The organism is Bacteroidia bacterium, assembly GCA_040880525.1.
Taxonomy (GTDB): Bacteria; Bacteroidota; Bacteroidia; order CAILMK01; family JBBDIG01; genus JBBDIG01.
In genome coordinates this window covers 70,563-122,107 of record JBBDIG010000028.1, presented here as the reverse complement: position 1 = coordinate 122,107, position 51,545 = coordinate 70,563, and the positions used below count along the sequence as shown (strand labels likewise).

Sequence of the window (51,545 nt, the reverse complement as noted above, 5' to 3'; positions counted from 1 at the left end):
TCGAGAGTCCGGAGTGCTTCTGACTCTCGATGGGGGATGCGGGGCTTTTTCACTTTTTGCGCAAAAGCGCAAAAAACTCCCCCCTTGAGGGGGGTAGGGGGGTGTTACCCCACTGCATAAACTCTTCAACCTTTGATGAAGCTATTGATTATAAATAGAACTCTCACATCCCATTTCTTATCCGCCATTGGCAAAATACAAGCAGGGCATACAACTGATTGCTATAATCCATTTTTCCACTAAAAAACCCATTTAAAATTTTATTTTGTAATTCATTATTTAAAAATTCAACTAACTCCGCTTTTATGAAAAGCTCAGAAAAATAAGACATTCCTCTCTTCCGTAAAAACCCTTCAACTGGTGCTGTAAATCCTGACTTGCGGCCCTGATGATGGCTTCCTGTTAATTCACAAAACCAGGAACGGAGAAACGCTTTGTTGCCTGGCTTTCCCATGCGGTCGCTGCTTTTCAGCGAAAATGCCAGCTCCACTACCCTGTGATCCAGAAAAGGAACCCGCACCTCCAATGCGCTGGCCATTGACATTTTATCGGTTAATAACAAAATATCATTAACTAAATAATTCTCAATATCAAATCGCATCACATCATTCATTAAATCACCGGACTCCCGCAATTTCAGTTGCTCCTGCTCATCAATTGAAAAATATTTAATCAATTCGCAATAGGATTCGTAATCATTCTTTCGGACGGAGCTAAGCATTTTAATCATAGCCCGGTTTAAATTGCCTATTGCCGAAGTGCGTGATTGGGGTAAAACCGACAGGGCCGCCACTATTGCATTTCTTAAAGGGCGTGGCAATAGCTTCAGTTTTTGGGCGAAACGCAATGCCTTATAGCGATTATACCCGCCAAATACTTCATCGCCACCAATTCCTGACAGCACCACCGGCACCTGCTTCCGCGTTTCGCGCGCCAGGCAAAACGACATGAGTGCCGAAGGATTCCCAACCCACTCTTCCTGCCATTCCAGGATTTCATCAAACTGCTCAAACAGTTGCGCCTCATCCAATTCTACCAGATGAAAATGATGGCCGAGGGCTTTCGCTAATTTCTCAGCCGCCCTTGATTCGTCAAGCCGGGGGTTATCCCTGAATTTTATTGTGAAAGCATCAATTTTAACATTAAGCTCCCGCGCCAGGATGGCGGCCACAAGCCCGGAATCAATGCCCCCGCTTAACCATAATCCTACCGGCACATCGGCCATGAGCCGTTTTTCCACAGCTTCGGTTATTTGCTGATTCAGTGGAGTTTTGCCTTCTTCTATTGAAATATTCTCAGGGGCCAATTCCCAATACCGCGCTAAATAAGTTGTATTGGTTTTAAGGTTATAAGAAAAATAACTTCCGGGCTGCAACTTCCTTATTTCTGTAAAAGGTGTATTATCACCATTTGTGTAAAGCAAATTAAAATATCCAGGTACAGCCGCACTATTTAAAGAAAGTTGTATATCAGGCAGTACCTTAATTCCCCTAAGTTCAGAACTAAAAGCAAAACAATTAGCATCCTCATAAATATAAACCGGTTTAATTCCAATCCTGTCGCGGACAATGATTAGCGTATTTTCAGGCCCGTCCAAAATCGCGGCAGCAAACATTCCATTGAGCCGCGAAAACCCATCCTTTCCCCACTCTGCATAAACATGCAAAAAAACCTCGGTATCAGAAGTAGAATTAAAAACATGGCCCTTTTTAATAAGCTCGCCCCGCAGTTCCTGGTGGTTATAAATTTCTCCGTTAAACGTAATTGTATAATCTTTATACGTCATTGGCTGATGGCCTCCGGAACTTAGGTCTACAATACTGAGCCGCGCATGCACCAGCCCCACGTTGCCCCGCTGCGCAATTCCTGTATCGTCAGGGCCACGATGTTGCAGCGATTTCTGCATCCGCCCCAGCATTGCCGGGTCCACATCCCCACCTGATTTATTGATGTACCCGCCAATCCCGCACATTATGCAGCCACTATTTTCCGGTAAAATGCAAGTAATCTATGTGCCACCGTTTGTGCGTCAAGGCCCTGCCTAATTAATTCGCTGCGACCGTTGGAGCGGCCTCCTGCCTGCACCACCCGGAAAATGGCCTGCGCCAAAGCCATTGCATCATGAGGCACAACGGCCGATGGTGATACGCCCTGTAGCCGCTCCGCCACATCCCCGCAATCCACGCTTACCACGGGAAGGTTGCAGGCCATCGCCTCCTTTACAATATTAGGGCTGCCCTCCTGCGTGGAAGTTACCAGCAATACATCAGCAGCATTCATCATCGCCACAAGCGTTTCCACAGGTTTGCCCATGACCACAACAAGTTCCGTTTGCTGATGCACATCCGGATATAGTTCTCTCAGAGCCGCTACGGCCTTTTCTGCCAGGGGGAGGTTTTTTTCAAGTGCTGCCTCCTTTGATTGATTAAATAAAATGGTAATCTTTTTATTATTGGATTTTTCCTCATTCCCATCCGGTTTAAATATTGAAATATTTACTCCACGGGTTAATACCATTGCCTTTTCTTTTACGCCATCAGGCAGGCGCTCATATATTTTTTTGCTGACACAAATAATTCCCGTGGCTTTTGTAGCACTGGTACGGCTCATCCACAATGCAATCTGTTCCCTTATTCGCCAGCGCAATCCGGGATAAGGGTGGCCCAGCATATCATTTCCGCCAAAAGTCACTACCCAGGGCATACGCGGTTTGCACAGCATCACAAGAAATGACGTTACCGAACCATATTGCGCATGAATCAGATTGGGTTGAAATTTCTGAATATGGTTTTTCAGCAACTTCCGAGAATAAAATAAGTATGTCAGGGAATTTCTAATGGTAAGATAAAATATTTCGTATAGCACCCCTGCACCCTTTACCGCCAACAATTCGCTCTTAATAAAAGGAGAATAGTGAATAGTGTGCTTCGTAACGTTGGCCGGAATAACGTAGAGTACCTTCAATTAATTAATTATATGAATTAAATGTAGCTCGAACAATTCGCGCCAGCGAATATATGTAGCTCGGAATTGCATTCCGAGAATTCGCCCCAGCGAATACAACCTGCGAGCGATAGGACCAATAAATACCTCCAATATTCATTTTTCTCATCACAAAGATGATAGATACTATCGCTCAACTAACTTGTCCAAAACCTCAAAAATCCGCTGGAAATCATCCTCACTTAAATTTGAGCCGCTTGGCAGGCAAAGACCAATATCGAAAAGGTGCTCGGCAACGCCACTGCCGAAGAAAGGATAAGCCTGAAACAATGGCTGCATGTGCATCGGTTTCCAAAGCGGACGGGCCTCAACATTTTCCTTTTCCAGCGTCAGCCTCACTTCATCGCGCGTCATGCCTTTGTTCTCCTTTGGCTCAATGAGAATGCAGGTAAGCCAGCGATTACTGAAACTGCCCTCGGCTTCCTCCTGAAATTGAATATTAAAACCGCTGTCGTTCCACTTATTAAAATAGCTTTTGTAACGGCTAAAATTTTCACGCCTTTTAGCAATACGTGCGTCCAATACCTGCATCTGTCCGCGACCAATTCCTGCCAGTACATTGCTCAGCCTGTAGTTATAGCCAACTTCAGAGTGTTGGTAATGGGGCGCTTCATCCCGTGCCTGGGTGGCCAGAAACCTTGACTTTTTTATTAGTGCCTCATCCGCTGAAACCAATGCCCCACCGCCACTTGTCGTAATTATTTTATTGCCATTAAAAGAGTAAATTCCAAAATCACCAAACGATCCGGTTTTTTTTCCCTGGTAGGTTGAACCCAGCGATTCAGCGGCATCTTCAATTACAGGAATATTATACTTGTTTCCAATTTCGATGATCTCGTTCAACCTGGCCGGCATTCCATAAAGATTGACAGGAATAATGGCCCTGATTCTGGCGTTGGCAGCAACCCCCTTTAGGTCACCGTTATTAATTTTCACTATGGCATTTTCAAGCTGCACCGGATCCATGTTCCAGGAGCCTGGCTCGCTGTCAATAAACACCGGAGTGGCCCCGGTATACAGTATCGGATTGGCCGACCCGCAGAACGTGAAGCTCTGGCATAGGACCACATCCCCCGGCTTTACGTCACATAATATCAAAGCCAGGTGCAGCGCAGCAGTTCCTGATGATAGTGCCGCAGCAAAACCTACCTGATTATAGGTTTCCAGGTCTTTTTCAAAGCCATTGACATGCGGCCCCAAGGGTGCAATCCAATTGGTCTCAAATGCCTCGGTTACGAATTCCTTCTCTGCCTCACCAATGTGGGGTGAAGAGAGCCAAATTTTATCTTTCATGTTTTGATTTTTAATGGGAAAGTTTCCCGCAGAATACTGTCATGGGCAGTAATAATTTTTGGCATCGCAAACACTGAAACGGAAAATGACAACGAAAGGAAGTGGTCATGGTGAGCGCAGACGAACCACGGGCTCAATAGCGTAGGGTTTAAACCCTACGCTATTGAGCAATTTATTGAGAAAGCTCGCAATGACAATTGGAGAGTAGGCTTTGGAAGGGTTTGTTATATTGATTGAGAGTGGCTCTATTCGCGACCAAAATGGCCCCCTTCGCCCCCAGAGGGGGTTTTGTCGTTTCGTTGGGCTGGGGTAGAAATGGCCTCCTTCGGCCCCAAAGAAACCCCCTTCGCACCCAGAGGGGGTTTTGTAGGCGCAGGCTTTGGAAAGGGTTTGTTATATTGATTGAGAGTGGCTCCATTCGCGACCAAAGAAGCCCCCTTCGCCCCCAGAGGGGGTTTGTAGAGCTTTATTTGTCGGTCTTCGTCTTTAGCTTCCCCCACCACAGGCCCACCGTTTCATGAATAACCTTATTCAACACCATCCCTTTTTTAAGGCCGGGCCACCAACGGAAAGACGTGGTTTCCGGGTCATTCTTGACCAGATGATCGCAGGGGGCGGGGATAATGGTGGTGACGCCAAAATGCTGAAACCAGAACATGGCCCGTGGAATGTGAAGCGCACTGGTGGCAATGATCACTGGCGTTTCGGTACCAAACCTTTTCACGTACATCGCAGCCTCATGTTCCGTGGTCAGGGTATTTGGCAGGTGAAACGTATCCGCAGGCGCCACACCCAGTGTCACCGCTGCATCCGCCACTGCCTCGGCCTGGGAACGGCTCTTGTCCAGTGCGGCTCCTGAAGTAACCACCTTTGAACCCGGCAGCGTACGGTATACCCGCAGACCCTCCATCATGCGCAGTGCTACTGTGCTGCCCAACTGTGACGTGGCGGGGAGGCTGGGATCATTGGTATAACCTCCGCCCAACACCAGGATATGAACCGGCTGATTGGTTTTTACAACCCCCGGCTGGAAAGGCGGATAATGCTTCTCCATTCGTCCGGACATGGCGTAAGGCAGTGGCGAAACAAACACCACAAAAATCCAGAGGACCAAAAAACCAACGGCATATTTAACCCACCTCCGCTTCCTGAACACAAAACAAAAAACAGCCATGATGGCTGTTAAATAGAAGGGATCAAGGAAGAAATAAATCAGGGATTTCAATAGCGAATATTCATTGTTGCTATTTGTAGGGTTTCCGGCCGGCAGTGCGATTCATGTAACTCTGAGCTTCTGCCCGGAGATTATTGCTATTTTAATTTTTCAACCTGCAGCTTATCACAATCACTTGTAATACAATTGCCCGTATTGAGATCAAAATCATAGTGATGCGCGAGGCAACGTAAAATACCCCCTGGTAAAACTTCACCTGTGGTTAAAAGATCATTCCCTGCATGTGGACAATATCGTGATACCGAATAGGTATTGCCATCCACATGCACCGTTATCCGTTCATCGGACTTTGGTTGGGTTTCGAATGTCTGCACTTCGCGCAACGCCTCTTCATCAGCAAACTTCAGCAGCCCCAACAAGTGGTCATTGTACCGGTCAGGATTGCGTCTTGCCCGAAACCTGAGCGACAGGAAGAAATCCTCCCAGGCCACCTCTTTTCTCAATATGGGCGGCAACCATCGTGAATCAAAAGAATATATATATCCGCAGTCCTCAATTCCCTGCCCTACTTCTTGCCGATCCTTTCTGAAGTCTACGTACCAATTTCCACCCCCCGAACCCTCAATTTCAAACCCAACGCGCATGTCTATTTTCTCGTTAAAGTATGAATTCAGACCAAGCAGCCACTCAAAGTATTCTTTGAACGGTTTCCAGAGTGAACTTTCAGGCTCAGGATGATCGTCATATATTTTCCTGATCTCACTTTCCCTGGACGATTGGTAAGCCCTCAGGTAAGCCCACCTATCCTGCAGATCCTGTTTGAACCAAAAAGCATCTTCCGTTTTCTCTTTGCCCACCGTAGACCATGTATCACCGGGAAGCAGGACAGTAATGTTTTCAACCCCTTTTTTCCTGAGGTAGGAAGCCACTTCAAACTGGTCCGGAAAAATACCTCCTTCCATTTCTTTATTGTACTGAAATAAAACGGGATCAAGGAAGGCAGGAGGCCCAGCAAATGGTAATCCCATAACCGGCTCCACGATTTTCATGCACCGGAAACAATAGGACAATTTAGCCGACCTTTTTTGTTTTCTTAACTGATCTTTTTTCTCTTCATCAAAATTGTACACCATCGGAAACCAGGATGCGCCTGCACCCTGAAAAGCGAACAGATTAATAACGCCTCCAACCTTTTGCTTTATATCTCTCAGTTGCATTGGGAATAGGCGTGCATCATTCATATTGAGGAGGGTGTGCCCTTCTGACTGTATGATGATGGCAGAATCATGATTCATGGGTGGTTCTGATACGAAGAACACGGTGGTTCCGGGTACAATTTCGTAGGTTTCCCATTGCGGAACTTCCACGATGGGTCGCTCTCCTCCCTGCCAGATCTTTTGCTTTAATACAGGAGATGGGTATTTAGGGACAATTACCGGAACACCTGGATCTACCTTGCTCAGGAACCAGGGATCACAATGATCAAGATGTTCATGAGAAATAACAATTGCTGTCGGATGATATAGCTCATCATCCTCTAACACATGTGCGTTATCAGGAAACTGGAACCAAGAACCCTGGAAATTTCCACTGGGCGAGAGCCACGGATCAATTAAAATAAGTGCATCTTTTGTTTGTACTTTCAAGCCAGCATGGCCTATTGAAGAAATTTTCATTAACTACTCTTTTTGCTTAAAACAATTTTTCCCGGTACACCTACCACAGTAACACCTTCAGGAATATTCTCTATAATCATCGCCTGCCCGCCAATGATGGCAAAATCGCCTATAGTAAGAAAATGATTGGTGGTGGCTCCGATTCCCATAAAAACGCCTTTCCCCATCACCGTGACCCCGCCCAGGTTCACACCAGGAGAAAGCGCACAATAATCGCCCAATTTTGCATCGTGTCCCAGAGCACAGTTCATATTGATCACGCAGAAATCAGCTATCCTGCTACCGTGATTGATGCTTACTCCGGGGTAAATAATATTTCCTTTTCCTATTTGAACGTCATTGGAAATCCAAACATTCCGCGATACAAAATTGGGAAAATGATAATCTGCAACATTAATTCTTTTTAAAATCTGTACTTTAATTTTTGGTGCTGCAATTCCAATAACCACCGAAACACCGTTGTAATTCGCAAGATCATCAATCGAACCTAAAACCGGAATATCCCAATACTTCTTCCCGGTTTTTTTCGGATCGTCATCCAAAAAACCTATTATATTATACTTTTCATTAAACAATTCCTGATTATTGACCAGGAATCCCGCAATATATCCTGCTCCTATAATGATCAAATCCTTTTCCGTCATAAATAACCCTCAATTTCCTTTTTCAATCCACGCTGCACCGGTAGTTGCCACAAAAGCTTACACCAGTTGTGGTTTCCTTCCAGCAACTCCGGACCTGAATCCGTAACGACCACATCCCAACCGATGGAACGGTTCTCCACCATATCCGTGGCGGCCTCCGTCACCATTTTCTTCAGCGCCTGCCAGCAGGGTATCTGAAAACCAACGATCTCTGTTCCTGTAATGGGATGATGTGTTTCGGTATTCTTGGTAATGTTGGAATAGACTGCGGGGCCTGTCACTATTCCTGTTTCATCGTCAACAGGTGCCGCCAGGTTACCGGCCGCCAGGTTGTCCACATGAGAATTTACAGTAATGCGTAGGCGCACACCCAGGATATGTACATTGCCAGATTCATCAAGTTGAGTAAAAACCCGCACAGTATTCAAGCCGCTGTCTGACAACCTGCGCAAGTCCTGATGTTGCACCAGATACTCCTCCAGCAGGTCAAGGCCATGCAGTTCCATCAGTTGCAGTACATCAGCCGGGGTTTTATCTTTTGAACCAAATACCCGTACTTCACGGCCACACTGGCCGTCCCGCGCTTTAATTACGAACTTACCTTGCGGTTGCTCTAATATTCTTTTTATTTTATCCGGATCTTTCTTCAATTCCTGTAACTCAAAATATGCATGGTGAATATATTTCGAAAAATGCTTCAGGAATAACCATTTATCATTCAGCACATCCCGGTATTTTCTGGGATTCATTTTTAATTGATATTCATACATGTATCCTGTGCCTGCATAACTCTTACGGGCTTCAGCATCTTTTTCATAAAACCGGAAATAAAAATAATCAATAAATGCTATTTTATACTTAAATGATGAGGTCATCACATCTTGTAGAATAGAAGGCCTGGATCTGCCGGTTGTTTTCTGCACATGATTCACAAATCCACGGAATTCTTTCCAATTGGTACTCTTTAGGTAATAACCAAAATATATAATCTTGTTGAACATTCAGTTATTTCCCTTAAAAGGTTGCATTGGGCGTTCAGCCGATTGGTTTATTCCTTCCTTCAGAATCACTTTTTTTATTGTTCTAAAAATAATTTTCATATCTAATAGAAAAGAAATATTATCAATATACCGGACATCATGCTCAAATTTTTTCTGCCAGCTTATCGAATTCCTGCCGCTTACCTGCGCCAATCCGGTAATACCGGGCCGAACCGCGTGTCTTCGTCTTTGCTCCAGAGAATAAAGGGGTATGTATTTAAACAACAGCGGGCGCGGGCCTACCAGGCTCATATCACCAATTAATACATTAAAAAGTTGGGGCAGTTCGTCCAAAGAAGTCTTTCTTATAAAGTGGCCCATTTTGGTTAATCGCTGATTATCGGGCAATAAATTTCCTGCAGCATCCTTTTTGTCGTTCATTGATTTGAACTTCACTATTCTAATCCTTTGCTCGCGCCAGCCGGGCCGTTCCTGGAAGAAAAAAGGAGAACCCTGGTTAGCCAAAGCCAGAAGGAGGGTCAGCAATAAAATGAACGGAGACAGCAGGAGCAATGCACAAAGGCTGGCAACAAAATCAAAGGGACGCTTAAGGTAATCTCTATAGACGCTCAACCTTTTCCGACTTTCCTATTATTTTGGCAAGGTCACGGGCCGAAATAAACTCTGCATCCGGCCAGCGTTCCACAATCTTTCCAAGCAACACTTTCAATGCATCCAGCCCTTTCTCACGATTCTTCTTATCAATATGTCCACAAAAGTTAACGCGGTGAGAACTGATGTTGGCTGGTTTGCCCCAGCGGAAGGCAGCTTCTATCTGGCGCAACGCCAGGTTAATCCAACGATCTGTATTGTCGTCTATTGGTTCAAAGATCACGTTACGAACAAGAATGGTGAGGCCGTTTTTTTTATCGTACCCAAGGAAGTTGAATTCCCTTGCATACTTTCCGGATTCCTGATAACGCTTTGTAAAAAAAGGTTTGTCAAGTGCCTCTATGCCATATTCGGGGAGGTGCTTCACAAGCGAGGGCGGAAACTGACTTGCCGATGGGGTAAAAACAGTGGCCTGCCGTCCATAGACTTCCCGGAAATCAAGCATCCCTTCTTTTATAATTTCCGGCATACCTGCGAGATCCTCCTTGTTCTTAAAGCCAAATGCTGCACTGTACTTGAAATTTCCATCCCCTTTGGTTTGGAGAGCAATATTGGAGCGATGCTTCAGGGATGCCATAAGCTGCGCATCCTTTTCCTTTAACTTCTGAAGAAAAACCCTGAGATTGAAATGCTCCCGTCCATGAAATTCCGGTGAAAGATATCCCTCCTCCATGCCTTTTTGCCAGAGTTTCCAGGTGCCTTGATATGGGATTGGATCTTGTTCCGCTTTTCTTTCGAATGTATGGCTCACCAGTTCTGAATAATACTGTCCGTCATCCTCCGATGCCATCTTCTCAAAATCAATGTTACGGGTCAGGGCATAAGGGGTAAAAACGGCTGGCTTCCCATGTTGGTCCTTCACCGTATCCAGCACCTCAAAAAGTGCCTCCAGGTCTTCCCTTGTCTCCAGGGCGTCATAACGGTCAAAACGCTTTAGGGCCGGGTATCCGGCTTCATCCAAGGCTTTCCTTGATTCACTTGAATCAACCCGCACATTACCGTAGTCATCCACCGAAAAAACCACCAACTTTCGTTTGGTACGCCAGCCAGGAATGTTCTTGAAATGATCAATTATTTTCATCGCAACCATGAATTGACGACATTAAAACCGCATGAAAATAACCAGCCTGTAAATCGCTAAAAACATCATTTATCCAGCCGGATATTGAATAATTATAATATATACCTGAAGGAATATCAACAAAAGGTGATTTAATAAAATCCGGGTCAATTACTGGTACCTGACGATCAATCACCATAACATTATCCGAATCGTAAAAATCATATTCTTTGCTTTTTTGATTTGTGGTAATAAGTTTTCTCTTTGCCCCTAAAACCTAAATGGTTCGCATTGTTAATCCGGTTTGACCAGGTTCCTCAACATCCAGAGATGCTTTGGTGCGTGCCATATACCGGGTAGCAACATCAAGCGTCAAACTGATGGTATGGAAATTTTTCCCCCACGGAAAGAAAGACCTGTACTTTTAATTTTCGAAGCCGGTTCCGCAACCACAAGAAGTTCTTCCATTGAAATAAAATTCGTGGCCTTTCATTAATTGAGAAACCGGGCTCTGTTCATTTAACATCAGCGTGCAACGAAGAAAAATGGGGCCTCTTGGCAAGAATAATAACTTCCACATCATATCCTTTCTCCGCCCTATAATTGGCCAACTGGCTGATGACCCGTTCAGCTCCACCAGAAGTTAATGCATAACGATGAATGATAATACGGGCTTAGGCAAGATTTTGATAAAGGCTTTGACATTTCTGAAAATCAGGATGGTTCTGCAAAAAAACAATTACTTTTTTCTTTTTAATTTCCTTTTCCACTGTGGGGAAGCTCGCACCTAATTTGTCTTTTGCCCCAAAAGGTTTATCCTTTAATTCATTCACTTTCGCTTCTATGGTTGCGTCATTTAACATTGCTCTTTCAGGCAATTTACTATTGATGTTTTTCATCACTTCAGCAGGACTTTTTGTGATCATCCCAAACGTAAATAGATTTACCCGGTTCCTGTTGTCGTTTACATATTGATAATATTGAATATAATCAGAGATCAACATCTGTAAAAGTGTTTGATCAAGGGCATCATCGGCAGGTGCTCTACCCCGCAGAGCAAAGTGCTTGAGGTAATAGGAACTTATAGCATTTAAGGGATCACGAAACAGGATAAAAACCGGGAGTTTGCGTTTTAATGCAATCTTAATGGGCGCCACAGCATGAAGATGATGTACCACATGCAATTGCGGCCAGATACTCCGGATCAGAAAAATACCAAAGGTATTTCCTGAGCGTGGAAAGCCATCGAAATAAAAGGAACTTTCTTTTTTGAACCAGTTAACCCTAACACCGCGGTGTTTGCGGTAAAGGTGATACCACAGCCAGAAAAGAACAGGGTTTGATTTTACACTACTCCTCATCATTATAAATTGTTTAAGAACATTAAATTATCATCTCCAAAACCAAAACAAGCGATCAATCCAACTTCCCCTTGCAATTGACTGAACTTAATCGCTTATAATGAAACCCCAGATCAGCGTCAATGGTCAGGTTTTTTCTTTAGACGGATTACATTACCTGTCAGCCTGTAGGGAGCCGAATAGGTTGATTCCGCATTTAAATGCCCCATAACAGGATTTACCTTTATCATCCTCTCAGGATCTCTTAAAATAATCTTCGTACTTAATCCTGTAACTTTTTTCACCAAACCAAAAACCTCACTTAGTGTATTATATAAAATCCAGTTCAACAGGATTTTACCTCTAACCTAATAATACATTCACTACTTGTTCAGCAGAACTTTTTTTACCCCAACGTTCCAATGCATATTCTTTGGCTTTATGGCCTAAAGCATTTCTCTTTGCTTCATTTTGTACGATATCTTTTATAGCTTCCACATAAGCCAACGTATTTTCCGGTTCAATGAGATAACCAAGCCCTTCAGGAACGACTTCCACAACAGGATATATTTTGGGCCCTACAACCGGTCGACCCATGCACATTGCCTCTGCGAAGACCATCCCAAAACCCTCCCGTCTAGTTGGCAGGAAGAAGACATCAAAACTCTTGAATAGCCAGGGAATTTCATTTGCAGGTAAATAGTCACTGACTAAATGCACTATGTTCCCCAAGCCTTCTTCCCGGATCTTGGCTTGATACTTTTCCCGCTTACTACCATTACCCCTGATCAGAAACTTCACATCAGTGTCCACATTCTTGAAATGGTGTGCCACCGAAATGATGGTATCAATACCTTTAAAATCCTCAATTCTGGCGATTGATCCGACCACAAAGGTGTTCCGATCATTCATTATGGCTTCAACTATGGGATGCCTCCCCTCATAAATATTCTTTGCTGATGCTACAAACTTGGGATGAAGATCATGCCCTACCATTATACACTTTTGCTGGTCTATACCTGAGTCAATCGCCTCCTTAAGAATTGTATCGCTAACAAAAAATATCTTGTTGGTAATCTTTGTCAGCGATACATCAACTTTTCGAAAGAGCCATTTTTGAAAAGAGCCCAACTGTTCTTCCCGATGGAGGAAATCATCCTGATGGTGATAAATGCGTTTTACCCCGACAAGCTTAGCTGCAATTCTTCCCACAAAACCCACCAAAGTGCCCCGCGTATAAATGACATCGGGTTTAATTTTTCGGAGTACTAGATAAAACTTCATCAAAGTCCAGGGCAATTTGATAATGGTTGAAACTGCCATGAACTGAGGGATGGGACATTCATGCAATTGGGCTTCCAGTTCTCCTAATTCCTCCAGGGCCACCTTCTTATTGGTTTGTTCACTGGAGTAAATGATGTGATAGTCACAACCGGATTCCTGTAGCAAATCGGAAATGTTACGGCCAAAATTTGAAATCATGTTGGCATTAGCCGATGATTGAACGATTACTAAGTTCTTTTTCATTGAATGAATACTACGACTTCTTTATTGTCATTTTTCACGACTGAAATGCAAAAAAAACCGACTTGTCCCCTGTAAAATATCTTTATTTCATGTGTCGACACGCTAATCAAATCCATGATCTGAAAGGAACTCTTTATAGAATTTCTTTCGTCTATTTTCTAAGATGTCCTTTTGATAATCTTTGGCGACATCAAAATTTCTCCTCGCTTGTTCAATTAGCCATTCCTGATCTATGGATGATATCCTTTGGGTAATCTGCTGAATTCTTCCCGGAGAGAAAATGCATCTATCATCCAACAATTCTGGAATACCAGCGGTCCTGGCACCTAAAGCGGGACAGGCTACACTCATAGCCTCAATCAATGCTCTTGGTAATCCTTCTTGTTTGCTGGGTTGAATATAAAGTTCAATATCCCGCAATTGATCAAATACTTCAGCATGTTTTAAGCTTCCCACAATTTCCACATCATTCGTAATACCCAGTTGTTGGGCAATTTCTTTTAACCGGGTTGGGTTGCCTTGCCCTATTATTTTATACCGGAGATGCCAACCCTCGTTATTGTTTAAATGGGCTATCACTTTAATGATATCGTCCTGGCCTTTATAAGGTACATCTATCGCTGCAATTGTAGCCACGACCATCTCTTTTACATTGCATCGGTGAATTCTTTCCAATCGTTGTATCAGGTCTGAATCATCCAAGGCATTTAGCTCTACATTTGAACAGGAAATCTGCTTACCCCGAGTAGGGTATCTCCTCTGTAAAAATTCTTTAGTAACATATATAACATAAGGTAAACCTTGCACAAGCTTTTGCATTTGCACCAACTTGAAATGTGCAATCAATTTCCCCTTCCAGTTATAATTCCAGTATCCATCAAAAGTACAGCCTACGAATTCCACCAGGTGGGGTTTATCAAATTTCTTTGCTGCCTCGATGGTAAGTCGTCCAATGGCTGAGGGCAATCGGGCTACCACCACGTCATTCTCCTTTACAGCGGCCTCTATTACTTTCTTTGCTTTCCTATGGTATTTGACCCACCTTCTAATCGATTTAAAATTGGGCACCTCAATAAATGAAAAGTTATCCGATAGGATAGGACTATAACGATGATTTCCTCCTTCCTCAAGAGATTCTAAACGCATTAAGAAAGTAACATGATCACCTAAACTTAAGTATCTGTTCTTGGTAGCTGCATCCACATACACGCCAAAATAGGCCCCATCAACATCTTGATACAAGTACCCATCAAATGCAAACAAAACCTTTCTCTTTGGTTTATCTATATACAGTTCCCTTTTGAACAATTCGAAGTTCTCTTTTCCGTCAAACCGATTGCGGGCATAGTCCAGGCAACGAAACAAATCACGTTTCGAAAGATCTTCCTTTAACTGTAATATCATTGCCGTAAATGCTCCATGATCAAGAGGTGATGGCATTTGTCCTGCTATTTCCTCCGGTAATACTTCTAGTATAGAGGGAATATTGGAAGTTAAGATGGGTATATCTGATACCATCGCTTCAATTAAAGCATTTGGCTGCCCTTCTGTCACCGAGGGAAAAAAGAACAAGTCGAAGCTCTTGTATAGCAAAGGAACATCCTCTACCAAGCCCATGGTAAAACTGATGGATGTGATCCCATACTCTTCCAGCTTCCTTTTAAAAAGGTCAGAATCCGTGTCTTTACCACAAAATAAAAAATGGATTTCCGGAAGGTGAAGTTTGATTTCAGCCGCCACTTTGAAGATCGTCTCATGATTCTTGGCAGGGGCATACCGACCCACATGACCAATGATAAATTTATCTAGCGGCAGTCCCAGTTGTTTCCGGGCTTCGTCCCTCGTAATTCCCCTGGAAAACATTTTGATATCCAGGCCATTTCTTATGATCTTAAACCGATTGTCCTTTAGCCAATAATCATTATAGAAATTACCAAGAGCAAACCGGCTATTTGATAGAATAGTAGTAGCATATCTGCGAATAAGACGGTTGGCTAACTTGTTATAACTGACTTTCAGATAACTTTCATGAAAGGCATTGGTGGACCTGCGGTGCCAGGCAATCCGGTGCTTAATTCCGGCTATACTTGCAATGGCTAATGGAACACCCCCAAAATTGCCATTAAACGTGCAGATTATATCAAAGCGATATTTTTTAAGTAAATCATAAAATTTATAAAATTTCATGATGTTTAAGTACCCGATAGATTGATAATGTATTCGACACCCTAAACTTGAAAACTCCTCATGCAGGTCGCCTTTAGTCTGGTTAAGTGATAAGACATGCCATTCAACAGACTCATTTCCATAAAAACGGATGAACCTAAGGGCGTAATTTTCTGTACCTCCCGCATGAAGAGTGGGCAATACAAACAAAACTCTCTGCTTCACTTTATTTAACAATCCTACTTTTACCTAAACAAACACTTCTAAATCTTCTCAGCCCTGTAAAAAAGAACGGTAATAAAATCATTTGGAATGATAATCAATTCCAAAACCAAAATAACCTCTCAGTAATTTTTGCTATCAACAAATTCTTGTGATTCAAACGAGTATATTTAAATCCCAAATCCTTATCAACCTTTAATGATTTTTTCAATCGAATCTTATTGCCTGCCAGCATGTGCTCAGAAGTAAATGGAGCTCTATCTAATATACCCGCAAAAGCAGGATCCAATTTTTCCAGTTTCTCAGGATCATTCAAATATTCTCTGTACCTTAATTTATTACTTTTTATGCCAATGCAAAAAATTTCGCACTGTAAGTGGGTAAGGAACCAACTTGCCCATGTTTTAATGGTGCTTCGGGCTGGATTATCCTCCTCTATCCCCGCCTTAATATCTTTCTTGGATGAACTTTTCGCAGAATTTAATACACCTGTAAAATTCCGGATCAGATGGATTACAGACAGTTCCGAGAACCTCCTCAATACTGCTATTCGGGTGGGTGATTTTGAGGAGTCAATAATTACCTCTGCACCTGATACTTCTTGAATAGCCTCAAAAAGAATTCTGGTTGCTTCGCAATAGCCAAGAAATTTTCTCCCTGGCCAAAACCTGTTTTTTAATGTAATAAAACTAGTAATGCTCCTTTCATATCGCAGCCGCAATGTCCGGTATTCCTGCCCTGACAGAGTACTCCGGTCTTTCCAAAGTTGCCATACCTCCTTCCAAAAAGGGCATTCCCCAATTTGCTTCCCACATGAACAATATTCTTCATGAATGGTGGGACGGGTTACAGAGCTTACTTCGCCAGCGCTAAAAAAGCCAGGCGCGGACCCCAGAACAATATCTAAAAGTGTAGACCCTGAATGACCGTTGCCCGTTATATACAGTATCTTAATCTCTCTTGTCTTCATTTACAGCCCTTAATAAAAGGTCCACCATCCAGCCTTGAGGATTGAATTTGTCATTGTGCCACCTGAGTTCAGAATCCCAGTAGCCCGGACAAGTGTCATACGCACCAGGTGCAAATCCATAGCTTATTTCCACTAAAAGTGGTTTGGCTTCACTCGTATACACATAGTCGAAGGCTACACACTGGGCTGCCATATCTTTGGTGATTTTAAATGAAAGGGCAACTGTTGCAAGGTCAAATAGGTCGCGCTCATATTGAATTTCACCACTCCCGGAAGCTCTGAAATCCCCTTGCCTCACCATGCGTTTCAAAGCAAACGCCCTTTCCCCTATCACCACCACTCTAATATCTGAATCATTGCCTGGGATAAAATCCTGAAAATACACATATCCCCTTTCTCTACCGCCTATTTTTGCAAAAGGTGGTTTATAACCCAGCCGTATGATGCCTTTGGCTACATCGGTTATTGTTGTTTTACCAAATCTCCATTTTCGCCAGCGCTCCATTAGGTTTCCTAATGCATTGTAATTGGAGAAACCGGAGCCAAATGCTTTTTTGATTAGGCGGAATGCTTCTGACCGATTCCTGGCCAACCGAACATTGGATGAGCCCGCCCCGCCCCGCAATTTAAAAACCTTTGGAAAATGTGTCTCCTCCGCCCAGGCCAATGCTGTTTTCTTTTCCACAAAAACATAAGAAGGTACTATAGGAGCACCCAATGCTTCCAGTAAATATTTCTGGGCCACTTTGTCATCAAAGTGCCATGCGGTACGGAAATCCGGGAAGACCCTAAACCCACTATGTTCCAGTGCATAGAGGATCTGTTTTGCAATCAGAATGTCTTTGGGATTTCCCTGGCTGTGGTGCCACATCAATGCATCGCAATCCTGAATTTGATGGATTATATCACTGGCATAGCAATCCACCAATTTAAAAGCTATATTATTTTGCCGGCAATACTCAGCCCAACGGGGATGAAAACCTGATGAACCGCTATGGATGGCTAATTTCATCTTGCAAGATGGCTTTTAAAATGTCGTGATGTGCCTCGCAGCGAATAAGATTAAGTAGATACTCTTTTTTTCGCCTGTTCCACAAACTCGGCATCCATCCCCGGTTTTGCATGGCCTGAATATAACGGCTCTTATGCGGCTCTATATAAGAAAGGTAATTCTTCTTATGCTTGCTGATCCATTGTTGAAATGAGGCATTTAATGCTTTATCACTTTGAATTACTTTATTTATCCTGGCGATTTCGTTGTTTCTCAGGTTTTGTTCCTCCAAATCGCAAAGCGTTAAACCTGGTTTTTCGTTACATTGATCAAAATGATGCATTTCAAAACCTATCTGATCATTTTTAAAAGTCAACATTACTGCTAATCCTTTATTCCAGATAGCGTGTTTGTGTACCTTATGATCAAATAGAAAATTGCCGGTTGAGTAAAATATTGGGGCACCCTGGAACACCTCAAACCCGCTGGTGCAATGGGGATGATGGTTCACCACCGCATTAGCACCGCACTCCACATAGAACCGGAACAGGTCCTTCATGCGCGGGCTGGGATATTGGTACATCTCATGGCCTCCGTGTGATATAACCAGTACATGATCGGCCTTTGCGGATGCCGCTTTTATATACCGGCTATTCAGAACGGGATCAACAGGATTTGCACCAGGGGAATCATTGTAGGTTGTGCTCCATTCATTTTCCGCAAAATTCAGCACGGCTAGTTTTTTCCCTTGGTCTTCATGGATATACCAGGCAGCCGCCTCATTGTGGCCCATGCCGGCCCCAATGTGATCCATATCTGCCGTGCCCAGGATTTCCAGCGTATCTTTCACGCCCACGCCACCATAATCCAGAATATGGTTATTTGCAAGGGTCGCCAAACCAAAACCTGCCCGCTTTAGGAAACCTGCCGCCTCATGGGAGCCTTTAAGGGCGGGGCCAGTTTTCCGTATTGGTTCAGTATGGTCTGTTAGGGGTGCTTCCAGATTGACGATGGCCAGATCGGAAGCTTCGATTAATTCGGAAAAGTTTCCCAATATCGCTGCCGGATCATCATTAAGGACTGCTTCCATGCGCAATCCCGGATAAAAGTCTCCTGTTGTCAGTACTTTCAACGTTCCTTGTTCCCGTTCATTAAATCGCCAAGTTGGTCAGAGGTCATGAATTCCACATCTGGCCAGGTGCTGAGAATTCTGATAAGCAGGGAATCAAACAAGCGCAAATTGGTTTCCCGGTTGGTGGGGTTAATGAACCCGATAAAATTTACCCGGTGTGTCTCTACTATGGCCGGTTTGTGCCATTTAAAGGCGCTTGCTATGCCTGCCATGGCAATATCCACCCAGTCCCTGGCAGGGTTTGAAGATGGTTCGAACTTCACATTGCGCACAAGGTAACGGGATCCTTGGCTGTTTTTCTGGCCCTGGTAATGTCGCTTCACTTTCACCTTTTCTTCATGGCTCGATGGTAACCGCTGGGTCATTGCACCCTGGAAATATTGAACACCCTGGCTTGCAGCACTTATTTCAATCTCATCATCCCATAGGTAGTTGGGCGCTATAAATGACCGGGAAGGATAGCCGAAAAAATCCCTGAACATCGTCAGGCCTTCCTTAACCACCTCCCCCCGATTGATGATGATTTCATCTTGACTGCCATCAAATGCCGCCAGGTAGCTGCCCCTTTTCATTTTGGAAATGTGCGCACTAATTCCGAACATACCTAGGTCGAAGGCGAGATGCGCTTCTGCCTCACCATTCCGTAAGTCCCGCATCCAGCGGGAAATGTTTAAATGCTCCCTTCCGTGGGATTGAGGATGGAATATCTTGTCTGCCATTCCTTTTTTCCAAAGGTCAAACGCTTGTGAATGCTCAGGATAGCTTTGAAGGGTGGCCTGCACCGGCTCAAAAAAATATTCCTGAAAGCCGCCTTCCCGTATTTTTTCAAAATCCGGATTGGCCACGAGGCTGTTGGCCGTTATCACCGGTGGCCTGCCATTCTTATCTTTATAATGAAGCAACAAATCAAAAAGCAATGTCAGATCCTGGGTACTCGCCAAGGCGTCATTGAGCATATAATGGCACTTATCAACTGCCACACCTTTTTTGCGTAAAGCATCAATTGCAGCGAGTGATTTGCTGCGGATGGCCCCCCAATCATCGCTTTCCAAAACAATGATCTTCCGGCTAGTGCGCCAGCCGGGGAGGTTAATTAGCTGTTGTTTGATTTTTCTCAGCACCAGATAATTCTAAAAACCGAGAAATTTTGTTATCGCCTTGCGAAGTGAGATATTCAGTTCGCTATCCAGCCAGGGAATAAAAGGTGCAGCGAGCATATAGGCACTGATGTAATAAAGAAGATCTGTAATACGATAGTAGACAAAAGGCACGAATACCAACATTGCAAACGTCAATATCCACTTTTGATAATACACCGTCTGCAACTTCTGGTTAAAATAGCCCCGGCCCCACATCAGCATTAGTGTGGCCAGTATAAAGACCCCTACCACTACATTGCTTCGATTGGCGACTGCGGATAGAAACCACATCGTATTGGCCAAGGCCTTGGTAAGCAATCCGATGGAAAATATACTGGCTTCGAGTCGGGTCATTTTGGAGAAGTAGGTCCCAAAGAGCATTAATGTAATTGCAACGAGTACCACCACCCAATCCTGTAATCCTGCCTTATAAAGCCTATAATGCCATGCTGTATTTTTTTTCCCGGTAATTTCAAATGTTCGCCCGAAGTCTTTTGCTTCTGTCTTGGAGTAGGAATCTACCATTGTCTCTCCTGTTTCAGTTTCCTTTAACCCCCTGGTGATGGTGCTGGGATTAAGAATGGTTGATATAAATGACATAAAAAAAATGACAGCAAAAATCCACTTTCGAACGCCTACAATCAGCACTATCCAGGCAGGGATAGCCATCATAAAATACCCCACATGAAACAACGGAGGCATAAACATTAAAAATAGATATTTCTTTTGTTTCGTTTGATAATAGCTGATGCAGGCATAAAAAAGCACCCACAACCCAGACCAGGTTCTCACGGTATTGATGCCCTCAATGTTTTTCCAAAGTATGAATACTACCGCAAGCCCAAAGAATAAGGCACTATGCTTAAACCTGGGAAAAATACTGAAAACACGGAACATCGAACCCACAAAAAAATATGCGTAGACAAAGGATACAAAAACAAAGAATAGTCCCGGAAGGCCGAGAATTCCACCCGTGAAATAGGACACAAACTGAATGTACAGATCCTCTTCCGTACCCGCAGTATTCTTAAACGTCATGGCACTCCATATCTCTGATAAAAACTGAGATAAGGTTAAGTCCATATAATGATCAGAAACGTTGTTCAAATGGTCCACCCCATCATTGGTTCCTGAAATGGTAATGATGGATCCATAAAAAGTGATGAAGACGATAAGCGTCCATCGCCTAAGCGAACGGCTTCCGGTCCGGAATGCGGTATAGAGGCTCCAGGCCGGGGATAAAAACATCAACATGATATGGGTAAATAGCCGCTGGGTCATGTTGTAGGCACTTTCTTTAATTCATCAAACAGACGGAGCCACACTTCGCCTACCCTGTCAATGGTAAATCGGCCTGCGTTGGTCAGTGCCGCCCGCTGCATGGTATGTAACGCCTCGCTGTCAGCAGCCAGGCGCACAGCCTGTGTTGCCATGTGCGTTGCATCAAAAGGTTTGCTCAGCAGCGCATCGTTGCCCTCTTTTACTATCCAGCCCAATACACCATAGCTGTCAAACGCCAGCACCGCACATCCGTAGGATTGCGCTTCAATAAGCGTATTGGGAAATCCCTCATAAGCAGAAGGCATCATGAAGATGGATGCTTTTTTATAATAGGGTTCCGGTTTTTGATAGCCTTCCATATCTACCCGTGGGAGGTTTCGTTTTTTGAGGTCCGCCTTCAGCGCATTCATATATGGGCCATCTCCCACAATCACAAATCGCCAATCCGGTAAACGGTCATGCGCGTGTTCCCAAAAATCCAGCAACAGGTCAGAACGTTTTTGCTGAATATTCAAGCGGCCCACATGCAATATGATCTTTTCCTTTTTTACGTCCCCGGAAAAAACCTCCGGTATGGAATTGGGGATGGCCAAAACCTTCTCTGACTTATAATTGCCCACAAAATGTTCCAACTCCTGCTGGTTGGGCGGAGCAAATAGGATGAAGCGATCGTGCGCATCGAGGATGCGCATGAGGTCCTTTCTGTGCTTTAGCCAATGTCGTTTTTGAATGATGCCGATCCCCAGGGAATTATCCAACAGTTTGAATAGTGGTGAAGGCAACATTTGCCCCATGTTTTCACGGGCATTGCTCTTAAAACTAAATAATGAATTCCGGAGACAACCCAACAGCACAAAACCCAAAGTCTGTTTATTTTGAGACAACACCTCCCGCAATTCTTTCTCATACGGCATCTGGTTAATCACGATATCCGGCTGCCACTTGTGCAGCACTTCTTTCAAATCCCGGATATTCTTAGGGTTTTTATTGCGGCCATTTTCAGGGGCACTGAACAGTACTCCGTATTCTACTTCCACATGCCCCTTATCCGACAGAGAGTAATACGCCACGCTCAACCCCTGCTCCGAAAAGTATTTTCCAAGCTTATAGGTAGTTCGCTGTACGCCACCCGCATTGGGATCAAAAGCCGGGGTTAAGGTAAATAGTATTCTCATTGTTTGTAAAAGTCCAGGGTATTTGTACTATAAACAGTGTAAATTCCGGAATTCCAGAAATAATTGTCATTCCCGCGAAGCCGGGAATCTCCGGCTGTAAAAGCAGCCACATAACCCTCATCAGGGCTTAATGCGCAGGAGATTCCTGATATTCCGCTATCGCGAAATTCAGGAATGACAGTTTGTGTGAATTTCAAGATTTTATCCCGTTTGCGGTATTTATTTTCCTATAGAGCAGTAAACAGCTTAAGCACCCCGGATTTTATTTTTGCGAGCATGGGCCTAAGCCGTGCATTAAAATAAAGCTTTTGCCTGAATGACATTGTGCGACTCTGCTTTTGCAGTTTTACCCATGCTTCCGTCTGTATCAGCGAGAAGCTAAGCGAGTATTCAGTCAGATCTATTTGTGCTGCCTTCATTGGTATTTTTAGTTGCTCTGCTTCGGGCAACAACCTATTGCAATGCTCCCAAACCAGTACATTGCCTGAAATGAAATTTTGAATGGTGCGTTTGTAAAAATTCTTCAGGAACCGGTCATCGGATTTTTCGGCAACAGGAATCTTCAGCATTCGCTCATAAAAAATGTTGGCCATATCAGGATCCTGTTGCCTGATTTGCCGTAAAACCTCAAGCTCTGACAAAGAAAGCGATGGATTCACCCTGGTATCATCAAGGCTATCGGGTTTTGTCATGTTCAGCCAATCCTTAAAAAACACACTTGCCAGTTCATCCCCATTTTCCTTATACTTTCTGACTGTGAGTTTATGCGCGCCTAACTGCTTAAATAATCCTGACAAATGTTGCGGAAGGTAATACCCTGCCTGAAGCCATTTTTCCAGCGGTGGGCTGTTTCCCCGCTTAGCCCGATGCTTATATAGCGAAAGTGCCTGATCTACCGGATCGCGTAAAACCAAAAGAAAATGGATTACTTCTATCCCCAGGTCTTTATACAGCTTTTCAAAGCGGCTTAGCTTTCCTTCTCCAGACAAGCCCTTAACCAGCGTTTCATTGGTCAAAAGCATCTTGTTCAGATTGGCATTGCGCGCTTGTTCCATTCGCGTTTTCAACCAACTGGAAACCTCCTTCCAATCTTCCTGCTCTATTAGGTTACTTAGCACAGCGGCATTGCCCGGAGAAATGCGCCCGGACAGCATATCTTTTTCGCGTTTTCCGGCATGGGGAAAATAATAGCCAGACGATTCCAGCAACATGCGATTTTGAGCAAACAAGGTCTGCACATAAGAGCTTCCTGTTTTTTCCGTTCCAATATGGATATATAGCTCCACCTAATAATTGTCAAACAAATATTGAGATACTGAATTGGCATTCATCTTAGCAGCATCAATTTTATAACTGAGCTTAAATAGAGGCGTAGCCGTTGAATCAATAAATTTTCGTCCTTCTTCCGTCAGCGGTTTTACCATCCCCAATCTTTGAATTTTATGGGCCTCTCCTGCATTTATCTTTCTGGTCATTGCCCAGATTTTAGCGCATTGCTTATCCACCTTCACGAGCCAGTAAAAATCATAATGAAAAATGAGGTATGGATATATTCTCAGGATTTTGGTAAATAATGGTGTGAGCCAGATGAGAGGCAAAACTTCGTTCCGGTTAATTACCCTGCAAAGAAAAGGCACCCACTTGCGTTGCCTTTCTGATTTATGATTAAAATCATTTTTGTCCCAGTATGCACAGCGCCTCTCGTAAAGTCGCTTTATGAGATAATTTCCTTTGGCTCCGGCTACGAACCAATTCGAGATAATCCGGTCCCGGCCCGGCTTATAAAACATGAAGAATCCGCCCGGTGCACTATCAAACAGCCAGCTTTCCAGCGGTTTCAGGCAATAACAGGTAGCATCCACCCATACCCCACCACGTTCAAGCACCAGCTTTAACCGGATAAGGTTCGCTTTCTTCTGAATGGGCAACCGCTCAAAAACCGATTCGCGCATATCCACCGGCCCAATAAAATCATAAAGGTTGTTGTTGTCCAGCAGATTAACCTCCCATCCGGGGTTTTTCTGCTTCCAGGATGCCACACAACGTTTAATAATGAAGGGTGCATCTTCAAAACCGGTGGCCCAATAAATCCAAATGATTTTTGGGATACCCATGTTTACTTAATAATAAACCTCTTGAAATTTTTGCTCAAAAAAGTCCAAAAATTTGCCAACCCCCATTTGCATAATACCTTCTAAGCGACCATCCGCGGTAAAAATTCCATTTTCATATAGCCCCTGCATTACCTTGTACTGCGTTATCAAATCGTGATTAATAAAATGATCAAATACAACCTTCCAATCTGTCTGTTGTATTCCCCCATATCCCTTATCAAAATTAAGTGAAGTATATAAATCCACACCAAATACCTTTAATTCCTGCGGTTTAAAAAACGCAATATCAATTATCATCCTCGGTATCATGTTCAATCCACCGTTTAACGTATACGCATTGTAATCATCCAGCTTCCTGTAATGGCTGCGCAAACCGCTCTGTGCAAATGCCTGTTTGCCTCGCTTACCTACTATAAATGTCGGACAGCTTTTACAAGCACCTTTGAAGTCATTCAAAGCTGCTTCTCGCTTACGGGTGTAATACACAATGTCAGGTATTCTTTTGCTATTTTCTTGCTCCTGAACAAAATATTCCAAATCATTTAGCTTCGCAAGTAACTCAAATTCTGCTAATTCATTTTCTTCCTGAGCGCTTAACTTTAAGGGACCTACAATTGCTAATTTTTTATTTTTAACCAAATCAAGAAATTTCTGATCCTCTTCATCCACAGGTGAATAATCACATGTTTTTAGTACCTGCTGAAACTTTGGATTAAAGACACTTATACCACACGCACTTCTCATCAACCTTGTCCATTTCAAAAAAGGAATAATTGAATCAAGTTCTTTTCTTTCAATTTTTTTCCCAATAATTAGATCCGCTATAAGCCATTTATCTATTCTCCCTTCATAGTCTTCTATTCGCAACATGGCTATTTCACGTAGTAGCAAAGCAATGTGATACCTTCCTAATGCAATAAATAATGAACTTAATGCCAACCACTCCGGAGCATCTACTAGCCTACGATCAATAGATTCAATTAATTCCTTAATCCGGTCAAATTTTCTTTCACGTATACTCTCAAATATTTCTCCTGGTAAACTCCGAATGTCAAGATCATGTTCTTTGAACCCGGCAATTATGCTTTTCAGATAATCCCCTTCACTTCCGTCAATTATCTGTATCCACGTGCCGGCTTGTAACCTTCTATTAGCAACGTGATATGTTCTATAGATCGTTTTGTAGTTCATTGCTGGAATAATCTTCCCTTCATCGTGCCCTTCAGCCGGTTTATACTACACCTTCAAATTATCCTTTGGGTGCATGGTTTTAGACCAATTCATTGGTGAGGTCGCGTCACTTGGATGTCCTTCTACTCCATTTCCCGTTTCTACCCAATGCGCCAAACGATGCTCCAAAAGCCCGGTTTGTCCAATAGTAATGAGCAACTTCTTCAAAGTTGTGCTATCAACTTTCACATCACTCAATTCATAATTATGCAGCTTCATCGCATCACCCAAAATACTTTCAGCAAAACATAATTCTAAATCTGTAAGCTTGCTCCGCCAGCGATCAATAGGCTCCCTGGAAAAGTTATTTACATTGCGATAAGAAGTATTAGCACTCCAGGGATTCCCTTCATGATCCTTAAATTTCTTGCTATTCGTCATTTCATTGTAATACTCAAGTCCAAGAAAATCACACATCTCCCGTGCCCAGGCATCTGGATCTTCCACTAACTTCTCAAAGTATACAATCCTAAAGCGATCGGAAGAAAGGGTTTTTCCTATTGTAGCACTCCATTGCAGTGCGTTAAGGGTGGCAAAAATAGCATCAAGATAACGTTCACCCTTCTCAATGGTAAAGTCCCGAAAAGAAGCCAGCACACTTCGAGGATCCCGGATTATCATTATTGCCTTAGAATCTTCAAACATCTGTAAAAACAATGGTATATTGCTCCATTGCATTAAGCTTTTCTCCCCCCAAATCACATTACTTTTACCCGCGCAAAATGTTTCCCTCATCAAAACCTCATATACAATTTTTAAAGAAATTGAGTGCTCATCTTTAAGCTTTGACAAAATGGTGGATGCGGGTACATTTATGTTAAATCGCTTTTCCAGCCTTTCTGCACAATCATTTATTACAAAACCATAATCATCTTGAATAGTAGCAGCGTACTTAAGATAATAACGGAAAAAATTTACCGTATCATGCGTGAGGCATATATCAGGGTGGGCATTTAATATTTTAACTGGTAAAGTTGTACCACTACGATATACTCCAGAAATAAAAAGTGGGGACTTCTTGGTCATAATAAATTTTCTTTTTCAATATCCATAATACTTACGTGAGGATAACCTCTTACGTCATTTGTAGCTACACCAATTTTTTTAATTTGATCCAGATTAATTGTTTGGTAATCAAAGGTGTAGTGCCAAGATACAAAAGGCTCTTCAAAATCAAAATTATCGTGCAAAAATCTGCCGTCTTTTGTTTCAATAGCCAAAAATGGCTGCGGACCGAAAATCCTTTCCTTCGCCCTAACCTTTAATATTCGCTGGTTTCTATTTCTGCCATTAACTATTACGACATCTAATAAATCCCGCGGTGGTTTCCTGTAATCTCCAAAAATCATATAATTAAAAGCTTCACGAGCTTCTGAATATTTGAACTTCACATCAGGATAGTCGTTGCTTACATTATTTAAAATGCTTCTAACAGCATCAACATCCGGAGCCATATTTCGAAAGTCATGGTTTGTCAACCCCACAAGTGCTTGGCCTTTCTGTTGAGCCTCATCAAAAGCCTGTCGAATATCCTCTTCTCTTAACAATCTTAGTCTACTACCTACATTCAGGCATCTTCCAATATGCCTGCGGCAAGACCCTGGAACTTGATAATCATCATGGCTGGGATTATAAACCTGCCAATCTTTAGGGGCTCTTCTCCAGTCTCCAAAACGACCACCGCCCAGATCATCTTGCTCACCACCCTCACTATGAGCCTGATTGGAGAGATCGAATGGAATCCATTGCTCCAGAAGCCAATGGCTATCAGGTCTCTCAGTATGGAACCCTGCACGATTAACTGATGGGAACCAATTACGTTCAAGGATCCTGCGAGTAATGATTTCTAAAAATCTATTATCATTAATATAAGAAGTTGCACTAATATGGGATGCCCCGCTATGATGGGCGGGATGAAAATGCCAATGTATGTTATCATTCCAATTATTACGTGCGATCAGATCCTTATAGTGATCAAATATGTTATGAAAACCAATATCTTTTCTACGAGGATTTATGGAGTATCCCACATGATCCACACAGTGCCAATTATAAATCCAACCATTTCCAAAACTGTCGGGAACTTTCATTCTAAAGCTTTCACTCCCAATGTGTTCCAGCATTTCATCAACCTTTCCATAATCATCCAGGAATGAAAGTTGGCCTGAAGAAAACATTTGATAAAGCTGTTCCTCTTTACCGGAAAAATTAAGTTCTCTTTGCTGTATTTTTCGTAAATTCTCTTTCGTGGCCTCAAGCTCTAATCCGAAGATATCTTTTATTCGTTTAAAGGTTGATGACAGACTCTCATACAGTGGACCTTCAGTATCCACTGAATGAACAATATGAACAATTTTTTCCTTACTCATCACCATTAATTTATTATACTCAATTCAATTTTAACTTTTGTAGTAGGAATTTGATTGATTGTACCGCAGCCTCCTGATTAAGATTGATAATAAATATTTTGGATTTTACCCTGCATCTATAAACCCACTTTTCATAAGGCACTCGGCAATATGCCAATCTAGGGGGGTGTCCAGATCAAGGGAGTAATATGGGTCCATCAGATATTTGCGTACTCTATCAAATCTTATCATCGTTCTGTTTCGGAGCGCGGCAATATTGATCACGTACACCGCTCCATTGAATTGATACACCTCGGGAATATCCTGTCTGCGTGTATTGTCAGCTTCTTTAAATTTTTGTAGCCAGCCGAAATCATCCTCCTCGCGCAGGTTGTAATAGGGATTGCCATCAGCCACTTTTACGGACACCACCATTTCACAATCAGTTGAAAAGAGGTCCATTGCTTCCTTGACATGCCGGGCCTGCCGGAAGGGCGAGGTCGGCTGCAGCAGGATAAGTCGCGAGGGATCCATGCCTTGTTCTTCGGCTCGCGCCAGGGCATGCAGCAAAACTTCATAGCTACCCGCGCTGTCTGTAGCCAGAGCAGACGGTCGCAAAAAAGGCACGTCCAGGCCGGTTTGTTCCGCCACATCCCTTATGGCCGGGCTATCAGTAGACACCAATATTTGTTCATCGGCAAATACTTCCCTGGCCACTTCAATACTGTAATGGATCAAGGGCTTCCCATTCAGCATCTTGATGTTTTTTCCCGGTATTCCCTTGCTTCCCCCCCGTGCGGGAATCACTACCAGATCATTCAAAACTGTAGATGTTTTATATCCTCCTGAGCTTTCTTAAAATCTTCAGGCTTCCCAATGTCCAGCCAATACTGCCGCAATGGATATGAAATTACCCTTTTACCCTGCTGAATTAATGCTTGCATTAAATCAGTGCTATTATAAAAAGTTTCAGGTGGTATTAATTCCAGGCTTTTTCGCTTTACAAGATAAATTCCTGCGTTTGAATAGTATGTGTAGGTTGGTTTCTCTTTAAAAGAAATAACATGATTGTTTGTGGTTTCCATTACTGCATAAGGCACATCCACCGCATAAGGAATGGTTGCAACAGCAAAGTCAGCATCCTGATTTTGAAATTCTAAAAAGAAATCTTCATAATCTATGGTGGTGAGTAAATCAGAATTTGTGATTAACACACAATCATGTTTAAAATCTTTGATCTTACTCACGGCACCAATGGTTCCCATTGGTGCATCCTCCCAAATATATTCGATGTTTATGCCCCGCAATTGCCCATTGCCATAGTGCTCCTGTATCTGCTCCCCTAAATAATTAAGGCTTAACCAAAAATCGTCCACGCCATATTGGCTAAGGCGATCTAACTGATAATCCATGATGGGCTTATCGCCAATTTTCAACAAAGGCTTGGGTGTTTTTTCAGTGAGCGGTAGCAGGCGTTTTCCCTTTCCTCCGGCCATTATTACGGCATCCAGCGGAAGGTATGACTTTAAATACCCGAAATTCACAACATTCACAATTTCACGGTTGCCATTCAGCACCGGCACTACTTTCAGATTACGCTCCCGAAGTTTGATTATATCCTCGAGGGTATAATCTTCCTTGTGAATAAACCTGGGGTTAGCCTGTGTGAATTCTTCTACCTTGCTCTCCGTAGTTAATCCTTTTATTAATCCGCGCCTCACATCACCATCGGTAAGTGATCCCTTCAATTGCCGTTGCTCATTTACCACAAACAAAATGGCATCCCTGGCCAGCTCATTAAGCTTTTTCAGGCCCTCTCTAATCGGAGTTCCTTCAAGTATCAGGTGGTCTTTATAGTTTCTCACACGGATTTACTTTCAAGATTGAATGGCGCTGAACATTTAGACGCGATCATAAATCGTAAAATTGCTTTTTTAAAATACCATCGAGCGGAAATGATTTTAATATCTCCTTTATTTTAAGGGAAGCGCCACCGGTACCATAAGGATTCTCCACATCTTTAATGCGCTGCCGGAATTCATTACTGAATGCCTTCTGCAAGGCAGCTTGAATGCGCTCCGTGGCAGGCTCGCAATCTATTACGGTTTCGGCTTTGATCCTTCCTTTTTGCCTGTCGCCTATGTTTATGGTGGGTACTTTGAAACTTGGGGCCTCTATAAGTCCGCTGGATGAATTGCCCAGCACCACGTCAACATGCTTTAGCGCAGACAGATAGCGCAACTGCCCTAAAGAGGTAAATGCCCTGGCCCTGTCGCCTTGCCTGGCAACAAAGCTATTTATCATCCCGATGATGATCCTGCCATCAGTATCCGCATTGGGCATGGTAAATATTAAATGCACATCAGGAAATAACGCCAATGCCTCCAGCAATTCCCCGAATTGTGTTTCGGCTGTCTTTTCTTCCAGCGTTACCGGATGAAAAGTGATCAGAATGTTTTTTTCAGCCAGCTTAAAGTCAATTGACTTTTCAAAATCTGTCCGGCTCAGCAAGGCCATCCGTTCTATATTATCCAAACCCGGAGTGCCGGTATGAAAAACCCTTTCCGGTTGTTCACCCAACTGTATTACCCTTTTTGCATAGGCTTTGGTGGCGGTAAAGTGCAGGTGCGCCATTTTGGTGATGGAGTGCCTGATTGACTCATCAATAACGCCTTCGGTGGTTTCGCCACCATGAATATGCCCCACCGGGATTCTGGCGATCATGGCAGCCGTTACGGCCGCAAAGATTTCAAATCGGTCGCCCAGCACCACGACAATATCCGGCTTCAGTTCATCATAAGCCTCAGCAAAGGAAATCATCCCTAGCCCCATTGACTTGGAAATACCAACAGATGAATCTGACGAGAGCAGTACTTCTATTTTCTTTGAAATTTTAAAACCTCTTTCTTCGATGGCTTTATAGGTCAGGCCGAATTCCGGGGACAAGTGCATCCCGGTGGCTATGACCTGCAACTCCAGCTCATCATCCTCCCGAATATCATGCAGGAGCCATTGCATTAATCCGAACTCTGCACGGGTACCTGTTACCACGCATATTTTGCGTTTGCTCAAACCAGGTCCTCCCATCTCAGTTTTTCAAATGCCTTAATTTCTTTATTTACCTTTTTTCCCATCACCGTTTCCCATTCCATTGGGCTTATGCCATCACCCGGACGGAGCGGGATAATATTTTTTTCGGATATACTTTCCCCAGCCTTAATATCTGTTTTGAGGTGAATGCTTTTCCTTACAATATCCCTGTTTTTGCCTTCGCTCTTGCTTGGCTCCTTCAGGCCGCTTCCGGAAATGGCCTTTTCTATATTCCTGATGGCCGAGACCATTTCCTTTAACTCATCAGGCTCAAGCGAAGCCCTGTGATCAGGGCCGGGTAAATTGCGGTCAAGCGTAAAGTGCTTTTCGATGACTGTAGCGCCCAATGCAACTGCAGCAATCGGCACTTCAATTCCGAGCGTATGATCTGAATATCCAATCTTTACCCCCAGGGCTTCTCCTATTGCGTTCATGGCTTTAAGATTTACATCCTCCATTGGGGTGGGATATTCCGTGTTGCAATGCAGCACCGTAATATCTGATCTGGTTAATCCATTTGCCGTTAAAACATTAAGTGCTTCCTCTATTTCCTGCAAGCCCGCCATGCCGGTAGACAGGATAACCGGTTTTGCAAACGCTGCCAGTTTTTTTAAATAAGGATAGTTGGTAATCTCCCCACTGGGAACTTTAAAGTGTTGAAAGCCTATTGAATGCAGATAATCCAACCCCGCTGTGTCAAAGGCTGTAGAAAAAAACCCTACGCCCCTTGCCGTGCTATACGCGATAAGTTCAGTATGATCAGCCTCCGATAACTCCAGTGATTTGAGCATTGCATATTGCGAAGCGTCAGCACCCCCGGTGTTTTCCTTTTGGTAGGAGGCCTTCAATGCCTGCTTGCTCACAATGGTATCGGCTTTAAAGGTTTGGAATTTTACCAGGTCAACTCCGGCATCAGCCCCCACATCAATAAGCTGTTTAGCAATAGCTAAATTCCCATTGTGGTTTACCCCTGCTTCCGCTATGATTAGTACTTTATCGCTCATTGCTCTCCTTCGCGGGATTTCCTATTACCAACTTATTTTGGGCTACATCTTTTATCACTACGGATCCAGCCCCTACCACAGCGCCATTCTCAATTTTAACACCTTGCTTAATCACAGCATTGGCGCCAATAAAGGCCTGCTCCCCTACTGTTACATTTCCCGCCAGCACGGCTCCAGGCGCAATATGCGATCCTGCACCAATGGTACATTCATGGTCAATGCTGGCTGAGGTGTTTATGATTACATCCATTCCTATTTTACAAAAAGGATTAATGGCGGCATTCCGCGCCACGAAAGTGCCTTCTCCAATTTCGCTAAAAGAAGAGACGCTGCTTGCCGGATGGATAAGTGATAGGCAGCTAAAACCTTTCGAACGAATGTAGTTGCCCACTTTTGAACGGATGAGGTTATTTCCAATACCCAGGATAAACACAGCTTCTTCAGCCCAACCTTTAAACTCCATTGACGCCTCGTCACCCCAATAACTCAGGTTATAAGGATTGTGCGTTAATGCGCTTTTATCGGCATAAGCAATTAAGTTCATTTTTAACAGCATTGCGGCTTCTGCTACTACAAGCCCATGTCCCGCATAACCTAAAAGACAGCACTGCTTAGTCTTCTCTGGCACTACTGGGGATATTTACAATTCGTTCTTCCAGGTATTCCGCATTCTTCTCATCATCACGTTGGCAATGCTTATACATCGGCAGGCGATACATTAATTGCCATACCGGACGGGTCATTATGCCATTTGCGTTTGTCGTTTCTAAAAATGCATCCCGTTGTTTTCTGTCTTCCAGTTCCACGCTCATCAACCAATAATTCCAGCCAGTGCCTTCGGGAATGGGCGTTAGGCGTATATCGTAGTTATTAAAGAAACCGGTGTACCCCTCGTAAACCGCTCTTTTGGAATCCTTCAGCGCATCCAACTGCTCAAGTTGGGCACAAAGCAGAGCCGCGTTGATATTGGGCATTCTGTAATTGTAACCCAATTCATCATGCACATAATCCCATGTGTGAGGGACTTTCGCTGTGGTGGTTAGGTATTTTGCTTTTTCTGCCCATTGTGCGTCATTGGAAACCAATGCTCCACCACCACCTGCTGTAATAATTTTATTGCCATTAAAACTAAAGATTCCCATCCTGCCGAAGCCGCCTGCCGGTTTTCCATTATACGTGCTTCCCAGGGCCTCCGCAGCATCTTCCACCACAGGAATATCCCATTGGCTGCATATATTTACGATTTCCTCAATCCGGCACATAAAGCCGAAGGTGTGCATGGGCAGGCAGGCTGCAATGCGCTTCCCGGTTGATTTGTTGAACGTGCCGTTATCCCTTTTCTCTCCATACGTTTCAAGAAAATCTTCGAGGGCCGTGGCTGACATCCCCATGGTGTCCCGATCCACATCCACAAAAACGGGCTGCGCATAATTATAGGCAATGGCATTGGCGGTGGCCACAAACGTGAGTGCCTGGGTAATGACTTCCTCACCCGGTTGTACCCCTGCTATGCGCAAGGCCACCTGCAGGGCGGCTGTGCCATTAACTACAGCAGCAGCCTTTGCTGTTCCCGTAAGCGTAGCCATTTCTTCCTCGAAACGATTGACATAAGCGCCAACCGAAGAAACAAAAGTGGACGCAATGGTATCCAGGAGATATTCCTTTTCCTTTCCCCAAAACCGGGGAATATGCAACGGAACAAACGCAGGATTGCCGTAGAGGTCCTTTATAAAATCAATGGTAGATTTAAATTCCTTTCCCATTACATTTTGCCGTCCAGGTATTTTCCTGTTTCCAGATGGCCGAACCCGGGGATCATTACATGGAAAAGCTCCACGATCTCCTCCTTCGTCCAACTTCCCTTATTTTTCATCTGGTCAATCCGCTCTTCGAAATACCGGAGTTTTTCACCATCAAAATCAAACGCATTCTTAATGATACCTATGCTTTCAAACCGCTCCATGTCCAGCACTTCATTTTCGGTGTAGAATTCCTCGAAATCCTTTTCCCCGGTCGTATCGCTTTTGGTAAAGAGGCACGGCCATTTGCCCTGCTGAGGCAGGGTTGCCACCATTGCACGGGCTTCATCCTCATCGGTACATTCATAAGCTTCAAATCCCGATGCTTTCAGAAAGCGCTTTGCGATCTCTGAGAATGTAATGAGATGCAACGCCTCACTTAACTTGGGAAAGAAAATATCCCGGTTTTCGCCCAACAGGCAGGACATTAAACATAGCTCTCCCGACTCCTGGGGCGTAACGAAATAGCGCTTTACGTCATTTGGGGCCACAATAGGTTGCTGTTTCAGGATGCGCTGGTTGAAGCCGTGCAGCAGCGATCCATCAGAAAAAGCAACATTGGCAAAACGTGCGGTGGAAATGTCAATGTCCACGCTCCTTCTCATCAGGAACATTTCCATGATCCGCTTTGAGGCACCCATCATATTTACGGGATTGGCCGCCTTATCCGTGGAGACACAAAAGTATTTTTTCGTTCCCGCTGCAATGGCCTGTTGCAGGGTTTTATCCGTATTGAGAATATTCACCTCAATCATCCGCATCAGCGTAAAAGGATCTTTTTCGCTGCGAACATGCTTTAATGCTGACAGATTGAGGATATAATCATAATCGCCATCAGCGTTAAAAAAAGCATCGTATTGCCAGGAGCCAATATCAAGTGCAAAAGTTTTGAACTCCCCGTCAATATAGCCCAGTGAACTGCGAATATCCCGCACCAGTTCCACCATGTTATTTTCGCTGATGTCAACAACATGAAGCTTCCGCGGATTTCGCTTGAATATTTCTTTTACCACCGCCTGGCCGATGGAGCCAGCACCACCAATAACGAGGAAATTGGTATCGCCTACTTTTTCAGTTAATGCTTTATCAAAAGCCTTAACATCTTCATCAAGCAAACCACTGTTTCTTTTAATTAAGCTTAGAATATTCATTTACCCGGTATTGCTGTTAAATGAGCTTCTATAATTATTGGGACTATCACGATAATGGTAATGGTTGCGAGCCAGAGCGGCCACACCCCCCTGCCCCCCTCAATGGGGGATTCGCGACCTGAGAGGTCGCTTCGGAGGGGCGATCCGAGATGGTATTTTTCATTTTGAATTAATCCTGGTTAAAAGATCAGCAGCTTTCTCTTTTTATGTTTTAGCGTTTGTGATTTTGCGCTGAAAGCGCAAAAATCCCCCCTGGAGGGTCCGAAGGACTCCGGACTCTTTCGGAGGGGCAAGGGGGGTGTCAAGCCCGCTACTCAACGCTTAAACACTTATTAAGCATTTTCCGGCAATTTTCTTTTCAGATCATCCGGCCCATCATGCACATACACCGGATATAATTCTTCCAGCTTTTCAGCATAACCCTCAATATCCAGCCCTATTACTTTGGAGAGGCGGTCATCTGCTTTAATCAACCCTCTGTCCATTAAATTCCTCATAAAGCTAAACTGCGTAAAAATATCGTGTGCTGTAAAATTTATGGTCATGCTGCTTAGGGACTGGGGCGCAAGATTGCCATAGCCCTTAGAATAGTCAAAACTCAAATACAAATCAACACCATACACCTTTATTTCAGCAGGATCGAACAAAAGCAAATCTGACACAGTCTTTTCCATCATCGAAAAAGTTCCGTTCCATGTTAATTCCGCTGAACCCGGAATGACACGCGCTTTTGTCGCTGATTTATTCATCACCTGTTCATAGTCCTCGTTTTTAAAAACACTTGAATCTTTAAAAACAAAATACTTACAGTCTCTTATTAAATTCCCTAATGTTTCCTTTGTCCTTCTTTTAATCCGGCCATTGTTATAGTATGCGATGTCCGGACGGCCATGATACTTGCTTTTAGCACCTTCCCGCTTCGATTCCAGGGCATTTAACTCCACTATTAAATCAGCGCCATTTATTTCTTCACTATAATCTTTATCAAAAGATAATGGACCAATAACCGCCATTCGCTTTCCATTGATCAATTCATAATAATCCGGATCAATTTCCTTCCCGATGGCCTTTTCCTTTCCGAAGAATTTTCTGTAAAAGGGACTAAGTTTAAATTGATGGCTATCTGTCATCCTTCCCGGATGCTCTTCCCATAAGCCCTGATCGAATAAAGAAGACATTAGCAAATTAGGAAGTTGCAGATTGTAATGAATCCGGGATTTCAATGATTTTAAAGAAGCATGGGATTTATGCCTGCAAACCACAGCTTCCTGAAAAAGGCCGAAGCTTAATAAGTATGTAGCCAATTCAATCCATTCCCCAGGGGTCAAGCTATCTGAAGGGCAATCATCAAAAGCATTTCTGAGCTCCGGGCTTCGATTATTAGTCCTTAATACTTCATGCAACAACCCCCAGACATGCAGTGGAATATTTTTGTATTTAATCCCTGTCTTTTTAAAATGCCCAAACAGGTGATGTAAGCCATTTCCATCCACATCCTTTAAATCCTTCCCTACGGCTTTGTGGGCTTTGACTACTCTGGTAAAACGCTTTTTATTGGGCTTAAAAACCAGCGCATATCTTTTATTAATTAGCGTTAATATCCGGTAATATGAAATCATTTTTCCGCTATTATATATTATAAGAGGTGATCAGGTTCATACTTCTCCGCAAATAATTACAATGGAACGAGATGCTATGCGCTAATTCCGCTTTCCCTCTTTCACCGTTATTGTATTCCATCCACATGATTTTTAAGCAGAGGCGTTCCACGATTAAGATCAATTTTAGCTTGCTTTCCCAGCACTTGATCATAATATTTAGGATGCAGGCCATAGCCAGGACGTATGGACCGCACGTTCTCACTAGTGAAGACCTCTCCCCGCTCCATGTCTTTTACCACAAAAAGCGAGCGGGCGAATTTCCGGTTACTTTCCACCTTTTCGGGAATTTCATACGTAACCTCACCTAGGGCTTTCTCTGCATTTCTTACGGCTTCCACCAGGGCGCTAAACTCAGTTGGATCTAATGAAAAAGCGGCATCCGGCCCTCCAATGGTTTTATCAAGGATGAAGTGTTTCTCAATTACCCTTGCCCCTAATGCCGTGGCAACAACCGGAACGGTATGGCCGAAAGTGTGATCTGAAAGTCCCACTTCTACATTAAACCGATCCCTCATATCCACCATTGTTTTTAAATTGGCCAATTCAATAGGTGCCGGATAAGCAGAGGTACATTTTAGAATAATGATCTCATTATTTCCAGCCTGACGACATGTACTTATGGCCAGTTCAATATCCTCCTCAGTTGCAATGCCCGTACTCATTATCATGGGTTTTCCCTTTGATGCTGCGTATGCAATAAGGGGAATATCCTGAATTTCAAACGAAGCGATTTTATACGCGGCTGTATTCAGCTCTTCCAGAAAATCAACAGCAGTTTTATCAAAAGGAGAAGAGAAGCAAATCAGACCTTCTTCCTTTGATATTTCAAAAAGCTCTTTATGCCATTCCCAGGGCGTATGTGCTTCTTCATAGAGATCATATAAATTGCGCCCATCCCATAGCCCTCCTTTAATTTTAAAGTAATCCTTAACCGAATTAATGGTAATCGTGTCAGCCCTGTAGGTCTGGAATTTAATTGCATCTGCACCCGCAGCTTTTACCGCGCGCACAGTGTCCACAGCCGTCTTTAATTGCTGACCATGATTTGCTGAAAGTTCAGCGATAATTAAAACTCTTTGCCCAATCTTGAAATCAGCTATTTTCATAGACATATTGTAAACTTGGAATATTATTAATAACTATTTCCCTATCCAAAGTGAATCCGGCCTTTTCAAATACTTTAACTGAGGATTGATTTTCAACTTTAATTTGGGCAATAACCGGTAGCGGAGATTTTTCTCTGATTTTTTGAACGGCCCCTATTATCATGTTAGCGGCATAACCTTTACCCCGGTGATCGGGCACAACATTGAGACCTATCAACCAGTAATCATCTACACTATCCATTCTCACCAAACCTACATCCTGTTCCCGCTCATTCGCAAAAACAAAGAATTTTGTTGCCCCGTTTTTTAATTTATCTTCAAACCACTTTTTATGATCCTCAAAACTGAAAACTGAAGAATTAAATGAATTTGCGCGTGTCACAGGGTCACTATTCCATTTATAAATTTGCTGGCAATCTGCCATTGTTGCTTCCCTGCAATTCAATTTTTCAGTCATGCCATTGATTGCATTCATGCTACCGTTCTCATACTCAAAAAAGCATTCTTCATTCTGTCCATTGACTTCCCATCAATACAAACTTTTTGATGTTCGGATATTTCCTTCAGCCTATCTAAGGAGAGTTGCTTTATTGCTCGTTGAATAGCCATCTCATCAAATTCTCCTGCGTCCTCAAAGGCATCGAAATGCAAAAGCCCCTGGTATATTCTTTTCTGATTTTCAGCACAATATCCTGAAATCACAGGCAGCCGACATGCAATGCATTCATACAATATCCCACTGGCCGGTACGATTGCAAGATCAGCATCCTTCATCGCGGCCAGCATTTCCGCCTCTCTCAGATTTTGGCTGATCGTCAGTCTGCTGCTTGCATTTATCCTGCGTTGATTCAATTCAATTATATTCCGGAAACTCCCACCTACTATAGCATGGACGTGATAATCGGTATTTTGCAATAGCCATCCGGTTACAATATTTACGAGGTTCTTGGAATCAGCACCTCCAAAACAAACCATTACCGTTTTTATTTCAACTTTTGCCCTGCGCTCCTCACGCGCTGCTTTCAGAAACTCCGGGCGCAACAAGGCATAATCCGGCCCCAATGCAAAAACAGGATTTTTGGTATCCAGCGTATAGTCTTCCGCTTTTAAGCCCGGTGCATGATTAATGATCATATCCGCACAATAATTACCCTTTCCATCATCCTCTATGATGGCAATCTTTACCGGGTATTTCCGCAAACGCTGCTGGTATTTTTCTCCAAACCAGTATCCATCCAACACCACAATTTCATCTCCCTTAAGACAATCCTCCAAATCAAAGGGAATTTCATCCTCAGCATTCCTGCGGTCAGGAGTGGTGTACGCCACCGGAGGAAGCTCAATCAGCCCGACACCTGCATTTTGTAGCTGCAACAGCATTGCGTTGCCTGGGGTGGCAATTGCTATATGGCATTCAAAATCTTCCTTCAGCATCTGGGCTAGGGCAATCGAACGGGTAAAATGCCCATAGCCTATCTGGCTATTTGCATCGGCCCTGAAAATAACTTTTGTTTTTTGTTCCAGGATTAATTCAATCGTTTAAATCCGCCATGACAAACCGGGCCTTCCAAAAGCGCATCAATACTTTTATCTCCTTTCTCACAAATCGCAATCGTTTCAAAAAGCGGCTCCAATTCTTCAAAATATCTTTTAAGCTGTGGAGCCTCATGCGCGATGCAAACGTATACGCTATTGGATGCAAGGATGCCTTTTTTCAGCATCTCCTGGGTGATGTATGTTTTATATTTCAACCAGTTTGGGGCATTGATGCCGAACGAGGTTAAAGCCGGAATTCCAGCGGTGGTCAGGTTTAGCTGATGCTTTGCGCCCAAGTCCTTCCACCTTTGGGTAATTTCTTTGCCGGTGGCTGTAATGCGTTCCCAAGACCTGGTTTCTTCCATCACCTCCAAAGTAGCCAATGCAGCAGCAGGGCCTATCCGTTCCGTCCAGAACGTGCTGCTAATAAAGGTTTTCTGCGCTGCCTCTATCACTTCGCGCCTGCCCACTACTGCGGTAATTCCGTAACCATTGCCCAGTGCTTTGCCGTACATACAGAGATCCGGCTCCACCCCGAAGTTTTTGTGTATGCCGCCAAAGCTCTCCCGGAAGCCGGAGGTGCATTCATCGAATATGAGTACGATACCGTTTTCCGAAGCCAGCTTACGAACCGCCTCCAGAAATCCTTCAGCAGGCCCCATGTTGCGGGTCACTTCCATCTTGATAATCCCGATCTCAGGATTGTCATTTACCAGCTTCCGCAGTCCGTCAATATCATTATAGTTGAAGGGAATAACCGTATTGCGCAATCCCTTTGGAACGCCTGCGGGGTCGAGGCCTGGTAACAAGTGACCTTCCAGTCCGTCTTCCTCTCCCAGGTTGGCTGACAGGTACCAGTCATGCCAGCCGTGGTAGCCACATATAGCAACTTTGTCTTTCCCGGAAGCAGCCCTTGCAATACGAATGGCGATTGCGTTGGCCTCTCCACCCGATCTTGCAAACCGGACCATTTCTGCCCAGGGGTTTAGCTCCACCATTTTCTCCGCCAGGTATACTTCTTCAGGACAGTTCAAGGTGGCCATATTGCCTTTGTCAATCACCTGCCTTACGGCTTCGTCTACCTTCGGATGTCCGTAACCTAATGTGTTTGTTCCAATGCCCATGATGGACATATCCAGGTATTTATTTCCGTCCAGGTCCCACACCTCACAGCCTTTTGATTTGCTGAAATAGGCGGGCCATTGGTCTGGAAGGAACATCTCCGGCCGTTTTGAAAGAAGCATGGTACCTCCCGGTATCAGTCGCTTCGCTTTTCTATATAATTCTTGTCCTGTCCCCATTTTAAATATTGCTTTCCTTTTGAAGGGATTTTAATAGCCCCTCATTTCGTATTATTTTTTGATTGATAAATCTTTCGGGATTTCTAATTACGTATTCCGTATATGCCTTCCAACCTGCATCAGTGCCTAAAGCATCAATCAGGTGTTCCACAGCCTCAAAATCAGCCGGTTCATCCACCGTCATCCTGATATGATTAAAATTATCAGGGGCCGGATAATTGGCAGCCTTAAAAATATTGCCCCCTTTATAATCGCTGTTATTTCTGATAAAAGGCGTGACATGTTCGCGCTCCGATTGCAATTTGGCTTCTTTCCAGGCTCTTTCCAATGCACTGAATTTAAGTACCTCCACATCCTGTCCATCAGGGAAATGCTCTTCCAAAATATTCGCTCCATAATCCAAATCCTGCGAAATGGTCATTTCCACTACCTCATCAATAAGCTGCGGATCAATAAGCGGACAATCAGACGTTACCCTGACCACAAACTGAGGATTCATATTCTTGACGGCCTGATAAAAACGATCGAGTACATCATCCGTTGATCCCTGATAAACGCTCACCTGCGCCTTATTTCCAATCTCAACAATCTTTCCTGCCCCCTCTTCATTCGTTGTCGCCAATACCACCGCATCTGCTGCTTTGGCCTTCTTTAGCTGATTCAGGTGAATGGATAGCAGGGAAGTTCCATTAATCTCTTTTAATACTTTTCCTGGCAACCGGGTGCTGGCTACACGAGCCTGCGTTATAATAATTACTTTATTTTTTACCATTTTGATGGATTTAATAAATCCTTATCCGCTACTTCGATTTTATCTATTTGTTGGAATGCTTTTTCAGGGACGGTTATTTGTGTCCATTTCAGGTTTTTTTGCAACTGCGCCACCCCATCCACACCAACTAATACTTTGTCAATATAATCTTTAGACAATGCGTATTGCAGTGCCAATGCCCCGACATCAATGCCCAAATCATTCGCTATGCCGGTCAGCTCCATTACATAAGGCTTGACGGGTTGTAGCCGCGCAGGTATCCGGGACACAGGCATAAAGAACAGCCCTTGCAAAAACACCGAACGGGTATGTATTTCCTTCCCCTGGCTTTTGCAAATTTCAAATGCCGCGCTGCGATGATAGTCATTGTCCAATAGATTAAAAGGCGCCTGAATTACCGAAATGCGATCATCACCGGACAATGCTTCCATTTCTTCGTTGGTATAAACGGAAACACCCAACCGGGAAAAACTCCTGTCCTTCTCAGTTTTAATTAAATTATCTATATGATCACTGTTTTTTAAATAATCCTGATAAGTATGAAAAAAGAGTACATCCACTTTTTCTACTCCCAAGTGCGTTAAGCTTTGCTGCAATGAGGGTTGCCAGTCTGCTTTGCCATTAAGTTTTGTAATGATCCTGAACCGGCTCTCCCCATTTTGACGAATGTAGTTGCCGATAACCGCTTCGGAATTTCCGTAAGCCGCTGCGGTATCCAGATGGGTAATGCCCGCATCTTCTGCAACTTTAAGAATACTGAATGCCTCGCTCATTGAAGGTTTGCCACCAGCATTGTTAATACCGTAGGCCAACCCAAGTTGCACCGTACCTAAAATCAGCCTGGCTGTAGCGCTTTCTCCTGCCATTTCACACTTTCTTCATAAGCCTTCCCTGCCACAGCCATTATAGCTGCCACTTCCTCATCATCCAATCGTTTCTTCCATCTGCCCACCGAATCAGTGGATACCCCTTGAAAATTTGCTGCAAAGCTGCTGTTACCGCTCCATTGTTCCCCAATTTCAGTAGGTGCAATATTTAGGGGAATTTCAATTTCACAAAACTCCGTAATTTGCTTCACCATCTTCTCCGGTGATATTACCAAGTTTTCATAACAAACGATGGCCGCTTTGTCAGGGTAGGTATTGACCAGCCACATTGTGCGCTCCGCAATGATTCGATAATTCCAGGCAAACCTTCCTGCTTCATTATCGCTATGGGCATAAGCATCCACATCAATTATCTCAGCATTTACATCTGCGCCCTGAATTCCATTAAACATAACATTGGAAAGGGCCTTATTAAAAACAGTCCGGTTCTTTTCAGGAACTTTATAGTATTCAAGAATATCAGGTGTATTTTTAAACCGGCTCACCCCCAGGCTGGCTTCCACGGTTTCTTCAAAGAGGTGCTGCTGAAGATTTCGCCTCATTTGTGTTTTGCCGGTGTCCAGGTTATTTTTCCGGCACTCTTCCCGCCACGATCCCCAAACATCACGGGGATCCCGCATCATCACAAGCAACCGGGGATTTGAAAAAGCCATTAATACCCTTCCCCAATAAAACTCCAGGTTATGGTTTTTTTCCACCCATTTCTGTAACTTACTATTCTCAAAACCCGAATAATCCTTAATGGCATTCAGAAGGGCCGTTACATCTCCCTTAAATCCTGTAGGCGCATTGCTTACTGATATAAATAAATGCGATCTAAATTTTTGCAGCTTCTCCTCACTCAACTGTAACTCTACTAAACCCAGCAGCCGCTTCATTCTGCCTTCATTATCCTCACCATCTCCACTACTCCATGACAACCTCCTTAAAGTATGCATTTTACCTACACCAGGTGGTGATAAAAGACCGCTGCTGCCATCCAGTAATCGCATGAGCAAGTTTGTACCTGATCGGGTATGTCCACTAATAAATATTGGATTATCAATTATTTCCTTCACGAATTAAAACTTATAGAGATTAGAAAACATGCTAGTAATTAAGAAGAAGCAAGTTCTTGATCATGAGTTCATGGGAGAATCCTCTTTTAAAATTAAATATCTGTTGTTCCTTTTCTGAAAGCTTGTCATAATCCTCATAATATCCTAAAAGGAAACCTTTACCACCCTTCTGATGAACGTACTCAATTGCCTTATACATAGAACCATGCGCAATCCCCCGGTTGGTATTCATTAGTTCCCGGTCATAGACACCCACTCCATAATAGGTCACTTCTCCCAACATGTACCATCCTGAAGAGACTAACTTATCCTCCAGATAACCATTGATCAAAAATGCCTCACCGTTGGCTATCATATCCATCTGTATCTCCCATGACCTGTCAGATCTGGTGCTTTTGCCAGCCGTTTCCAAATGAAATTGCTTCAACTTCAGGAATTCATCCCTGTCAAAATTATCACTGGTAATTATTTTATAGTTTATATTTTTAATACACCAGTTGATCATAGATTTGTAACGCCTTCTAATGTTTGTCCAGATAATTTCCATATCAACGGACATATCAACTATGTAGCTGTACTCCTGCGAAATACTAAGTTTCAAATCAGCAGAGCCGATTAGCTCATACGTCAAAAATGAATTATCATAAAGTTTGATTTCATTTCCATTGCTAATTTCTTTTAGGAAGTCCAGTATTAGCGTTACTATTTTTTTAGAAACGAGTGGTTTAGTTAAGAAGATATTAACCGGCATGTTGTAGTAAGAAACCTCTTCTTTCATAAAAATGTAGGCAAATGCAACAGGCTCCCTTTCCGCTAAAACAACGAATGATCTATTCAGGTAATCCGGCCCAAAATATTCCAGATAATATTCACGTGCACCTGAAGAATAATTCCAGTTTTTGTTTGCTTCCACTACCAAGTTACTCTGCTGTATCTTATTATTCTCAATATCATTAAGATCAGCAAGTGCTTTCAGCTCTATATTCACCTGTTCTTCTTTAAAAATTCTTTGACCGTATTTATAACAAATTCTTGCTGCTCAACTTCTAAACTGGGATACATGGGGAGGCTAAGGCATTTGCTATAATAATCTTCAGCATTCGGAAAATCCCCTTCCTTCCATCCAAACTCGCGGTAATAAGGCATTAGGTGTACAGGAATATAATGTACCTGGGCAAATATTTTGTGTTCGCGCAGATGGTCGTATAATCCTCTGCGATCTTCTACTTCCACAACAAACAGGTGGTATGCATTCAAACCATGCGCTGTGTTCTCCTGCTTCACAATACCTGTTCCATCAAAAGCTTCAATATATCGCTGGGCAATTTCCTGCCTCCTTGCCAACCCTTCATCCGCTCTCTTGAGTTGACTGGCACCCAAAGCAGCCTGAAAATCCGTAATCCGGTAGTTGTAACCAAGCTCCTGCATCTCCATATACCAGGCTGGCCATTGGCTGTTGGCGGTTGGCTGTTGGCTGTTGGCGGCTGGCGGCTGGCGGTTGGCGGCTGGCGGCTGGCGGTTGGCCCTTGGCGGTTGGCTGTTGGCGATTGGCTGGTTGCTAAAAGCTAATGGCAACTGGCCATAAGCCATCTCCATCGTATTTTGAAACTTGTCTGGATCCTTGGTTATTCCGTGGGTACGGAGAGTCAGGAGCTTTTCGTAAAGTTTGAGATCGTTGGTGGTAATCATGCCCCCTTCACCGGCTGCAATATGTTTTACAGGATGAAATGAAAAAATGGCGAGTTCAGCAAATTTTCCATTGCCGCACATTTGCCTTGCGCCCTTTGTATCCGTGAAGTATCCACCGGGAGCATGACAGGCATCTTCTATGATCCACAAATCATACTCATCCGCTAATTGTCGGAACGCCTCCAGATCTACAGGGTTGCCGGTAAAATCCACCGGAATAATTCCTGCGAAAGTTCCTTTCGGTGAAGCCTGAAGTAACGCCCGAACCTTATTTATATCCAGCAGATAACTGTCCCGTTCAATATCTGCAAAGACCACTTCCCCACCACAATAATGAACACAATTAGCGCTGGCAGCAAAAGTGATGGGCGTTGTGATCACTTTTTGTCCTGGTCTTACGCCCAATGCCATCGCACAGAGATGCAGCGCTGCTGTCCCATTGCTAACGGCTACCGCATACTTTGCCCCTACGTACGAGGCAAAGGCTTCCTCAAATTCCGCAATCTTTGGTCCCTGCGTCAGGTAATCAGATTTCAGCACTTCCACCACAGCAGTGATGTCCTCGTTTGTAATATCTTGCTTGCCGTAGGGTATTATTTTATCCACAAATACACACGAATTGAAGTACACAAATTGACACTAATTATTAGAGGATTATTCTCTTGTATTGAAGCTTGGTGGTGCCGAAATTAAGCAGAAGGGCTACTTTTAACCCTGTTGCTTTCAGGTAATTCAGCACCTGTGCAGAATGCACTGGTAGCAGACCCTCCATTGCTTTTACTTCTACAATCAATTGATTAAAGCATACGAAATCTGCAATATATTGTTTCATTAATAAACGACCCTTATAACTAATATTCAGTCGCTGTTCTTTAGTGTACTGAATTTCACTTTCTAAAAGTTCGATACCCAGTGCTTCCTGATAAACCGGCTCTAAAAACCCACAACCTAATTCATTATGTACGTTCATCGCACAACCAATAACCTTATAGCACTCTTCTTTTAATTGAAAATCCCCGGTGCCTATAATATTATCCACGAAACCATTTAAAAGAATACAAACTAATTTTCTTTGCCAAAACGATCAAAGTAACACAACAACATTCTTTATTTGTGTCCATTTGTGAAAGCATCAGTGTCAATTTGTGGAATTTTTTGCGGAAACTTTTGTGGAAGCATTTGCATCAATTTGAGGATTAAATGAAGGATCAACATGTTCCCTAATTAGCGACCTCATTTCTTCAACACCTACCCATGCTGTGTTGCTGCTTGAATTGTAACAAAAACCTTCCGGGACTTTTTTCGCGTTAAAATGCTTAATAAAGTCTTCCATTTCCCATTTGGTCTTGGATGGAACAATTACATAATACTTGCCCAGGTCATAGGTATAGTATGAGTCGGAAGTAGTGATCATTTCCTCGTGGATCTTTTCACCGGGACGTATGCCAATCACCGGTTTGCTGCATTCCGGGCCTATCGCCTCCGCTACATCCGTGATCTTATAGGACGGGATTTTGGGCACAAAAATCTCTCCGCCCCAGGCGTGCTCCAAAGCGTGCATCACCATATCCACACCGCCCTGCAGGGAAATATTAAACCGCGTCATTGTATCGTCCGTTATGGGTAAACTTCCCTCTTTACGCTTTTTCAAAAAGAACGGAATAACTGATCCGTTGGAGCCCATGACATTGCCGTACCGCACCACCGAAAAAATTATAGGATTCCATCCTTTAATATTGTTAGCGGCAACGAATAACTTATCCGAAGCGAGTTTAGTCGCACCGTAGAGATTAATGGGTGCCGCTGCTTTATCAGTAGATAAGGCAATCACCTTTTTCACATCCGTTTCCAGGCAAGCTTCTATCACATTTTCAGCACCAATGATATTGGTCTTGATACATTCCATTGGATTGTACTCGGCAATAGGAACATGTTTCATAGCCGCAGCATGAATAACATAATCAATACCTTTCATGGCACGAATCAACCGGTTCCGGTCCCTGACATCACCGATAAAAAAACGCATAATTTTTCGGTGCTTCTCGGAAGGGTAGTCATTTGCCATTTCAAACTGCTTTTGCTCATCACGGGAAAATATGACAAGCCTGTCTATATCTCCATGATGTTCCAGCAAATGCTTCGTCAATGCCTTTCCCAGCGAGCCGGTGCCGCCTGTAATTAAAATTGCCTTTCCTTTTAAATCCATATTTCTTAAATTCAGATTAAAATCTAAACCTTACCACTAAAGCTCCTGCAATTGCACCATTTTCTTAAATCCAAAATTTTGATTAATCAATTCCGAATAATTGCCAATAGATTCAATGCTTCCATTATTTAATAAAACAATTCTGTCAGCATTCCTGATGGTTGATAGTCTGTGTGCCACAATCAAAATCGTGTAGTTGCCCTTTAAGGCATCAATGCTGGTTTGTATGGCCCTCTCTGTCTCACTATCCAGTGCAGATGTGGCTTCGTCCATAATGAGAATATCAATGTCCTTATATAATTCACGGGCAATGGAAATGCGCTGTTTTTGACCTCCGCTCAGGTTTACCCCGTTGTTGCCGAGGATGGTATCAGGTCCGTTATCAAGTCCTGTCACAAATTCGTCAATAGACGCTCGCTTCAGGGCATTATTGAAACGTGATTCGTTTTCCGGGTTGCGCTCGGACCAAAACGTTACATTATTGTATATGGAATCGTTGAATATTACCGGTTCCTGTGTAATGTATCCAATACGTTCCTGATAAGATTGAATATTGAGTTTTAGGATGTTAATATCATCTACCTGCATCCTGCCATCCTTCAGCTTCATCAAGCCTGCCAGCAGATTTACCAGAGTAGTTTTACCGCTTCCGCTTTCACCTACAAAGGCTACTGTTTCATTCCGGTCAATGGTCAGGTTAATATGTTTAAGAACCACATCCTCACCGTAGGAGAATGAAACATCTTCTAGAATAATTCTATCCTTGAAAGCATCTATTTTGACTTTACCCGGGCGCTCCTTATTGCTTTTTATTTCTTCCTGAAATGCCTGTGTATTGCTAAGCGATCCTGAAACTTCAAGAAACTTATTCCAGAAATTCTGCATCGTCAACAAGGCCGTAAGTGCGCGATAAAAAAACAGGAGGCTGATGAGGATAGGACCCAACGGAGCGCCAAGTAAACCTGTTTGGATAATTATGACAATAGCCACCACAATAATAAGCAAAGGCTCTCTTGCCGAGGCGAGAAATGCAGCAATAATCCCTATCTTTTTTCTTATCTGCTCAATACTAATTATCGTCTTTCGTAATTTATCTGCATAGACCTGCACCAGACCGGTTGCTTTCAGATACTTAAAGTTACCGACATGCTGAATCATCTGCCCCTGGTAGCTGTGCGAGTCTTTGGTGAATTTTTTCGAAGCAGTTTTGGTGTACTTGTACAAAACCTGATAGAGCAAATTGGTGAGCACGCTGCCAAGTGCCACAAGCAAAGCAAATCTTGCATCCACAAAAAAGGCAAAGGATACATAAATCATAACCATAAATGCCTTCTCTACCGTCTGAAAATAATTTTGAAAGGCCCTCGCTACCCGCGACACTTCACCTGTCATGGTATTTTGGATACGGCCCACATCCGAGTTTACATAATAATTATAATTCACACGATTAAAACCCTGTAGAAGTTCCAGCCTTAGTTTCTTTATGAAAAATTGCTGTATCAATACCCTGTACACATTGTTTATAAATAATGCGACTCCTTTCAATAAAAAGAATATGACGATAATCGCAAGTACATTGAACAACGTAAGTGATATGCCAACCCCTTCCATCATTTCTACAAGAAAACCCATTTTTCCCATTCCCTCGGAGTCAACAGCGGAATCTTCATTGGTCATTTGCAGTAACGGCAGGAACATGGCGAGGCCAAATCCATCCAGCACGCCCACCAATAAGCTGATGCCCACACTCAGAAATATCCGGTAACGGAGATGCCGGTAGAAATAAGTGAAACTCTCGAAGTTTCGCGCTATAAGTTTTTTTATGGCACTCACGCTAAGCGCTAAATATTAATATACTTGTCATTCTTCTAATTTCTCAACCCTTCCTACAGCTTCGCCTCCTCACTCCCACAGCAAGTTTTTTTCATTCCAATAAAATTTCCAGCAATTGAGCTGGATATTAGGCACTTACGCCATCTTCCCACAGGATGAGGGCCTTTTCCGGGGCGATGGTTCCTTTCAGGTTTTCGTACTCTTCGCTCAGCAGGACCAGGGGTCTTACTTTGCGCTTTATCAGGGTTTCTGCTTTGCCGATGAGGCGGTGCAGCAGGTCGCGGTCTATATCGCCTACCAGCACAAGATCAATGATGCCGCTGTCGTTGCCGTTGGCGTAATCGCCTGTAATAAGGGCGAGCTTCAGGTCTCCCAGTTTATGTATTACGTCTATAATGAGTTTGTCAAGCCCCAGATACTTCATCACGATGCTGTTGAGTTCCGGGAAGAGCGGATGCTTCCGGTTGGCCTGGTAGACCTTTTTATTGCCGCTGTCACTCGATTGCAGCAGTCCTGCATTCGTCAGCTTATTCAGTTCCAGGCGCACGGCATTGGTAGATTCATCAAACTCCACGGCCAGGCCACGCAAATGGGAGGTTGCATTGGAGTTCGAAAAGAACTTCAGCAACAGCTTAATTCGGGTCTTGGATGTGATCAGGGAATCTAACAAAATCGTCTGTACGGGTTCTGGGGCAAAAGTAAGGTGCATTGTTTATTTATCGAGTAGAATTCTTACTCTATCTCGTTACGCTATTATTAAATTTTCTTTAAAAATTGTTCAGGTACTTTTACCATCATCGCCTGTTGGATCGCTTCAATATGTACCATGAAGAAATGCTGGTTGGCCATCTCCGTGATCTCGCCTTCCATGCCTTCAAGCGGGCCGCCCATTACTTTTACGCGGTCGCCCTGCTCCAGTTCTGAATCATTTTGTACCGTTATGCTGAGACCGGTACTGATAAATCGTTCAATAGAGTCAAGTTCTTCCTGCCGGATGACAGCGGGCTTGCCGTTGTACCTGACGTAGGTGACAAGGTTTGGCTGCCATTGTAGTAATTCCGGTATTTCGTGCTCTGCACAATGGATGAAGATATAGGACCGGAACAGCGGGACTTCCACTTTCTTTTTGCGGTCACTCCATTGTTTTACCTCCTCTATGAGGGGAAGATAGGTTTGCTGTCCGTGTCGGGTGAGTTGCTCCAAGGTCTTTTTTTCAGCCCTGCTCCTGGTATAGAACACATACCATTTCGCTGTTGCTGCCACGTTGAATGCTTAATGCTGGTTGTAGGTTTCATGCCGAATGAGTAACAATCTTACTCGACACTCATTTATCCAGGGGCAAAGATAAATGTACTCCGGTAAATCCAAAACTTTCCTGCTCTTTTTCAGCTACACCTGCTCTTTGCTCCTGAGGAAATCATCCACATTGCTGAAGTGGAAATCCGGGTACTCGGCCAGGAACTTCTGCGGTTTCAGTCCGCCTTGCAGTGGTCGTGGGGCTTTTTGCGCAATTTCAGCCGTAGTAGCTGGAATTACTTCCACCCTGTTCACGGGGAAATGCTTGAGGATGCGCTGAGCAAGTTGCACCCGATTCAGGGAATCAGTAGAAGCTACATGATACAAACCCTTTTTGTCATCGCCAATCAACAGGTAGAGCATACGTGCAATATCGAACGCATTGGCCGGGGTGGCATACTGGTCGTAGGGCAGGCGCAGTTGCAGTGTTTTGCCTTCGATGATGGCCTCCACGATCCTTGATATAAAGTTCTTGTTGCGGATCTCATCGCCATACACATTGGTGATGCGCAGGATGAGGTGATTTTCAGTAGTTGCCCGCACAATGTTTTCAGCTTCCAGCTTGTGCCGCCCATATACGGATAGTGGATTCACTTCGGCTTCCTCGTCATAGGGGCCGTTGGTTCCATCGAATACGTAATCGGTAGAAATGTAGATGAATTTCGCATTGTACTGCTTCACCAGCAGCGCAACATTGGCCGTGGATTGCACCGTTTTCTGATAGCTCTCTTCCTCATGGTCTTCGCAATGATCTACATGAGTGAGCGCCCCGGCATGTAGGATAATGGAGGGCCGGAAAGCCGCTATATCAAAGTTATCCGGGTCATCCAGCCGGAGGGTATTGAAGAATTGCGTTTGCTCTGTAGGAAAAGAAAAATGGGTTCCCGCCACCTTCCATTGCGAGTTGCCGGAGAATAGGTTGAGACAATTGCCACCTACCAGCCCGGATGCGCCTAAAATTAATATGTTCATGGTTTTTTATGTTTTGTGATTTTGCAGCGTTGTGTGTGTGTGTGCGT

The 51,545-nt window shown here is 43.6% G+C and carries 46 protein-coding genes and 1 pseudogene; all 47 read right to left on the bottom strand.

Annotated features, from left to right (window positions below; all coding sequences use genetic code 11):
* Window positions 1-163: 163 nt before the first annotated feature.
* Entirely contained in the window at window positions 164-1,972 is a 1,809-nt protein-coding gene (gene asnB / locus WD077_08535; GenBank protein MEX0967272.1) for an asparagine synthase (glutamine-hydrolyzing), read from the bottom strand.
* Window positions 1,972-2,964, bottom strand: coding sequence for a glycosyltransferase family 4 protein (locus WD077_08530; protein MEX0967271.1), 993 nt, complete (start codon window positions 2,962-2,964; stop codon window positions 1,972-1,974). The genes asnB and WD077_08530 overlap by 1 nt, the downstream gene beginning before the upstream one ends.
* 165 nt (window positions 2,965-3,129) lie before the next feature.
* The gene (locus WD077_08525) at window positions 3,130-4,296 is read right to left on the bottom strand and encodes a DegT/DnrJ/EryC1/StrS family aminotransferase (GenBank protein ID MEX0967270.1); all 1,167 of its coding nucleotides are present in this window, start codon (window positions 4,294-4,296) and stop codon (window positions 3,130-3,132) included.
* Window positions 4,297-4,762: 466 nt separating this feature from the next.
* A complete protein-coding gene (locus WD077_08520) occupies window positions 4,763-5,410 on the bottom strand; it encodes an ElyC/SanA/YdcF family protein (protein ID MEX0967269.1) in 648 nt (215 codons plus the stop codon).
* A gap of 197 nt (window positions 5,411-5,607) precedes the next feature.
* Window positions 5,608-7,146: an MBL fold metallo-hydrolase gene (locus WD077_08515; GenBank protein ID MEX0967268.1), complete on the bottom strand. Its 1,539-nt coding sequence runs from the start codon at window positions 7,144-7,146 to the stop codon at window positions 5,608-5,610.
* A complete protein-coding gene (locus WD077_08510) occupies window positions 7,146-7,790 on the bottom strand; it encodes a NeuD/PglB/VioB family sugar acetyltransferase (protein MEX0967267.1) in 645 nt (214 codons plus the stop codon). Before WD077_08510 ends, WD077_08515 begins: the two co-directional genes overlap by 1 nt.
* A complete protein-coding gene (locus tag WD077_08505) occupies window positions 7,787-8,791 on the bottom strand; it encodes a sugar-transfer associated ATP-grasp domain-containing protein (GenBank protein MEX0967266.1) in 1,005 nt (334 codons plus the stop codon). Before WD077_08505 ends, WD077_08510 begins: the two co-directional genes overlap by 4 nt.
* Window positions 8,792-9,403 carry a sugar transferase gene (locus WD077_08500; GenBank protein ID MEX0967265.1) on the bottom strand — a complete coding sequence of 204 codons (612 nt, stop codon included), beginning with the start codon at window positions 9,401-9,403 and terminating at the stop codon, window positions 8,792-8,794.
* A complete protein-coding gene (locus WD077_08495; protein MEX0967264.1) occupies window positions 9,390-10,523 on the bottom strand; it encodes a hypothetical protein in 1,134 nt (377 codons plus the stop codon). The genes WD077_08500 and WD077_08495 overlap by 14 nt, the downstream gene beginning before the upstream one ends.
* 653 nt (window positions 10,524-11,176) lie before the next feature.
* The gene (locus tag WD077_08490; GenBank protein ID MEX0967263.1) at window positions 11,177-11,866 is read right to left on the bottom strand and encodes a hypothetical protein; all 690 of its coding nucleotides are present in this window, start codon (window positions 11,864-11,866) and stop codon (window positions 11,177-11,179) included.
* 116 nt (window positions 11,867-11,982) lie between these two features.
* The gene (locus WD077_08485) at window positions 11,983-12,192 is read right to left on the bottom strand and encodes a hypothetical protein (GenBank protein ID MEX0967262.1); all 210 of its coding nucleotides are present in this window, start codon (window positions 12,190-12,192) and stop codon (window positions 11,983-11,985) included.
* 13 nt (window positions 12,193-12,205) lie between these two features.
* Entirely contained in the window at window positions 12,206-13,369 is a 1,164-nt protein-coding gene (locus WD077_08480) for a glycosyltransferase (protein ID MEX0967261.1), read from the bottom strand.
* Between the two features lie 102 nt (window positions 13,370-13,471).
* On the bottom strand, window positions 13,472-15,772 hold the full coding sequence (locus tag WD077_08475) for a glycosyltransferase (GenBank protein ID MEX0967260.1): 2,301 nt from the start codon (window positions 15,770-15,772) through the stop codon (window positions 13,472-13,474).
* Window positions 15,773-15,854: 82 nt separating this feature from the next.
* On the bottom strand, window positions 15,855-16,478 hold the full coding sequence (locus WD077_08470; protein ID MEX0967259.1) for a hypothetical protein: 624 nt from the start codon (window positions 16,476-16,478) through the stop codon (window positions 15,855-15,857).
* 229 nt (window positions 16,479-16,707) lie between these two features.
* Window positions 16,708-17,739 (bottom strand): hypothetical protein, encoded by a 1,032-nt coding sequence (locus WD077_08465; GenBank protein MEX0967258.1) that lies wholly within the window; start codon window positions 17,737-17,739, stop codon window positions 16,708-16,710.
* Window positions 17,720-18,850 carry a CapA family protein gene (locus tag WD077_08460; GenBank protein ID MEX0967257.1) on the bottom strand — a complete coding sequence of 377 codons (1,131 nt, stop codon included), beginning with the start codon at window positions 18,848-18,850 and terminating at the stop codon, window positions 17,720-17,722. The genes WD077_08465 and WD077_08460 overlap by 20 nt, the downstream gene beginning before the upstream one ends.
* Complete coding sequence (locus WD077_08455; protein MEX0967256.1) at window positions 18,847-19,971, bottom strand: hypothetical protein; 1,125 nt, start codon at window positions 19,969-19,971, stop codon at window positions 18,847-18,849. Before WD077_08455 ends, WD077_08460 begins: the two co-directional genes overlap by 4 nt.
* A gap of 9 nt (window positions 19,972-19,980) precedes the next feature.
* Window positions 19,981-21,270 (bottom strand): hypothetical protein, encoded by a 1,290-nt coding sequence (locus WD077_08450; GenBank protein ID MEX0967255.1) that lies wholly within the window; start codon window positions 21,268-21,270, stop codon window positions 19,981-19,983.
* Window positions 21,267-22,445, bottom strand: coding sequence for a glycosyltransferase (locus tag WD077_08445; protein MEX0967254.1), 1,179 nt, complete (start codon window positions 22,443-22,445; stop codon window positions 21,267-21,269). Before WD077_08445 ends, WD077_08450 begins: the two co-directional genes overlap by 4 nt.
* On the bottom strand, window positions 22,442-22,642 hold the full coding sequence (locus WD077_08440) for a hypothetical protein (protein MEX0967253.1): 201 nt from the start codon (window positions 22,640-22,642) through the stop codon (window positions 22,442-22,444). Before WD077_08440 ends, WD077_08445 begins: the two co-directional genes overlap by 4 nt.
* A gap of 30 nt (window positions 22,643-22,672) precedes the next feature.
* The gene (locus WD077_08435) at window positions 22,673-23,731 is read right to left on the bottom strand and encodes a hypothetical protein (GenBank protein MEX0967252.1); all 1,059 of its coding nucleotides are present in this window, start codon (window positions 23,729-23,731) and stop codon (window positions 22,673-22,675) included.
* Entirely contained in the window at window positions 23,732-24,559 is an 828-nt protein-coding gene (locus WD077_08430; GenBank protein ID MEX0967251.1) for a capsular polysaccharide synthesis protein, read from the bottom strand. It abuts the gene before it with no gap.
* 6 nt (window positions 24,560-24,565) lie between these two features.
* Window positions 24,566-25,750, bottom strand: a complete 1,185-nt coding sequence (locus WD077_08425) for a hypothetical protein (protein MEX0967250.1) — start codon at window positions 25,748-25,750, stop codon at window positions 24,566-24,568.
* A 45-nt stretch (window positions 25,751-25,795) separates the two neighbouring features.
* Window positions 25,796-26,815 carry a sulfotransferase gene (locus WD077_08420; protein MEX0967249.1) on the bottom strand — a complete coding sequence of 340 codons (1,020 nt, stop codon included), beginning with the start codon at window positions 26,813-26,815 and terminating at the stop codon, window positions 25,796-25,798.
* On the bottom strand, window positions 26,812-28,158 hold the full coding sequence (locus tag WD077_08415; protein MEX0967248.1) for a hypothetical protein: 1,347 nt from the start codon (window positions 28,156-28,158) through the stop codon (window positions 26,812-26,814). The genes WD077_08420 and WD077_08415 overlap by 4 nt, the downstream gene beginning before the upstream one ends.
* A 105-nt stretch (window positions 28,159-28,263) precedes the next feature.
* Window positions 28,264-28,959 (bottom strand): acylneuraminate cytidylyltransferase family protein, encoded by a 696-nt coding sequence (locus WD077_08410; GenBank protein MEX0967247.1) that lies wholly within the window; start codon window positions 28,957-28,959, stop codon window positions 28,264-28,266.
* The gene (locus WD077_08405; GenBank protein MEX0967246.1) at window positions 28,956-30,002 is read right to left on the bottom strand and encodes a nucleotidyltransferase family protein; all 1,047 of its coding nucleotides are present in this window, start codon (window positions 30,000-30,002) and stop codon (window positions 28,956-28,958) included. Before WD077_08405 ends, WD077_08410 begins: the two co-directional genes overlap by 4 nt.
* A gap of 46 nt (window positions 30,003-30,048) precedes the next feature.
* Entirely contained in the window at window positions 30,049-31,224 is a 1,176-nt protein-coding gene (gene neuC, locus WD077_08400) for a UDP-N-acetylglucosamine 2-epimerase (GenBank protein ID MEX0967245.1), read from the bottom strand.
* A complete protein-coding gene (neuB, locus tag WD077_08395) occupies window positions 31,206-32,231 on the bottom strand; it encodes an N-acetylneuraminate synthase (GenBank protein ID MEX0967244.1) in 1,026 nt (341 codons plus the stop codon). Before neuB ends, neuC begins: the two co-directional genes overlap by 19 nt.
* On the bottom strand, window positions 32,221-32,859 hold the full coding sequence (locus WD077_08390) for an acetyltransferase (protein ID MEX0967243.1): 639 nt from the start codon (window positions 32,857-32,859) through the stop codon (window positions 32,221-32,223). Before WD077_08390 ends, neuB begins: the two co-directional genes overlap by 11 nt.
* A complete protein-coding gene (locus tag WD077_08385) occupies window positions 32,843-33,994 on the bottom strand; it encodes a LegC family aminotransferase (protein ID MEX0967242.1) in 1,152 nt (383 codons plus the stop codon). The genes WD077_08390 and WD077_08385 overlap by 17 nt, the downstream gene beginning before the upstream one ends.
* Entirely contained in the window at window positions 33,994-35,181 is a 1,188-nt protein-coding gene (locus WD077_08380) for a UDP-N-acetylglucosamine 4,6-dehydratase (protein MEX0967241.1), read from the bottom strand. Before WD077_08380 ends, WD077_08385 begins: the two co-directional genes overlap by 1 nt.
* 332 nt (window positions 35,182-35,513) lie before the next feature.
* Entirely contained in the window at window positions 35,514-36,800 is a 1,287-nt protein-coding gene (locus WD077_08375; GenBank protein ID MEX0967240.1) for a hypothetical protein, read from the bottom strand.
* Between the two features lie 107 nt (window positions 36,801-36,907).
* The gene (gene pseI / locus WD077_08370) at window positions 36,908-37,948 is read right to left on the bottom strand and encodes a pseudaminic acid synthase (GenBank protein ID MEX0967239.1); all 1,041 of its coding nucleotides are present in this window, start codon (window positions 37,946-37,948) and stop codon (window positions 36,908-36,910) included.
* A complete protein-coding gene (locus tag WD077_08365) occupies window positions 37,935-38,423 on the bottom strand; it encodes a GNAT family N-acetyltransferase (protein ID MEX0967238.1) in 489 nt (162 codons plus the stop codon). The genes pseI and WD077_08365 overlap by 14 nt, the downstream gene beginning before the upstream one ends.
* Window positions 38,420-39,451 carry a UDP-2,4-diacetamido-2,4,6-trideoxy-beta-L-altropyranose hydrolase gene (pseG, locus tag WD077_08360; protein ID MEX0967237.1) on the bottom strand — a complete coding sequence of 344 codons (1,032 nt, stop codon included), beginning with the start codon at window positions 39,449-39,451 and terminating at the stop codon, window positions 38,420-38,422. Before pseG ends, WD077_08365 begins: the two co-directional genes overlap by 4 nt.
* A 23-nt stretch (window positions 39,452-39,474) precedes the next feature.
* Window positions 39,475-41,557, bottom strand: a pseudogene (locus WD077_08355) (aminotransferase class III-fold pyridoxal phosphate-dependent enzyme).
* Window positions 41,551-42,423 carry an aldo/keto reductase gene (locus WD077_08350; GenBank protein MEX0967236.1) on the bottom strand — a complete coding sequence of 291 codons (873 nt, stop codon included), beginning with the start codon at window positions 42,421-42,423 and terminating at the stop codon, window positions 41,551-41,553. Before WD077_08350 ends, WD077_08355 begins: the two are co-directional and overlap by 7 nt.
* Window positions 42,393-43,502 carry a sulfotransferase gene (locus WD077_08345; GenBank protein ID MEX0967235.1) on the bottom strand — a complete coding sequence of 370 codons (1,110 nt, stop codon included), beginning with the start codon at window positions 43,500-43,502 and terminating at the stop codon, window positions 42,393-42,395. The genes WD077_08350 and WD077_08345 overlap by 31 nt, the downstream gene beginning before the upstream one ends.
* Before the next feature lie 31 nt (window positions 43,503-43,533).
* The gene (locus WD077_08340) at window positions 43,534-44,490 is read right to left on the bottom strand and encodes a hypothetical protein (GenBank protein MEX0967234.1); all 957 of its coding nucleotides are present in this window, start codon (window positions 44,488-44,490) and stop codon (window positions 43,534-43,536) included.
* On the bottom strand, window positions 44,487-45,797 hold the full coding sequence (locus tag WD077_08335; GenBank protein MEX0967233.1) for an aminotransferase class I/II-fold pyridoxal phosphate-dependent enzyme: 1,311 nt from the start codon (window positions 45,795-45,797) through the stop codon (window positions 44,487-44,489). Before WD077_08335 ends, WD077_08340 begins: the two co-directional genes overlap by 4 nt.
* Before the next feature lie 40 nt (window positions 45,798-45,837).
* On the bottom strand, window positions 45,838-46,230 hold the full coding sequence (locus tag WD077_08330) for a GxxExxY protein (protein ID MEX0967232.1): 393 nt from the start codon (window positions 46,228-46,230) through the stop codon (window positions 45,838-45,840).
* 99 nt (window positions 46,231-46,329) lie between these two features.
* Window positions 46,330-47,397: a UDP-N-acetylglucosamine 4,6-dehydratase (inverting) gene (pseB, locus tag WD077_08325; protein MEX0967231.1), complete on the bottom strand. Its 1,068-nt coding sequence runs from the start codon at window positions 47,395-47,397 to the stop codon at window positions 46,330-46,332.
* A gap of 36 nt (window positions 47,398-47,433) precedes the next feature.
* Window positions 47,434-49,230, bottom strand: coding sequence for an ABC transporter ATP-binding protein (locus WD077_08320; GenBank protein MEX0967230.1), 1,797 nt, complete (start codon window positions 49,228-49,230; stop codon window positions 47,434-47,436).
* A gap of 127 nt (window positions 49,231-49,357) precedes the next feature.
* The gene (locus WD077_08315; GenBank protein ID MEX0967229.1) at window positions 49,358-49,939 is read right to left on the bottom strand and encodes an ArsR family transcriptional regulator; all 582 of its coding nucleotides are present in this window, start codon (window positions 49,937-49,939) and stop codon (window positions 49,358-49,360) included.
* Window positions 49,940-49,986: 47 nt separating this feature from the next.
* Complete coding sequence (locus WD077_08310) at window positions 49,987-50,493, bottom strand: UpxY family transcription antiterminator (GenBank protein MEX0967228.1); 507 nt, start codon at window positions 50,491-50,493, stop codon at window positions 49,987-49,989.
* A 126-nt stretch (window positions 50,494-50,619) separates the two neighbouring features.
* Complete coding sequence (locus WD077_08305) at window positions 50,620-51,498, bottom strand: SDR family oxidoreductase (protein MEX0967227.1); 879 nt, start codon at window positions 51,496-51,498, stop codon at window positions 50,620-50,622.
* Window positions 51,499-51,545 lie beyond the last annotated feature (47 nt).

Coding starts and splice junctions, on each gene's coding strand:
- WD077_08380 (MEX0967241.1), bottom strand. CDS start 35,181: ATGAATATTCTAAGCTTAATTAAAAGAAACAGTGGTTTGCTTGATGAA.
- WD077_08385 (MEX0967242.1), bottom strand. CDS start 33,994: ATGGGAAAGGAATTTAAATCTACCATTGATTTTATAAAGGACCTCTAC.
- WD077_08525 (MEX0967270.1), bottom strand. CDS start 4,296: ATGAAAGATAAAATTTGGCTCTCTTCACCCCACATTGGTGAGGCAGAG.
- WD077_08510 (MEX0967267.1), bottom strand. CDS start 7,790: ATGACGGAAAAGGATTTGATCATTATAGGAGCAGGATATATTGCGGGA.
- WD077_08430 (MEX0967251.1), bottom strand. CDS start 24,559: ATGGGTATCCCAAAAATCATTTGGATTTATTGGGCCACCGGTTTTGAA.
- WD077_08445 (MEX0967254.1), bottom strand. CDS start 22,445: ATGAGAATACTATTTACCTTAACCCCGGCTTTTGATCCCAATGCGGGT.
- neuB (MEX0967244.1), bottom strand. CDS start 32,231: ATGAGCGATAAAGTACTAATCATAGCGGAAGCAGGGGTAAACCACAAT.
- pseI (MEX0967239.1), bottom strand. CDS start 37,948: ATGAAAATAGCTGATTTCAAGATTGGGCAAAGAGTTTTAATTATCGCT.
- WD077_08315 (MEX0967229.1), bottom strand. CDS start 49,939: ATGCACCTTACTTTTGCCCCAGAACCCGTACAGACGATTTTGTTAGAT.
- WD077_08305 (MEX0967227.1), bottom strand. CDS start 51,498: ATGAACATATTAATTTTAGGCGCATCCGGGCTGGTAGGTGGCAATTGT.
- WD077_08515 (MEX0967268.1), bottom strand. CDS start 7,146: ATGAAAATTTCTTCAATAGGCCATGCTGGCTTGAAAGTACAAACAAAA.
- WD077_08505 (MEX0967266.1), bottom strand. CDS start 8,791: ATGTTCAACAAGATTATATATTTTGGTTATTACCTAAAGAGTACCAAT.
- WD077_08490 (MEX0967263.1), bottom strand. CDS start 11,866: ATGATGAGGAGTAGTGTAAAATCAAACCCTGTTCTTTTCTGGCTGTGG.
- pseB (MEX0967231.1), bottom strand. CDS start 47,397: ATGGATTTAAAAGGAAAGGCAATTTTAATTACAGGCGGCACCGGCTCG.
- WD077_08480 (MEX0967261.1), bottom strand. CDS start 13,369: ATGAAAAAGAACTTAGTAATCGTTCAATCATCGGCTAATGCCAACATG.
- WD077_08450 (MEX0967255.1), bottom strand. CDS start 21,270: ATGACCCAGCGGCTATTTACCCATATCATGTTGATGTTTTTATCCCCG.
- WD077_08375 (MEX0967240.1), bottom strand. CDS start 36,800: ATGATTTCATATTACCGGATATTAACGCTAATTAATAAAAGATATGCG.
- WD077_08350 (MEX0967236.1), bottom strand. CDS start 42,423: ATGGCAGGAGAAAGCGCTACAGCCAGGCTGATTTTAGGTACGGTGCAA.
- WD077_08465 (MEX0967258.1), bottom strand. CDS start 17,739: ATGAAATTAGCCATCCATAGCGGTTCATCAGGTTTTCATCCCCGTTGG.
- asnB (MEX0967272.1), bottom strand. CDS start 1,972: ATGTGCGGGATTGGCGGGTACATCAATAAATCAGGTGGGGATGTGGAC.
- WD077_08425 (MEX0967250.1), bottom strand. CDS start 25,750: ATGAACTACAAAACGATCTATAGAACATATCACGTTGCTAATAGAAGG.
- WD077_08365 (MEX0967238.1), bottom strand. CDS start 38,423: ATGAATGCAATCAATGGCATGACTGAAAAATTGAATTGCAGGGAAGCA.
- neuC (MEX0967245.1), bottom strand. CDS start 31,224: ATGGGAGGACCTGGTTTGAGCAAACGCAAAATATGCGTGGTAACAGGT.
- WD077_08495 (MEX0967264.1), bottom strand. CDS start 10,523: ATGAAAATAATTGATCATTTCAAGAACATTCCTGGCTGGCGTACCAAA.
- WD077_08420 (MEX0967249.1), bottom strand. CDS start 26,815: ATGACCAAGAAGTCCCCACTTTTTATTTCTGGAGTATATCGTAGTGGT.
- WD077_08415 (MEX0967248.1), bottom strand. CDS start 28,158: ATGAGTAAGGAAAAAATTGTTCATATTGTTCATTCAGTGGATACTGAA.